Annotated in this window: 42 protein-coding genes (2 of these 42 cut by a window edge); 17 read left to right on the top strand and 25 right to left on the bottom strand. The window is 64.9% G+C overall.

Annotated features, from left to right (window positions below; genetic code table 11):
• On the top strand, positions 1-278 hold the final stretch of the coding sequence (gene ftsY / locus GXH28_RS04070; RefSeq protein WP_169237733.1) for a signal recognition particle-docking protein FtsY. The gene continues 643 nt to the left of window position 1, outside the view; the window shows 278 of its 921 coding nt (coding positions 644-921); the start codon falls outside the window, past its left edge; its stop codon occupies positions 276-278.
• Between the two features lie 63 nt (positions 279-341).
• Here the strand turns inward: ftsY and GXH28_RS04075 are convergent, their stop codons facing one another.
• The 5 genes from GXH28_RS04075 to GXH28_RS04095 all read right to left on the bottom strand — a co-directional run bounded on the left by GXH28_RS04075 (position 342) and on the right by GXH28_RS04095 (position 5,192).
• Complete coding sequence (locus GXH28_RS04075) at positions 342-1,148, bottom strand: ribonuclease activity regulator RraA (RefSeq protein WP_169237734.1); 807 nt, start codon at positions 1,146-1,148, stop codon at positions 342-344.
• Between the two features lie 6 nt (positions 1,149-1,154).
• Positions 1,155-3,077, bottom strand: coding sequence for a hypothetical protein (locus GXH28_RS04080; RefSeq protein ID WP_240550169.1), 1,923 nt, complete (start codon positions 3,075-3,077; stop codon positions 1,155-1,157).
• A gap of 32 nt (positions 3,078-3,109) precedes the next feature.
• Positions 3,110-3,499: a PPOX class F420-dependent oxidoreductase gene (locus tag GXH28_RS04085; protein ID WP_169237736.1), complete on the bottom strand. Its 390-nt coding sequence runs from the start codon at positions 3,497-3,499 to the stop codon at positions 3,110-3,112.
• A 34-nt stretch (positions 3,500-3,533) separates the two neighbouring features.
• Entirely contained in the window at positions 3,534-4,367 is an 834-nt protein-coding gene (locus GXH28_RS04090) for a LabA-like NYN domain-containing protein (protein ID WP_169237737.1), read from the bottom strand.
• A gap of 114 nt (positions 4,368-4,481) precedes the next feature.
• Positions 4,482-5,192, bottom strand: coding sequence for a sterol desaturase family protein (locus GXH28_RS04095; protein WP_169237738.1), 711 nt, complete (start codon positions 5,190-5,192; stop codon positions 4,482-4,484).
• Between the two features lie 122 nt (positions 5,193-5,314).
• Between GXH28_RS04095 and GXH28_RS04100 the strand changes: the two genes are divergently transcribed.
• From GXH28_RS04100 to GXH28_RS04110, 3 genes are read left to right on the top strand one after another with little or no spacing between them, the layout of a single operon-like run.
• Positions 5,315-7,864, top strand: coding sequence for a hypothetical protein (locus tag GXH28_RS04100; RefSeq protein ID WP_169237739.1), 2,550 nt, complete (start codon positions 5,315-5,317; stop codon positions 7,862-7,864).
• A gap of 59 nt (positions 7,865-7,923) precedes the next feature.
• Positions 7,924-9,405 carry an aminomethyl-transferring glycine dehydrogenase subunit GcvPB gene (gene gcvPB, locus GXH28_RS04105; protein ID WP_169237740.1) on the top strand — a complete coding sequence of 494 codons (1,482 nt, stop codon included), beginning with the start codon at positions 7,924-7,926 and terminating at the stop codon, positions 9,403-9,405.
• Positions 9,406-9,451: 46 nt separating this feature from the next.
• Positions 9,452-9,958 carry an FKBP-type peptidyl-prolyl cis-trans isomerase gene (locus GXH28_RS04110; protein ID WP_169237741.1) on the top strand — a complete coding sequence of 169 codons (507 nt, stop codon included), beginning with the start codon at positions 9,452-9,454 and terminating at the stop codon, positions 9,956-9,958.
• A 253-nt stretch (positions 9,959-10,211) separates the two neighbouring features.
• On the opposite strand, the gene GXH28_RS04115 is transcribed toward GXH28_RS04110, so the two are convergent.
• From GXH28_RS04115 to GXH28_RS04135, 5 genes are all read right to left on the bottom strand, one after another.
• Positions 10,212-11,636: an ammonia-forming cytochrome c nitrite reductase subunit c552 gene (locus GXH28_RS04115; RefSeq protein WP_169237742.1), complete on the bottom strand. Its 1,425-nt coding sequence runs from the start codon at positions 11,634-11,636 to the stop codon at positions 10,212-10,214.
• Positions 11,637-11,659: 23 nt separating this feature from the next.
• Positions 11,660-12,139: a cytochrome c nitrite reductase small subunit gene (gene nrfH / locus GXH28_RS04120; RefSeq protein WP_240550171.1), complete on the bottom strand. Its 480-nt coding sequence runs from the start codon at positions 12,137-12,139 to the stop codon at positions 11,660-11,662.
• A gap of 175 nt (positions 12,140-12,314) precedes the next feature.
• The gene (locus tag GXH28_RS04125) at positions 12,315-13,682 is read right to left on the bottom strand and encodes a CpXC domain-containing protein (RefSeq protein ID WP_169237743.1); all 1,368 of its coding nucleotides are present in this window, start codon (positions 13,680-13,682) and stop codon (positions 12,315-12,317) included.
• Positions 13,683-13,800: 118 nt separating this feature from the next.
• A complete protein-coding gene (locus tag GXH28_RS04130) occupies positions 13,801-14,571 on the bottom strand; it encodes a sulfite exporter TauE/SafE family protein (protein WP_169237744.1) in 771 nt (256 codons plus the stop codon).
• Positions 14,572-14,588: 17 nt separating this feature from the next.
• Complete coding sequence (locus GXH28_RS04135; RefSeq protein WP_169237745.1) at positions 14,589-15,254, bottom strand: ribonuclease HII; 666 nt, start codon at positions 15,252-15,254, stop codon at positions 14,589-14,591.
• A 64-nt stretch (positions 15,255-15,318) separates the two neighbouring features.
• Between GXH28_RS04135 and GXH28_RS04140 the strand changes: the two genes are divergently transcribed.
• The 6 genes from GXH28_RS04140 to GXH28_RS04160 all read left to right on the top strand — a co-directional run bounded on the left by GXH28_RS04140 (position 15,319) and on the right by GXH28_RS04160 (position 19,690).
• Complete coding sequence (locus GXH28_RS04140) at positions 15,319-16,215, top strand: TIM barrel protein (protein WP_169237746.1); 897 nt, start codon at positions 15,319-15,321, stop codon at positions 16,213-16,215.
• A gap of 133 nt (positions 16,216-16,348) precedes the next feature.
• Positions 16,349-16,696, top strand: a complete 348-nt coding sequence (locus tag GXH28_RS16945) for a uracil-DNA glycosylase family protein (RefSeq protein ID WP_445082641.1) — start codon at positions 16,349-16,351, stop codon at positions 16,694-16,696.
• On the top strand, positions 16,618-18,168 hold the full coding sequence (locus tag GXH28_RS04145; protein WP_169237747.1) for a leucyl aminopeptidase: 1,551 nt from the start codon (positions 16,618-16,620) through the stop codon (positions 18,166-18,168). Before GXH28_RS16945 ends, GXH28_RS04145 begins: the two co-directional genes overlap by 79 nt.
• A gap of 93 nt (positions 18,169-18,261) precedes the next feature.
• Positions 18,262-19,059: a lipoate--protein ligase family protein gene (locus GXH28_RS04150; RefSeq protein ID WP_169237748.1), complete on the top strand. Its 798-nt coding sequence runs from the start codon at positions 18,262-18,264 to the stop codon at positions 19,057-19,059.
• 37 nt (positions 19,060-19,096) lie between these two features.
• A complete protein-coding gene (locus tag GXH28_RS04155; RefSeq protein ID WP_169237749.1) occupies positions 19,097-19,249 on the top strand; it encodes a hypothetical protein in 153 nt (50 codons plus the stop codon).
• Positions 19,250-19,690: a peroxiredoxin-like family protein gene (locus tag GXH28_RS04160; RefSeq protein WP_320447912.1), complete on the top strand. Its 441-nt coding sequence runs from the start codon at positions 19,250-19,252 to the stop codon at positions 19,688-19,690.
• Between the two features lie 218 nt (positions 19,691-19,908).
• Here the strand turns inward: GXH28_RS04160 and GXH28_RS04165 are convergent, their stop codons facing one another.
• From GXH28_RS04165 to GXH28_RS04175, 3 genes are all read right to left on the bottom strand, one after another.
• The gene (locus GXH28_RS04165) at positions 19,909-21,414 is read right to left on the bottom strand and encodes an extracellular solute-binding protein (RefSeq protein ID WP_169237751.1); all 1,506 of its coding nucleotides are present in this window, start codon (positions 21,412-21,414) and stop codon (positions 19,909-19,911) included.
• 185 nt (positions 21,415-21,599) lie between these two features.
• On the bottom strand, positions 21,600-22,526 hold the full coding sequence (locus GXH28_RS04170) for a carbohydrate ABC transporter permease (RefSeq protein ID WP_169237752.1): 927 nt from the start codon (positions 22,524-22,526) through the stop codon (positions 21,600-21,602).
• 3 nt (positions 22,527-22,529) lie between these two features.
• Positions 22,530-23,450: a carbohydrate ABC transporter permease gene (locus tag GXH28_RS04175; protein ID WP_240550182.1), complete on the bottom strand. Its 921-nt coding sequence runs from the start codon at positions 23,448-23,450 to the stop codon at positions 22,530-22,532.
• A gap of 145 nt (positions 23,451-23,595) precedes the next feature.
• On the opposite strand from GXH28_RS04175, the gene GXH28_RS04180 reads away from it, so the two are divergent.
• Both GXH28_RS04180 and GXH28_RS04185 read left to right on the top strand, forming a co-directional pair.
• On the top strand, positions 23,596-24,063 hold the full coding sequence (locus GXH28_RS04180; RefSeq protein ID WP_169237754.1) for a MaoC family dehydratase: 468 nt from the start codon (positions 23,596-23,598) through the stop codon (positions 24,061-24,063).
• Between the two features lie 33 nt (positions 24,064-24,096).
• Positions 24,097-24,972 (top strand): HpcH/HpaI aldolase/citrate lyase family protein, encoded by an 876-nt coding sequence (locus tag GXH28_RS04185; protein WP_169237755.1) that lies wholly within the window; start codon positions 24,097-24,099, stop codon positions 24,970-24,972.
• 9 nt (positions 24,973-24,981) lie between these two features.
• Here the strand turns inward: GXH28_RS04185 and GXH28_RS04190 are convergent, their stop codons facing one another.
• The gene (locus GXH28_RS04190; RefSeq protein WP_169237756.1) at positions 24,982-25,275 is read right to left on the bottom strand and encodes a cytochrome C oxidase subunit IV family protein; all 294 of its coding nucleotides are present in this window, start codon (positions 25,273-25,275) and stop codon (positions 24,982-24,984) included.
• 9 nt (positions 25,276-25,284) lie between these two features.
• The gene (locus tag GXH28_RS04195; protein ID WP_169237757.1) at positions 25,285-25,893 is read right to left on the bottom strand and encodes a cytochrome c oxidase subunit 3; all 609 of its coding nucleotides are present in this window, start codon (positions 25,891-25,893) and stop codon (positions 25,285-25,287) included.
• Between the two features lie 106 nt (positions 25,894-25,999).
• On the opposite strand from GXH28_RS04195, the gene GXH28_RS04200 reads away from it, so the two are divergent.
• Positions 26,000-26,812, top strand: coding sequence for a carbon-nitrogen hydrolase family protein (locus tag GXH28_RS04200; protein WP_169237758.1), 813 nt, complete (start codon positions 26,000-26,002; stop codon positions 26,810-26,812).
• 69 nt (positions 26,813-26,881) lie between these two features.
• Here GXH28_RS04200 and GXH28_RS04205 read toward each other — a convergent pair whose 3' ends face one another.
• Positions 26,882-27,880 (bottom strand): Gfo/Idh/MocA family protein, encoded by a 999-nt coding sequence (locus GXH28_RS04205; RefSeq protein ID WP_169237759.1) that lies wholly within the window; start codon positions 27,878-27,880, stop codon positions 26,882-26,884.
• Between the two features lie 81 nt (positions 27,881-27,961).
• Complete coding sequence (dtd, locus tag GXH28_RS04210; RefSeq protein ID WP_169237760.1) at positions 27,962-28,423, bottom strand: D-aminoacyl-tRNA deacylase; 462 nt, start codon at positions 28,421-28,423, stop codon at positions 27,962-27,964.
• Between the two features lie 50 nt (positions 28,424-28,473).
• On the opposite strand from dtd, the gene GXH28_RS04215 reads away from it, so the two are divergent.
• Together GXH28_RS04215 and GXH28_RS04220 are read left to right on the top strand one after the other, a co-directional pair.
• Positions 28,474-29,403 carry an inositol monophosphatase family protein gene (locus GXH28_RS04215; protein WP_240550172.1) on the top strand — a complete coding sequence of 310 codons (930 nt, stop codon included), beginning with the start codon at positions 28,474-28,476 and terminating at the stop codon, positions 29,401-29,403.
• Between the two features lie 59 nt (positions 29,404-29,462).
• Positions 29,463-30,020 (top strand): hypothetical protein, encoded by a 558-nt coding sequence (locus GXH28_RS04220; RefSeq protein WP_169237761.1) that lies wholly within the window; start codon positions 29,463-29,465, stop codon positions 30,018-30,020.
• Between the two features lie 16 nt (positions 30,021-30,036).
• Here the strand turns inward: GXH28_RS04220 and acpS are convergent, their stop codons facing one another.
• The 5 genes from acpS to asd all read right to left on the bottom strand — a co-directional run bounded on the left by acpS (position 30,037) and on the right by asd (position 35,636).
• Positions 30,037-30,411 (bottom strand): holo-ACP synthase, encoded by a 375-nt coding sequence (gene acpS / locus GXH28_RS04225; protein WP_169237762.1) that lies wholly within the window; start codon positions 30,409-30,411, stop codon positions 30,037-30,039.
• On the bottom strand, positions 30,392-31,687 hold the full coding sequence (locus GXH28_RS04230; protein WP_169237763.1) for an insulinase family protein: 1,296 nt from the start codon (positions 31,685-31,687) through the stop codon (positions 30,392-30,394). The genes acpS and GXH28_RS04230 overlap by 20 nt, the downstream gene beginning before the upstream one ends.
• A gap of 94 nt (positions 31,688-31,781) precedes the next feature.
• A complete protein-coding gene (locus GXH28_RS04235) occupies positions 31,782-33,089 on the bottom strand; it encodes a M16 family metallopeptidase (RefSeq protein ID WP_169237764.1) in 1,308 nt (435 codons plus the stop codon).
• A gap of 107 nt (positions 33,090-33,196) precedes the next feature.
• On the bottom strand, positions 33,197-34,528 hold the full coding sequence (locus GXH28_RS04240; protein WP_169237765.1) for a UDP-glucose dehydrogenase family protein: 1,332 nt from the start codon (positions 34,526-34,528) through the stop codon (positions 33,197-33,199).
• 16 nt (positions 34,529-34,544) lie between these two features.
• Positions 34,545-35,636, bottom strand: coding sequence for an aspartate-semialdehyde dehydrogenase (gene asd, locus GXH28_RS04245; RefSeq protein WP_169237766.1), 1,092 nt, complete (start codon positions 35,634-35,636; stop codon positions 34,545-34,547).
• 83 nt (positions 35,637-35,719) lie between these two features.
• Between asd and rfbD the strand changes: the two genes are divergently transcribed.
• Positions 35,720-36,625 carry a dTDP-4-dehydrorhamnose reductase gene (gene rfbD, locus GXH28_RS04250; protein WP_169237767.1) on the top strand — a complete coding sequence of 302 codons (906 nt, stop codon included), beginning with the start codon at positions 35,720-35,722 and terminating at the stop codon, positions 36,623-36,625.
• 128 nt (positions 36,626-36,753) lie between these two features.
• Positions 36,754-38,085, top strand: a complete 1,332-nt coding sequence (locus tag GXH28_RS04255; protein WP_169237768.1) for an ABC transporter ATP-binding protein — start codon at positions 36,754-36,756, stop codon at positions 38,083-38,085.
• 249 nt (positions 38,086-38,334) lie between these two features.
• Here GXH28_RS04255 and GXH28_RS04260 read toward each other — a convergent pair whose 3' ends face one another.
• From GXH28_RS04260 to GXH28_RS04270, 3 genes are all read right to left on the bottom strand, one after another.
• Positions 38,335-38,487 (bottom strand): hypothetical protein, encoded by a 153-nt coding sequence (locus tag GXH28_RS04260; RefSeq protein WP_169237769.1) that lies wholly within the window; start codon positions 38,485-38,487, stop codon positions 38,335-38,337.
• 104 nt (positions 38,488-38,591) lie between these two features.
• On the bottom strand, positions 38,592-41,081 hold the full coding sequence (locus tag GXH28_RS04265) for a choice-of-anchor Q domain-containing protein (RefSeq protein WP_169237770.1): 2,490 nt from the start codon (positions 41,079-41,081) through the stop codon (positions 38,592-38,594).
• Positions 41,082-41,089: 8 nt separating this feature from the next.
• Positions 41,090-57,671, bottom strand: the 3' portion of a protein-coding gene (locus GXH28_RS04270; RefSeq protein ID WP_169237771.1) for a PKD domain-containing protein. Its footprint extends 2,432 nt past the window's final position; the window shows 16,582 of its 19,014 coding nt (coding positions 2,433-19,014); the start codon falls outside the window, past its right edge; the stop codon is at positions 41,090-41,092.

Here is a 57,671-nt window from a genome sequence, read left to right on the forward strand (position 1 = left end):
CGGTGCACGAAGCGCCGCATCAAACGCTGTTGGTAATTGACGCGGCCAACGGGCAGAACGCCATCAACCAGGCCCAGGGCTTCACCGCCTCGGTCGGCATCACGGGCGTCATCCTGACCAAGCTCGACGGCACGCCGAAGGGCGGCGTGGCCTTCGCCATCGCCGGCGAACTCGGCATTCCGATCCGCTACATCGGCACCGGCGAGAAGATTGACGATATTCAGGAATTCGACGCCAAGGCGTTTGTAGACAGCCTGTTCGAAGATGGGCAAGGGTAACGCTGCCGCAGGCTGCGGCAAGCTCGGCTTACGGCTACCGTTCGTGCTGCGGCGCCGCAGGCGTCAAGCCTGCGCCGACGTTGACCTGCCGGCAGCCTTCCAGGCCTCGTATTCCTTCCAGCCCTCTTCGCTCAGCGGGTAGTACTTCCAAATCGAGCCGCCCTCGGCCAGCTTCATCCGGCTGAAGACTTCCCAATCTTCATGATGCAGGGCGTGCTCCAGAAGCATCGGAGCCATTTGCTGCGGAACGCACACCGCGCCGTCGTCGTCGGCGATGATGATGTCGCCTGGCAGCACCAGCACGCGATCCATCGCGATAGGCACGTCGTAAGCGTAGGGCATCAACGTGGCTTGCGAAGCATAGTTTGGTGTGAAGCCCTTCGTCCACATCGCAATGCCGATTTGCTGAATCCTAGGCCAATCGCGCACGCAACCGTCCACCACCATGCCGATCCCACCGCGGCCCTTGAAGTAAGTGGAGAGCATCTCGCCCACGCAGCCAGTGTACATGTCGCCCCAGGCCTGAATGCACAGCACGTCGCCGGGTTGCACGCCGTCGAACACGCTCCACAATGCGCTGACGCGCTCGCCCTGCTCCTGGCTGATGCCGCTGTAGATGTCCTCGCGCTGCGGCATGAATTGCAGCGTCACCGCCGGGCCGACGATCTTGCGACCGGGCGTGCGCGGCAGCGGCCCGGCGATGAACGTCTGGCGGATGCCCATCTTGTGCATCATTGCGCTGGCCGTGGCCGAGCTGACCGCATACAGCTTCTCGACGATCGCCGGATCGGGCCGTTCGAAAGCCGGGCCGCGGATCGGCAAGCGAATGCCCTTCGGAGGAATGAGCGGGATTTCAATCTTTTCAGACATGCTGGATCAAACAGTAGGATATGTAGGCGGATTCACGTTGCGCGTCATCGTCAGTTCGAGCCGGATTTCGCTCGCCGGCGGCAGCGCGACGGCGAACCGCGTCGCGCCGATCGGCTCGCGCGCGATGTTACCCGAGCGCGCGCCGTGCGCGGCCGCATCCCAGCGATGCTCGCCGAACGCGCCGGCCTGCACGATGACTTCGCGCTGCATCGAAGAGTTGGTGTTGACGAGGCGCACGACCAGCCGCGTCGCCTCGGAGCGCTCGACGAGCGCAGCAACATCCGGCGGCAACCCCGGCCGGCGCCGTTGCCCATCGAAGTAGCGCAGCGGCGCGATCAGCAAGCCGCCGTTGTAGATCGGCTGCGGCGCGCCGAGGGTAAGCTGCACCAGCGCCTCAGTCGTCACTGGGTTGCGCACCTGCCAGTGGTGAATGTTCACGGTCGTCAGATCGGCGCGATCCTCCTCGATGGATTGCAGGCGCTGAGCGACCTGTTCGAGCGCGACATCGAGGATGCGTTCGGGATAATCGGGGTTCTCGCCTTGGAGGAAGCACAACCAGGGCTGCTCGTGGCCGGCATCCTCTTTGCCGCGGAATGAGATGACTTGACGCCAGTCGTAACGCTCCGTTTGGCGCAACTCGGCCAAGCGCGCCCAGTCTGCGTCGCTGCGCGTCAGATTCCAGAGCGCAGCCGGGTACACGGGCGACAGCGGCTGATAGTCGAACCAACCGCGGTCGCCATGGCGGTATGGGACGACGCACATGGGCGCCTCTTGTGACTCATCGGCGCGATCTTGCACGTCCAGCCGGCCGGCGTAGTGCCCCGCATTGGAATCGCCCGACGCAACGAGTTGGCCGACCCAGTGATGGCCGAGGCTGCTGCGCTTGACTTCGCGGAGGGGTAACACGGCACGACGAGACCAAACGCCGTCCATCTGCCAGCGCGGCAAATCGAAGTAGCGCGCGTCGCCGGTGGCCAAGAACGCCGCCGCAGCAGCGACCAGCGTCGCCATCGCGAGGTTGTAGAAACCGTGCGGCCACTGCCAACCATACAGCCCGCCATACCATTTCCCGTCGAGATACTCCCCTACCCGTCCCGATAAGCCGACGTTGTCTGGGATCAGCCCGCCGTTGGCCTCTGCGCGCGCCATCCATGCGCCGACGTACTCGACGAGCCAGTCGCCATAGCGCGGCTCGCCGGTCAGCAGCCAGGCGTTGGCAATCAAGCTGGTCACGCCCAGATTGGCCGCGACGTCGCCCTTGCCGTAACGCTGGTGAGTGGCTTCGCCCATGCGCCGCGCCAAGACTGGGTCGCGCAGGTCATCGAGCGTGTTCACGCCGGGCACGTCGTCGAAGGGCAAGCCATAGGGCTGCATCCAATCGCCGTATGTCCAAGCGCGATCTTCCGAGTCGAAGAAGCCCCAGCGCGGCCCGCCGCTGCCATTGTGCGGCGCACGGATGAGCTTGTGGACCGGGTCGTAGTTGCCGGCGCGCGGATCAACATACAGCTCGGCGAAGCGCCGAGCGCGCGCGACGTTCTGCGCATGCGTCGGATCGGCCAGGCACAAAAAGTAGAAATACGTGTAATGCTCGCTCTGGTGGAACTGGTCATAGCCGCGCTCGTACTCATTCAGCACCGGCCCCAGGGCGGTGAGTTGGCGGGTGATGGCGTCCCATTCGCGCTGCGCCGTCTCGAGGAACCAATCGTCGCCGCCGAGCAGATACAACAGCGGCCAGTTGACGAATGCCTCGTAGAAGTCGTCCACCCCGTCGCGCATATCCGGCCAGGTGGTCGCCCAGATCAGCGTACCGTCCTCGCGGGTGTACTTGTCGAGGTAGATCTGAGCCGCCGCACGCATGGCGTCGAACAGCCGGCGCTGCTTGAGCGCCCAAGCCGGCGGCTGTGCGCACGGCGTTGAGGCTGTGATCATGTGCATGTTTGAAGCGGGGGAGGCGCGATGCTTCAGTGCAAGTCGAGCTTATCGGGCGCGATTTTGTAAATTACCCGTACTTCACCCGGGCGCAGCGGGCCGAAGGGCTTGCCGGTGTATTTGATCGAAAGCTGGTCTATGTGCTCACGCGCGCCGGCTTCCGTCACCTCGGCGACATGCCCACGCACTTGGATGTAGCGGTAGGGATTCTCGGCATCCATGATCTCGATGGCCACCTTCGCGCCCAGCGGCATGTTGCGTTCTTTCACCCGGCCGCGTGCGGTGTTGATGACGATATAGTCGCCGTCATAGTCCACCCATACCGGCGTTACCTGTGGGCTGCCATCCGGCATGACCGTCGCCAGATGCGCAAACGATTTCTTTTGGAAAAGATCGAGGTACTCGTTGGGAATCTTGGGCATAGATAGTCGAATGACGCCAGCGATTCGAGCGTGCTTACAAACGGGCCACGACTTTAATGTTGCGCGCCTCCAGCCCATCGTTGCGCAGGCTCCTGTGCAAGTCAAATTCAAAGATGATGTCGCGGTTAGGGATCTCCCCTGGCTCCAGATGGTCGAGCAAATACGAGTCGTGGAAGTAGGCCGTCTTGTAAGGCGAGTCCTTGCGGCGGGTGTCCGAGATCCATAGGTCGGCATCCACGCGATCCAGGAAACGCATGAAGCCGTAACCTTCGACATCCTTGTGGTAGTAACACACGCCGCGCACGCGCGAGCCGATCTCGCCCCAAGCCGGCGCGCCCCGCGGCGCGCCTCTGATCGGCAGCAAATTGGGTATGAGCCAGCCAGGGATGAACATGTCCACTTCGCGGCGTAGTTCGGACGACACGTTCTCAAACGCCACTAACTCGACGCGACAGCCGCGATTCTGCAGCGCGCGCACCACCTGTACAAAATCCCCGTCGCCGGTCAGCATCAACACGCGATCGAGCTTCTCGGACTGCAACAACATGTCTACCGCCATGTCGAGGTCGGAGTTGGCTTTGGCGATCGCAGTGCCTTCAGCGTCGGTATAACGTTTGACGTCCTTCTGGATCACCTTATAGCCGAAATCGCGCAACGAGGAATGGAAGTTGCGCTGGCCCTCGGCATAGTTTGGATCCGCTTCAGCGCGCGCCGTATCGTAGGCGACATAGGCGTTCAAACGAACGACTTCGGCGTTATCGTGGCAGGCAAATTCGCGCAACACATCGAACTGCATGCCATACCCGCCGTTCATAGCGATATTCGCGACATCCACGTAGATTCCAACACTGGTGCGGCAACCTGACATCGCGGTGAATTATAGACAGGAACCAGTTCAACACCTCAACACACACCTAACAAGACAAGTGAGAGGAGAGGTGAGTCGCTTCTGGCTTCTCCTCGCACCGCGTTTGACGCGCGCTCAAGCCTGCCGACGCGCCGGCTGGGTCGAGTCGTCCGGTTCGGTGTGAAAGACCTGGTCCCACAGGCTGGTGCTCACGCCAAAGCGCGCATCGGGCGTCTTATAGTGATGTTCCATGTGATGGCGCTTGAGGAACTTCATCACGCTGCCTTTGGCCGGCAGGTGATGCGTGGCGTAGTGAATCATGTCATAGCCGACGTAGCCCAGCACCGTGCCGGCGAACATCGGCGCGACGAGAAACGGCAGACCCAGGATGACGTCGAGCACGAGGTAGAACAAGGCGTAGAAGAAAATTGCGCCCGGAATGCTCACCGCCGGCGGCATCACCAGGCGGGTCTTGATGTGCGGCTGGTAGTGGTGCACGCCGTGGAAGAGAAAGATCAACTGCCACTGCGTCCGGCTGCGCGGGCGAAAGTGAAAGACGAAGCGATGCACCACGTATTCTAGGAAAGTCCACAACAGCGCCATGCCAAAGAGGAAGGCCACGCCATACCACAACGGAGAGGCCGTCGCCGGCCAATTCAGCGCGCCTTTCACCAGAAAGAAAGCGACCACCGGCAGCCAGATCGCGAGCACCGCCTGCGGCGTAACATGCGTGAAGCGCTCCAGGAAGTCAGACTTCAACAGGCGCACCGGCACCTGGTCGTAGTTCACTTTGTCATGTGGAATGTCATCCACATTGACGGCCATCAGTCTATCGAGGATGTTCATACCTGCTCCTAGATGCCATGCTTGGGGTTGCGCGTACATTCTACCGGAGCGCCGGCGACTGCCCGGATGGACGCAGCGAAATGCGGACAAACTCACGGAGCGCCCGCTATAATCCGGGAACAGTGATCAAGAGCGCGCGCGTATCTCCTCTCCTCGCGCTCGCGTGCGTCGCAGGCATCGTCGCCCTCAGCCGCCCTTCCTACGCCGAACCGGCGCGCCAGCCAAACATCCGCGTCAGCATGGTCGTGGATGCTGGGTTCAACGCCTACGTCAAGGAGAACGCCTGGACGCCCCTGCGTGTCACGCTGGTCAATGCCGGCGATCCGATCGAAGGCGAGTTAGAGTTGACCAATACCAGCCTAGCCACGACCGAGCGATTCGCCCAGCCGGTTTTGCTGGGCCGCAACGCCCGCCGGCAGGTGATGCTCTACGCACCGCCCGGCAGCGACTCGTTGGAGGTGCGGCTGGTCTCCGACAGCCGGGTCATCGCGTCCGTCACGCCGGTCGCCCGTCAACTCGCGCCCGACGACCGATTGGTGCTGATCGCCAGCGACCCGCCCGATGCGTTTAACTTCATCGGCGACGTGCGCGCGCCCAACGGCAGCACCAGTGCGCTGGCCCTGCTCCGCCTTGACCAGTTTCCGGATCGCGTTGCGGCTCTCAGCATTGCAGACGCCATCGTCCTCGACAACGTGGACACCGGCGCCTTCACCCAGGCGCAGCGCGACGCCATCCGGCAATGGGTGGCGAGCGGCGGGCATTTGATCCTGGCCGGCGGGCCGAACGCCGAGCTGGTGCTCAGAGGATTGAGCGAAATCGCGCCCGGCCGGCCGGCGCGCGCGCTTACCAATGCCGATGCCGACGCACTGACCGCGTTGATAGCACCTGTCGCGGACAAGCCGCTCGATGCGTTCCTCCTGTCATCGCCGGTTCCGGTTGCTCGTTTACAGCCGGCCGCTTCACATGTGCGCGTCCTGGTCGGCTCGAGCGAGACGCCACTGATCCTGCGCCGCGAGATTGGGCGTGGCATGGTGGATCAACTGGCGTTCGACCCGGCGCTTGCGCCGCTGCGCAACTGGCCCGGCCGTGCCGCGCTCTTCACGATCCTGCTCGGCGGTCGCGTCGGCCTCGCCAACGACGTGGGCGTCACCGGCGAAGGCGCAGCAGCTCCCTTCGCCGCCGCCGCGTTGGCCGCCGCCAGCCCCCCATCACCGCTCGTGGTCGGCGGCTTCTTCGCGCTCTACGTGCTGGTCATCGGCCCGTTCAACTTCCTGATCCTGCGCCGATTGCGCAAATTAAGCTGGGCATGGGTCACCGCGCCGGTCATCGTGATTGCGTTCACCGGGCTCGGCCTACTCACGGGCTTCCGTCTGCAAGGCAACCAACCACACGTGCACCGACTGAGCGTGACGCTGGGCGACGCAACGACGGGCGACGCACAGACCTTCGGCGTGTTCGGCCTGTTCTCGCCGCGCCGTACACAAGCCACCCTGGAAGCCGGGCGCTCGCTCATGCGCCTGGTGGAGCCGCCGCGCAATCCGGACGAGCCGGCAGACGCCGTCACCCTCGCCATCGGCGAACCCAGCCGCATCCTCGGCATCACCGTGACGAACAGCAACTTGCGCACGGTATACGCGCGCGATGGCGCAATGCTGCCGCCCATCCACGCATCCTTGCGCTTCATCCCAGGCACAGGCGACGCCGCAGCGACCCTCGCCGGCGCAATTCGCAACGATACGCCGCATCGTCTGCGCCATTGCGCCATCGTCGCCGGCAAGGACTATCAAACCATCGGCGACATCGCGCCCGGCGTGCTGACCAACGTCGAGCTCAAACTCACCATCGGCCATCCGCATTCCCTGCCGCTCCTGCGCACCATCAACACCGGCCGCGACATGCCATACGGGGGGGTACCCGGCCTTGGCGCTTCTAGACGAACATCCCGATTGCATTCATCGGGCAGCTTCACGAGCCTGGCCGGAAAGTATCCTTTCGAGCAGAACACGCCGCCCTTAGCCGATGCCCTGGTGCACTGGCAGGATTTCAGCGACGAGCCGATTCGCCAGGACGCCCAGTTCGGGTTGGTCAGCGCCATCTTCGGCGCCGAAAGCGCCGGACCAGGCGTGTACCTCGGCTGCTGGGAGTGGCGCGATGAGACCGGCGCGCAGATCGCAGGCGCAAGCTATACCGACCGCGCGCTCCGCTTATGGCGCTTGCCGGTCGAACAGCACCTCGCTGCAGCAGGCGAGACGCTGCCGCCCGATATCTTCACCTGGAACATCATCGCCACCAACGCCAGGATTGAGCTGAACGACAACGGCCTGCTGATGGAGCCTGGAGAACACATCATCGCGCTGATCCCCTGGCTGGACATGCGCGCCGCAAGCACAATGGCCCTCATCGCGTTAAACATCGAGTTCGATAGCGCCAGCACATCCCTCAGCGCGCTGCAGGACGCATCCATCGCGCTCTTCAACTGGCAGACGCGCGCCTTCGAAGCAGTGATCAACGACGCTTCGGACCTTACGACGCAAAACACCCACAGTGGGCCATATCTCTCGCCCAGCGGCCAGATCTTCATCAAGGTCAGCTCGCCCATGGATTCGCTCACGCTCACCCGCCTGGCGACGAGCGCCGAAGTGCGCGCGGGCGCGCGGCGACCGCAACCGTGACGACTCCGGGCCGCGCCGAGCCGTCGGTTGCGATAAGATAGCGCCTCGGGACGTGACGCATGGAGGTAAACACATTTGTGGAACCCTTGATCTTCGAGTTGTCCTCGCCGGGGCGCCAGGGTGTTCGCCTGCCCGAGAGCGACGTGCCGTGTTACGAGTTGCCCTCGGATCTGCTGCGCGAGCGGCTGCCGCTGCCGGAAGTGAGCCAGGTTGACGTGACGCGCCACTTTACGCGGCTTTCGCAGTTGAATTTTGCGATAGACACGACGTTGTATCCGCTCGGCAGTTGCACCATGAAATACAACCCGCGTGTCAATGAGGACGCAGCGCGGTTGCCCGGCTTCGCCCTGCTCCACCCACTCACCGACGCGGACGCAGCGCAGGGCGCGCTGTGCCTGATGTACGAGCTACAGACCTATCTGGCCGAAATCGCGGGATTCAAAGGCGTCAGCCTGCAACCCGCCGCCGGCGCGCAAGGCGAGTTCACCGGCATCTTGATGATGCGCGCCTACCACGCCGACCGCGGCGACCACAAGCGGACGAAGATGCTGATCCCCGACAGCGCGCACGGCACCAACCCGGCGTCCTCGGCCATGGCCGGCCTACACGTCGTCGAGATCCCATCCGACGCGCGCGGCAACGTAGACCTCGCTGCGCTCCGGGCACAGCTCGACGATACGGTATGCGGCCTGATGATCACCAACCCGAATACCCTGGGCATGTTCGAGGAACACATCGAGGAAGTCTGCGCGCTGGTTCATGCTGCCGGCGGCCTGGTCTACGGCGACGGCGCCAATATGAACGCGCTGCTCGGCATCGCCAAGCCAGGTGAGATCGGCTTCGACGTGATGCACTACAACCTGCACAAGACCTTCAGCACGCCACACGGCGGCGGCGGCCCAGGCAGCGGGCCGGTGGCGGCCAACGAGAAATTGGTAGACTTCCTGCCCGGCCCGATCGTGCGCGCGGTGCCGGACGGAGAGGACGACTGGCGCTACGAATGGCACATGCCGCCCAAGAGCATCGGGCGCATGCGCGCCTTCCACGGCAACTTCGGTATGCTGGTGCGGGCCTTCACCTACATCCGCGTGCACGGCGAAGCCGGGTTGCGCGCAGTGAGCCAGCACGCCGTGTTGAACGCCAACTACGTGCAGGCCCGACTGCGCGGCGTCTATCCCTTCCCGCACGGCGAACGCTTCTGTATGCACGAGACATGCGCCCAGGGCAAGATCGCCGACGCGCCATCGGTCGTCGCGCTGGACATTTCCAAGCGCCTGATGGACTATGGCTTTCACCCCCCGACCAACTACTTCCCGTTGCCTAAGATCGTGCCTGAGGCGCTGTTGATCGAACCGACCGAGACCGAATCTAAGCAGACGCTCGACCGCTTCTGCGACGCGATGCTCCAAATCGCCGAAGAAGCGCGGCACAATCCGCAACTGTTGAAGGATGCGCCGCACAGCGCACCGATGAAGCGCCTGGACGAGGTGAAGGCTGCCAAGGAGCTGGTGCTGTGCTGCGTGATCGCCGATGATGAGTGATTGGCATCAGAGGCTGAGCACCTTAACAGATGGGACAACTGGACCGATGTCGAAACAACTCGCGAACACCTGGCTGATTACCGGAACGATCGCCCTCGCGACCGTGGCGCTGTTGGCGCTCTCTTTCGTCGGGGGCGGCCCAAGCGCGCCGGCGATAGCCCCGGCCCCGCAAGCGCCGCCGGCCCTGGCGCAGTTGCCCAACCCCTCGGCGCAGCTCGTCACCACCGCCTCAGGACTACAGTATTTTGACGAAGTGGTCGGCACAGGTGCACAGCCGCAGCCCGGGCAGACCGTGATCGTGCACTACACTGGTTATCTGGACAACGGCACGGTGTTCGATAGCTCCATCAGCCGCGGCCAGCCGTTCGAATTCGTCCTTGGCGCAGGACAGGTCATCCGCGGCTGGGACGAGGGGCTGGCCACCATGCGCGTGGGTGGCAAGCGCCGGCTCATCATCCCACCGGAGCTGGCCTACGGCGCAGCCGGGGCCGGCGGCGTTATCCCGCCCAATGCGCGGCTCACCTTCGATGTAGAACTGCTCGGTGTAAGGTGACTCACAGCCCGCTGAACCCGCGCTGCGTCAACTGGATGCCGGCCGGGACTTCATCAGGCGTGAGCAGCTCCCCCGATCACCCCAGCGCCGCCGACCCCCACCCAGCAACTGCAACATCGCTGCTCACAGCGCGGGCGACCTCGACAGGACAGGCGAAGCAATGGAGAGCCGCAGATGCTCGGAGCATCTGCGGCTCTGCCTTGCCGTTGCGGTCGTCGGTCAGACTGGCGCAGGCCCTTTCAGGCACCTCACCCTACGGCTTAGGTGTCGCCCACGGCGCGATGGCAAGCTGGCCCTGGCGGGCGTAGTCAATCGCCTCACCGAGGATGCGCATGGTTTCTTGCGGCGCGTGGAAGCCCATCGAGTTTTCAGCATTCACGTAGTCCACCCAAAAGCTGGCTTTGCGTTGAAACTCCTGCGCCTGTGCGATGCGATCCTCCGGCGCGCCGTTGGCCTTGGCGGCTTGGATATCGTTGATGAGCGCCACTAACGCCCCTGTCGCGCGGTCCATCTGCGCAAACGTTCGATCTTGGATCAGGTTCACACGGGCGAGAATATCGCGCTCGCTTTGGTGATGGCACGTTTGGCAGGCGTTGTTGATATTCAGCATCGGACTGCGCACATGATGGTCGCTGATCTTCACTGCGCCGACGCGCTGGTAGGGCATGTGACAGTCGGCGCAGGCCACACCGTTGGCCGCATGGACACCCTGGCTCCACATTTCGAACTCCGGATGCTGTGCTTTCAGCGTTGGGGCCTCGGTAAGCTTGTGCCTCCAGTCCTTGAAGCCAATTCCTTGGTAGTAACTGTAAATCGCCTCGATAGTTAAGCCTTGGTGCCACGGGTAAGTCACTTTCTTCTCTTGGCCGGCAAAGTAATACTCGACGTGACATTGGGCGCACACCAGCGAGCGCATTTCCTGGCGCGAAGCCATTGTGTTAGGGTCGTACTCGCTTTTACGGTCGCCGGCGCGCCAACGCTCGATGCTAGGCAGGTGCGGCACAGCGTAGTCCGACCGAGCTAGCGCACGAATGCCGTCAATAAAGGCCGGGCGCGTCACGCGGATAGCCATATTCTCCGGCGTGTGGCAGTCGTTGCACGTGATCGGATGTTCCACCAGTTTTGTCGCCTCAGCGTAGGGCATGGGGTTGATGATCTCGAAGCCTTTGTAGATGGCTTCTTCACGATTCTCCGGCGGGACACCGGCCTCGATTCCTTTCTGGTAATAAGCTGGCAATACCGAAGAGTGACAATGCAAACACGCGCCCGGCTGCTTGAACTGTTTTACGCGCTCGCTCTCGCGCTGATCAATCAGCATGTAGGCGTGGCCGCGATCCTCGCGGAAGTCCACACTGAACGGCATGCCGGCCCAAATCGTCCTCCAACGGTCGTCTTTATCCAACTTCTGAATAGCCTCACTGCCACCATAACGGGTACGTTCGATATCCACTGCGCGCAGGTAAGCGTCATACTGCATGGGATAGTTCAGCCCCCACTGCTTTGGATCTACGACATCTTCAGAAAGTGCCACGACGCGAAAGGCATCTTGCCGGCCTTCGCGTTGACGCTCGCTGATGTTTTGCATCAGCAGTAGTATGCCGGCGGTCACCAGCGCAATCACCGCAGTTGCAACAAGATAAACGCCAAGGGGAATATCGCTGAGCGAAAACCGCTTCATAGCTCGGCTCCTCCTCTACTTTTTTACTTTGCAGCGTGGCCGACGTCACGGTGACAAGTGATGCAATTCACCGGCGCATTCGGCTCGACTAAATGCTCAGGCAATTGGCTCACCATCTGCCGGTGACAATCCTGGCAGTTCTCCAACACAATGCGCGCGCTCGCTTCGCGCATACGGATCGGTTCATGCCAATCTTGGAACGTGAAGGCGCGCGAATGGTGATAGCCATTCTCGAGCTTAGTCGCATACTTGCCAACCAGGTTATGCGGGGTATGGCAGGCGTTGCATGTCGCCACTTTATGATGGCTCGACTTCTGCCAGCTTGCGAGTTGCTCGCGCATGATGTGACAGTTAGCGCAGGCGTTCGGATCATCGGACAAGTATGAGAAACCGCGAGCGTAGTAGAAGGTGTAACTACCCAGACCCACCAACACGCCTAACAATGCAAACGTGACTGCTGCGAGCACAGGACGAATGTTGCCAGCCATATCGCTTTGCTTCATTCATTCTGACCGAAGCGCATCTAGGGCGTACTAGCCGTTTTATCAGTTCAGACTACGCCGACCGTCCATCCATGGGGTCAGGAGCGCTACACCAGCATACACACACCCGCACCTGCGGACTGTGACAGAACTCACTCCAAAGCAAACGGGGCCTCTTCACGAGGCCCCGTTTGCATCACCGTCGCGCGATCTCGATGACCGGCTTGGGCGGTTCTCCCAGCGGACGCGCTTGGCCGGTAGTGGCTTCTTTCGATGGATCGTGCTTGGGCAGAATTTTGCGCGCCTGCACCATGATCTTGGTCAACTTGGCGCTGAGGTCGGTGCGATCCTGCTGGGCGAGCTGGTCGGCAAACTGCGCCATGATGCCGATCAGCCGGTCGTCGGCAGCGTCCTTGAATTCGTTGAGCAGCTTCTCAGTCTCGTCAGGATAGTTGGCGGTGAGGAGCATGTTGATCATCTGCACTTCGGGCGGCTGACGCTCGGCGATGACCTGCATGGCCACCTCATTCACGGCAGACAGCGCTTTGAGCATCAGCTCATCACCGCGGCGCTGAGCATCCTGAGCACTGGCCTGCAACACGGCGAAGAAGGCATCGTCAATTTCGGCATCGTGCTCGCGGGCGGTCTTCAACGGGTCCTCGCTCGAGGCGATATCTTGGATCAGCGCGGCCTTCTCCTCCATATAGGCGCGTGCGGCCGCGTCAATCTTATCGCGCGCCTCCTGGATCTCCTTGCGCAAGGCGATCAGCTTTTGCTTGCCGGCGTCATCCGCCGCCTCGATGCGCATCGTCAGTTGCTGGAAGAAGACATAGTCCAGCAACTGGCGGCCCAGGGCAATCAGCATCTCGCGCGTTTCGGCATCGGGCGCGGCGATGAGCTGATCAAGCAACGTCTCGCGCGTCGGCGATTTGCGGAAAGCTTCCAACGCCGCCGCGCGTGTGCCGACGGTTCTGCCGTAGGTCGTCTCTTCGATCAGGAGCTGCTGCAGATTGGCGAGTTGTCGCGCCGCCTGTTCGCGGCCGGATGCCAGATTCGCCTCGATGCTGGCAGACAAGATGTCGAAGAAGGCCGCGTCAATCTTCGCGTCGTTCTCGCGCATCTTGGCGCGCAGCGTTGCCTCATCGGCGATGCGCAAGAGTTCACGCAGCAAGTCCGCGCGCTCCTGCTGGGCGCGCAGCATCTCCGGCGTAATGCCATCTTGTTCCAGGATCGCTTCGATCAGTGACTGCAAGGTGAAGAAGATGCGCGGTTGCAACAGATAGGCGCGCGGGGCGTTCTCCGGCAAGCCGCGCATCACGGTTTGCGTCAATTGGCCGATGAGGCGCTGCTGCTCCATATCGCGCAGGTTAAGCTCCATCGGCATCAGGATATAGGCGATTTGTTTGGACGGATCGTGGTAGATAAAGGGCGCAGCGAGGTTGGTCAACCGGCCTGACAACAGCGCCAACTTCAGCGACGGATCGCGGCCGACATCAACCACCTGGATCGGTTGCTGACCGCGACCGGCGATTCGCCCGCTGTCCGGGGTAATCAGTTGAGGCATTCGGCGAGGCTCCTTTCGTCGCAAATCATGAGCTTGCGAAGCAAATTGGCGATCTCACAGCTTGAGGCTCGCGCGCGTGATTATATCGCGTATGCCCTTCATCCCGAGCGCGGCGTCATTATCCGAACAGCAGCCGCAACGCGGCGACCGCCGACAAGCTCAGCGCCAGTCCGTTGAACACGCCCTGCGGCACGCGCCACAGCGCCCAGCGACCGACCGTCACGCCGACCACGACCATCGGCAGCATAAAGGCGTCGAAGATCAGCCCCTCGGGCGTAAACAGGGGGCGCGCTGGCGCCAGAGTCATGATAATCAGATAGAGTGGCACTTTGGCGACGTTGAAGATGAAAAAATACCATGCCGTCGTGCCCATGAACTCGTGCTTCGGTAGCCCAAGGCTGGTCATATAGATGGACATGATCGGGCCGGCCGCGTTCGACACGGTGGTGGCAAAGCCTGCGGCGCCGCCGGTCGCCGCCAGGCCGATGCGCGATGAGGGCCGCAGCCGGTCGCCCCACTTCAACCGAGCCAGATACACCGCCAGCATGACGAGCACCAACGCCCCGATCCACACATTGATTTGATCTCGTCCGCGCGCGTCCTCGCCGACGACAAACAGGGTGACCATGCCGGCCAGCATGCCCACAGCAACCCAGGGCAGCAACTGCAACAATTTATCCCAGCGCGTGTAGCGACGATACCAATACACCGCGAAAAGGTCGGCGAAGATCAACAACAACACCGTCGTCCCAACAGCGGCGCGATTTTGAAAGACGATCGCCATCAAGGGCACAACCAGGATGCCGACGCCGGGCACGCCGGTCTTCGAAAAGCCGATCAGCAACGCCGCCAGCGCGCCAAGCAACCACTGTTCGGGGGTGAAAGGCATAGGTCAGGGGGAGCGATTCAACAATCAGCCGTCAGCGGACGGGAGCGAGCGCACAGCGCGGCCACCGGCTTAAAGCTGCAACGATGCGCCCAACATGGCCCAAGTCGCGCCAGCGCTTCGGCGTGGGCGCGCGTGCCGTAGCCTTTGTGGCTGGCAAAGCCATAGCCGGCTACCGACGCATCCAGCGCGCACATCATCGCATCGCGCGATGTTTTGGCCAGGATGGAGGCAGCCGCGACGGACAGGCTGATGCCGTCAGCGTGATCGAAGGCGCGCTGGACGATGGGCAACTCCGGCAGATTCACCGCGTCAATCAACAGCGCATCCGGCACAACACGCAGCCCGGCGATGGCGCGCGCCATCGCCAGCCGAGTCGCGACCACAACGCCAAGCGCGTCAATCTCGGCGCTGCTGGCGCTGCCGACCGACCAGGCTATCGCGACGCGCTGGATCTGTTCGCGCATGGCGCTGCGCTGCGCCGCCGTAAGCTGTTTGGAATCGTTCACGCCGCGCAACCGGGCTGGTGTGCGACGATCGCACGGCAAAATCACGGCAGCAGCCACCACCGGCCCGGCCCATGCGCCGCGACCGGCCTCGTCCACACCGGCCACCAGGCGATATCCGGCGCGCCGCAACGCGCGCTCCTCTTGCAATGACGGGACACGGCGACGAACGACGGGCATTCCATCGCGATGATAATTCAAGCCTGCAATCGGCGCTGGCCACACCCCCATTACAATCCCTGGCATGAGCAAAGCCGCACACCTCGACCTGCCCTTCCGCTTCGGCACCGTCGGCACGCCGCTCAGCGCGCCGAAGCACGGCGGCAGCGCCGGCGGCGTTCAACGCATCCGCGAGTTGGGACTCTCCGCCCTCGAACTAGCCTGGGTGCAAAGCGTGCGGGTGAGCGAAGACGCCTGCGCGCGCATCCGTCAAGCCGCCGAGCAATACGACGTGGCGATCAGCGTGCACGCGCCCTACTACATCAACCTGAACGCCACGTCCGAAATGTGGGCCGCGGGGCGCGAACGGCTGCTGGCTGCTGCACGGGCGGGCGCCAAAGCCGGCGCTACCGATATCATCTTTCACCCCGGCGCATACATGAAGCGCGCCCCGGAAGCGGCCTACCGCCTTGCCCTCGAACGGCTGAGCGAAGTCGCGGAGACGCTGCGCAAGGAAAAAGTCAACGTCCTCTTACGGCCCGAAACGATGGGCAAAAGTGCCATGCTCGGCACCCTGGAGGAAACCATCAACTGGAGCCGCGAGATCGAGAACGTCCTGCCGTGTGTGGACTTCGCGCATCTGCACGCCCGGCCGGGCGATGGCTCGTTCAACTCCTATGACGAATTCGCCGACGCCCTGCGGCTGATCGCCGCCGGCCTGGGCGAGCGCGGACTCAAGCACATGCACATCCACTTCAGCGGCATCGCCTACACATCCAAAGGTGAAAAGCGCCACCTCAACCTGGCCGAATCCGATATTCAATACAAGGCGCTGTTCAGGGCGCTGGCCGATCTGGGCGCAGCGGGCCGTGTGCTCTGCGAGACCCCCAACCTGGAAGAAGACGCCGTGCTGATGCAGAACACCTATGCGCGCGCGTTCAAAGCCGCCGCCCGCCGACCGGTCGAGAAGACGCTGACCTGAGCGGCGATGTTGCGCGCACTGGCCCTGCTGCATGCCGAGACCGCTTCGTGCCGCGCCTGCGCCGAGGCCGGGCTTTTTCGTCACGCCGTCGCCCATCGTCGTCAACCGGCCGACTACGCGCCCCAGGATGATGATGTTGGTGGGCCAGGCGCTGGCGGCGGCATCGCGCTCGCACGGCAACCCCTTCAGCGGCCAGGCCGGGCGTGTGCTGTTTCGTTGGCTTGCGCAAGCCGGCTTTAGCGAAGAGGCGTTCCGCTGCCCCACCCCAGCGGCGTCAGCCGTTGGACGAACGACCCGCGCAACCGCGAACGATTGGCTCAGGCGCTCTCGCTATTGCAGCAATACCGCGAACTGTGCGCCCTGGCATGAATCGTCGCGCGCGGCAGCGCTACAATCCCCATCATGCAAGTCGCCGTCGTCAACAAGCAGATTCAGACAATCAACGCCGATGCCGTCATCGTCAACCTGTTCGAGGGCGTGACCGCGCCGGGCGGCGCAACCGGCGCGGTGGATGCAGCGCTCGGCTCATCCGATGGCGTGTCGGGCAATGGCGCAATCAGCAAACTCATTCAGTTGGGCGACTTCACCGGCAAGTTGAACGAAGTCGCCGTCGTGTACACCGCCGGCCTGATCCCCGCCCCGCGCGTCATCGTCGCCGGACTGGGTACGCGCGAGCAATTCACCCTCGATCGCGCTCGACAGGCCAGCGGCTCGGCGGTGCGCAAGGCGCGCGACCTGGGCTGCCGGCGCGTCGCGACCATTGTGCACGGCAGCGGCATCGGCGGGCTACAGCCGCGCGAGGCCGCACAGGCCACGGTAGAGGGCGCGTTGATGGGCGCGTATCAGTTCCGCGAACACAAATCGAAGAACGATGACCGGGTGATCGAGGAACTGATCATCGTCGAATACGATGCCGCCAAGCTGGCCGAGATCGAAGCCGGTGTGCGCGCTGGTCAGATCGTCGCCGAGGCCGTCAACGCAGCGCGCACGCTGGTCAATCGCGCGCCGAACGCGCTATATCCCGAAACCTTCGCTCAGGCCGCGCAAGCGATGGCCGCGCGCGTCGGCCTGACATGCAGCGTGCTCAGCGAAGCCGATATTGCTCAGGAACGCATGGGCGGCGTGCTGGCCGTGGCGCAGGGCAGCGCGCATCCGCCGCGCTTCGTGGTTTTAGAGCACCAACCGCGCACCGGCAACGCTAATCTGCCCACTGCCGACTCGCGTCCCCTCGTCTTTATCGGCAAAGGGGTCACCTTCGACACCGGCGGCATCTCCATCAAGCCGAGCGAGAACATGCAGAGCATGAAGGCCGACATGAGCGGCGCTGCGGCTGTGTTTGGCGCGATGCAAGCCATCGCCGGCCTCAATCTTCCCCAACGCATCATCGGCGTGATGCCACTGGTGGAGAACATGCCCAGCGATCGGGCCTATCGCCCCGGCGACGTGATCACGATGATGAACGGGCTGACGGTGGAGATCATCAGCACCGACGCAGAAGGGCGCTTGATCCTGGCCGACGCGCTGCACTACGTCAAGCGCTTCAAGCCGCGCGGGGTGGTGGACCTGGCCACGCTGACCGGCGCATGCGTTGTCGCGCTAGGCGAAGGCGTCGCAGCCGGCCTGTTCAGCAACGACGATGCCTGGGCCAATGCCGTGCTGTGCGCCGCCGAGGCCGCAGGCGAGAAAATGTGGCGCCTGCCGCTCTATCCCGAATACGGCGACAAGATCAAGAGCGACGATGCCGATATCAAAAACAGCGGCGGGCGCGTCGGTGGGGTAGGCACGTCGGCCTACTTCCTGTATCGCTTTGTTGAGGGCCCGGACGAGTATCCCTGGGCGCACGTGGACATGGCCGGCATGATGTTCAGCAGCGAGAACAAAGGCTATCTGGTCAAAGGCGCGATGGGCTACGGCGTGCGCACGCTGGTCAGGCTGGCGCAGGCAGGGACTTGAATCATGTCGTGAGCATCAATAGACCCGTGCCCCTCCCAAGGCCAGAGACACTTCCGACCCCTTTTCGATGCCCACGACGCCACACCCCTTGCTATGCCTTTCGAATTTCGATTGATCTACGACGGCGCGCATGACGGCGCGACGAACATGGCCCGCGACGAGGCTATCTCGCGGGCGGTGAGCGCCAGGCGACAACCGCCCACGCTCCGGCTCTACGGCTGGGAGCCGCCGGCTATCAGCCTGGGCCAATCACAACGCATTGACTCCGTTGATGAGGCACGTTGTCGGGCCGACGGCATTGACATCGTGCGCCGGCCCACCGGAGGGCTGGCGATCTTGCACGCCGACGAGCTCACCTACAGCATATCGCTGCCCATCACTCACCCAATCGCCGAAGGCGACCTCATGACTTCGTATCGGCGCATCGCAGAAGCGATTATGGGCGCATTGCGTCTGCTGGGCGTGCCAGACGTCGGCGCCAACCGCGTGGCCAAAGAGGACAAAGCCAAAGGGCCGGTGTGCTTCGAAGCGCCCAGCGACTATGAAGTCGTCGGCGCCGGCCGGAAGCTGGTGGGCAGCGCGCAGTGGCGACGCGTGGACGGCGTGCTCCAACACGGCAGCTTGCCGCTGCGCGGCGACATCGCGCGCATCTGCGCTTATCTGCGCGACGCCCCTTCGCCGGCGCAGGTGCGCGCCCATGCGGCGACGTTACAGGACGCGCTGGGGCGGCTTGTGTCGTGGGACGCAGTTGCCGAGGCATATCGGCGCGCCTTCGCCGAGGCGCTGGACATCCGATTCATCGTCGGCGTGTTGACGGCGGAGGAATTGTGCTGCGCAGAAGAGCTGCGCGCCACGAAGTATGCGCACAGTGAATGGACGCGCCGGCGCTGAGCCAGGCGCCGAACCGGTTTAAGATTACGACCTGCCGATGAGTGAACGACCCGCGATCAGCCCACGGTTGCAGGTGGGCGCTGTCGCCCCGAACATCACGTTAACCAAAACCACCGGCGAGCGCGTCACGCTGGCGGAGTTGCTGCGACAAGGGCGCGTCTTGCTGGTCTTCCTGCGCCATTTTGGCTGAGTGTTCTGCCGGTCGGAATTGGCCAGGTTGGCCAAGCTCAACTCGCGCATCGAAGCGGCCGGCGCGCAGGTCGTCGTCGTGACGATGGGCCGGCCCGAGGAGACCGAGCGATTCTGCGGTGAACGCGCCCCCGGCCTGCGCTGCTTCTGCGATCCGGAGGCGACTTCGTACCGCGCTTACGGCCTGGCGCGCGGCAACACCGACCAGTTGTTCGGGCCGGCGGTTTGGCTGAAAGGCGCACAGGCGGCGCTGGGGGGCAAGTTCGATGGGCTGCCCATCGGCAGACCGGTGGGCGACCCCTTCCAGATGCCGGGCACGTTCGTGATCGGCGAAGATGGGCGCGTGAGCTTCGCCTATTACAGCAAGCATGCCGGCGACTATCCCGACGATGCCGAGCTGCTGCGGGCCGTTGGAGCCATCAGCGGCAGCCAGACCACCTGAAGCGATCTGGCCTGTAACGGCGATCATGCGGGCAATCGCGGCCAGCCTCTGATTCGGTGCACGCGTTCAAACGTTCGGCGACTGCGCTCGCGCCGGACTCGCGCATGAGGCGACAACGCATGGGGCGCGAGCCATGGGCGAGGCGCCGGAAAGAGCACAGGGAGGCCGAGAACGGCCTCCCTATCACATCACAGAGCAGGCATCCCAAGTTCGACTAACTAGTAGCCGCTGGGGGCGTTCTCCTTCAGCACCGCGTTGGCTTCGGCGACGGCCTTGTCCAGGGCCTCCTTCACGTCACCTTCGCCCTTGATGGCCACAGCCGTCACCACCTCGCTCATCAGCTTGCGCACCGGATCATAGCCGGCGACAGGTGCTTCGACCGCGCCATAGGCGACCATGTCGTACAAGCGCGCGTAGGCTTCGGCAGCCTCAGGGAAGTCCTTGAAGCGCTCATCAGCCTTCACCGCTTCGATCGCCTTGGGCGCAGCGCTCTTGCGCACCGCCATATAGCTTGAAGCATTGGCCCAGCCGGCGATATTGTCAGGCTCGGTGAACGCCTTGAGGAACAGCCACGAGGCCAGCTCCTTTTCCGGCGTGCTCTTGAACACCGACCACGAGGCGCCGTAGATATCCACGACCGGTTTGGCCGGATCCTTCTGCGGGAACATGACGTAGGTAAAGCGGAAGGGCTTGTCGGATTTGGCCACGGCATCGGCGTAGAAGCGCAGGCCGGTGCTGCTGGACATGGTGAACAAGACCTTCTGGGCGGCAAAGCGCGTCTGCTCGCCGTTGCGCTCGGCGCTGGGAATTTCAACCGCGCACTTGTTCTCAAACAAGCGCTTGAGCAACGACAACGCCTCGACGCCGGCTTCGCTATTGAATACGTAGCTCTTGGCATCTTCGCTCAACACACGCCCGCCGTTGGCGAACACCAAGGCCGCAAAGTTGCTGATGTCGTTCTGCCAGGCCAGGCCATAGCGCTCATTGGCTGGATCGGATGCCTTGCAGGCCAGCTCCTCGAGCTCGGCCAGAGTCTTCGGCGGCGCTTCGGCACCCAGTTCCTTCAACCAGTCTAGGTTGACGTAGAGCACGGCGGCGGAGCGGCTGGTCGGCCAGCCCAGCACCTCGCCGGGGAACTGCGGATTCTTGTCGCTCTCCAGGAAGAAGGCGAAGTAGTCGTCAATCTCCGCCTGGGTCAGGCCATACTTCTTGCTGGTGATGAACGGCGCGAGGTCAATCACGTTGCCGTCCAGGCGATAGAACGAGGCCTGGTTTTGATAAGCCTGAGCGATGTTCGGCGGTGTGCCGCCCTCAATCGCAGCATTGATCTTGCTGTACAGATCGGCGTAGCTGCCGTCAATCTTCTCGACGGTCACTTTGATGCCGAACGCGTTCTCGGCGTTGAACTTCTCGACGAACTGCTCGACGAACTGCTGCGCACTGCCGGAGTAGCGATGCCAGAACAGGATCTCCGTGGGGTTATCTTTGCTCAGGGTGATCGCATCTACGCCGGTGGACGGCTCAGCCGTCGGTGCGGGCGCTTGCGTTGGTGCCGGGGCCTCAGTGGGCGCGGGCGCTTGCGTCGGCGCTGGGGCCTCAGTGGGCGCGGGCGCTTTCGTCGGCGCCGGGGCCTCGGTAGGCGCGGGCGCTTGTGCGGCCGGCGCGGCGCAGGCCGCCATCAGCACGGCCACCGCAGCTACAAACGGAATAAGTTTACGTATCACGGGTTTTCCTCCTTAAGTGAGTCTATGATTGAGTTGTCTGTTGTCGGCGAATAGGTATCGGTCATCGTCAATGACCGGCTGGAACCCTGCCAGTCATCCATACGTTGATCGTCAGTCATCGGTTGCGAATTACGACGTCCACCATACGTGATAAGCCTATAATCATCACCTCCCCTGACTGCGAGTTAGCCCTTCAGGCCGGTCGTTGTGATGCCCTCGGTGAAGTAGCGCTGCGTGAAGAAATACAGCACGACCACGGGTAGCACGACCATGACTGCTACCGCCATGGCCAGTTGCGTCTGTGCGCCGCCTTCGGTGTGTAAGAATCCCACCAGCCCAACCGACACCGTGCGCATATTCGAGCTGGAGGTGACGAGCTGGATCCAACGGAACTCGTTCCACGTCCAGATGAACTCGAGCAGCGCCAGCGTGAGGATGGCGGGGCGGGCAAGCGGGATCATGATAGTGGTGAGGTAGCGCATGTGGCCGGCGCCGTCTATGCGCGCGGCGTCGTACAAATCACGGGGAATTTGCAGAAAGAATTGCCGGATCAAGAAGATGCCGAAGGCGTTCACCAAAAAGGGCGCCACCATCGCCGGCATGGTGTTGTACCAGTTCAGGTAGTTCTTGTTCATCATCACCGCGCGCGGCACCAGAATCAGCTCCTCCGGGATCATGAAGGTGGCCAGCACCAGGATGAAAAGGACGTTCTTGGCCGGAAAGTCCAACTGGGCAAAAGCGTAGGCTGCCAATACGGATGTGGTGACTGAGGAAGCGATGACGATGGCCGTCACCAGCGCTGTGTTCAGCACGTGGCGGAAGAACATCGGCAGGCCGGTGTCTCGATCCACGCCGATCAAGCGGATGGCCTCCGCAAAGTTGTCGAAGCGCGGCGCGGAATTGCCGAGCGGCGGCCACGGCCAGAACTTGAGGGAGACGACGTCGCCATAGTCTTTCACGCTCGTCAGCACCATCCACAGGAACGGGATCAGCGAGGCGACGCCGACGATGATCAGCACGAGATAGATCAGCGGATTCACCCGTTTCAGCGATCGGCCGGGCGCGTGGCGCGTTTTGACTTGCGCAAGTGGGGCAGCCGTTGCGGTAGCCATGGCTTAATAGTTCACTCGCTCAGCAGCAGCGCGGTTTTGCAGGATGGTGACCAGCAAAATCACCGCGGACAGTAGGAAGGCGAGCGCACTGGCATAGCCGGCGCGCTGGAACTCGTAGAACTGGCGATAGATCAGGATACTGGCCGTCTGCGTGCCGTTGTCGCCTTGGGTCATCACCCAGATGTGGTTGAACGCCTTGAGCGTGCCGATCACCGTGATGAGCACGACGAAGAACGTGGTCGGCGAGAGCAACGGCCAGGTGATATGGCGGAAGAGTTGCCAGCCGTTGGCGCCATCAATCTTGGCCGCCTCATACATCTCGCCGGGGATGTTACCCAGGCCGGCCAGGAACAACGTCATGTTATAGCCGACGAACACCCATGTGGTGTAAATCACCACCGCGACCATGGCCAGACTTGGCCCGCGCAGCCAGTCCGGCAGCGTGACGCCCAGCCCATTGGCAATCAAAGTGAATACGCCCTTGTCCTCCAGCAGCCAACGCAACGGCCGCAGCTCCAACCCACGAAGGACGCTGTTGATCAGACCGATATCCGGGCTATACAGCCGCGCCCACACCGCCGCCGTCGCCACGGTCGAGGTCACCCAAGGCAAGAACATCACCACCCGGAAGAGTGATTTGCCGCGAATCTTCTGGAAGAGCAAATACGCCAGCGTCAGCGCGATGCTGATCTGAAAGGGCACGGCGAGCAACGAGTAGGTCAACGTCGCGCCGAGTGAAGGCCAGAACTCCGAACCGGGGGTCAACGCGCGCAGATAGTTGCCCAGGCCCAGGAACTCGCGCGGCCCCAATCGCCAGTTGTGCAGGCTGATGTAAAACCCAAAGCCTATCGGGAAGACGGTGAATGCGAGAAAGAGCAGCAGCGCCGGCGCAAGTAGTGCGTATGCGAAGGCGTGCTCGCGCATCGTCACAGAGCGCTGCTTAGGCTTAGGTGGCTTACGGCCGATGGCTACCATACACCTTTTTCAGGTTAGCACGGCTCGGTTAAGATGAAGTTAAGGTGGATTAAAGCCTTCGTTGAGCTGCCGGCATTATAAAATCCCGACGCAGATGGCCGGCAAATACTACGAAGAACTCGAGGTCGGGATGCGCATCGAGCATCCGCTCGGCCGGACGGTTACTGAAGCGGACAACGTGTTGTTCTGCGCGCTCACCATGAACACGCAGCCGCTGCACTTGGACGAGCATTTCGCCGCCCAGACGCAGTTCGGCGCGCGCATCGTCAACGGCCTGCTCACGCTCGGCCTAGCGGTGGGGTTAACGGTGGCCGACCTGACCGCCGGCACGATCATCGCCAACCTGGGTTACGACAACGTCCAGCACCCGAGGCCGATGTTCCACGGCGACACGCTCTACGTGACGAGCGAGGTGCTCAGCAAGCGCGACTCCCGGTCGAACCTCGGCGCCGGCGTCGTGCGCCTGCGCCACATCGGCCGCAACCAGCGCGGCGAAATCGTGATCGAGTTCGAGCGCACCGCGCTGTTCCGCAAACGGAAGCCGATAGATCCGACCGCCTGAGTTATTGGGTCATCCGGTCGCCAGTCACCATCCATGTTCCCCCTACGACGTTCGCTCCTGTTCATGCCCGGCGATAGCTCGCGCAAGATCGAGAAAGCTCAGCAGCTCGATGCCGACAGCATCGTGATGGACCTGGAAGATGCCGTCGCGCCAGCCAACAAAGCGATGGCGCGCCGCACGACGCGCGAGGCGCTCCAGACGATGAACTTCGGCTGCCGCGAACGGCTGGTGCGCACCAACGCCTGGCAGACGCCATTCTTCGCCGACGATGTGGCCGAGACCATCCTGGGCCGGCCGGATGGCTACGTCATTCCGAAGGTGAACAGCGCCGAAGACCTAGCCGCCGCGCGGGACTTGATCGCAGCGCAAGCGCGCCGACATGGGATCGAGGCCGGCGCCATCGCGCTCCTGGCCATCATCGAAACGGCCCAGGGCGTGTTGAACCTGCACGAGATCGCCCGGCTCGGCCCGCCGCTGCAAGCGTTGATCTTCGGCGCCGATGACCTGGCGGCCGATGTCGGCGCCGTGCGCACGCCGTCAAGCATCGAGGTGCTCTACGCGCGGAGCGCAGTGGTCATCGCTGCCGCCGCCTATAAGCTGCAGGCGATTGACATCGTGTTCTTCGACCTGAACGACTTGTCCGGCTTGGAGGAAGAGTGCCGCTTTGGACGGCAACTGGGCTACACCGGCAAGATGGTCATCCACCCCCGGCAGTTGAGCATAGTCAACCGCGCCTTCGCACCGTCGCCGGAGGAGATCGCCCGCGCGCAGCGCATCGTGCAAGCCGCCCACGAGCAGGCCAACGCCGGCGTGGGCGCGTTCGCCCTGGAAGGGCGCATGGTGGACGGGCCAATCATCAAGCAAGCCGAGAACGTACTGGCCCGCGCGCGAGCTGCGGGGTTACTCTAACCCCTCACCTCATCCGACCGCGAGCGTAAAGATGAGGAAGACGGCGAACAGCGCCGGCGTGATGAAGATGGCCGTGTAAATCCACTTCTCGTAACGCAGGTGCATGTAATACGCTGCGACCAGGCCGGCCTTCACAAACGCAATCGCCAGCAAGATCGGCACGATCACATTTTGCGGCAAGTGAAACAGCGTGACGACGACTTCCAAGATGGTGGCGATCGTCAAGATGCCGAAGACCAGGACAGGGTTCGTGTGCCTGCGATGCGCGCCGGCGTGGTCGTGTGGAGCAGGAGCATTCGCCATAGGGCCCCCTCAGTTGGTCAGATAGACCACAGTGAAAATAATGACCCAGATCAGGTCCACAAAGTGCCAATACAAGCCGAAGATCTCGACGGTGGTGTAGTTGTAGGATGAGAACGTGCCGCGCCGGGCGACGAGCAAAGTCATCAGGCACCAAAGCACGCCGACGAACACGTGCAACCCGTGAATGCCGGTGAGGGTGAAGAAGGCCGTTCCGAACGGATCGGCGAACGAGTGACCTTCCTCGAAGATCAGCAGTGAGTACTCGATGGCCTGGCCGCCCAAGAACATTGCGCCCAAGATCGCCGTCAGGATGAGGTAACGCTGCAGCTTGCGCAGGTGATCAACGCGAATCGCTTCGATGCCGAGGACCACCATCAAGCTGCTGGCCAGCAAAATAAAGGTATTGATGCTGACGAGCGCCAAGCTAAACGCATTCGGCTCCCACCACTCCAGACCATTCTGGAAGGCGTTCCGGCGGGTGAGGACAAATGCGCCGATCAAGCCCGCGAAGATCAGCAACTCAGAGCTCAGGAAGAGCCACATGCCGAACTTGCGGTTCTCGTTGGCATGCGCGGCTTCTGCGCTAATCGGCCGCGGCGCGAAGGTTGTTTGACTCATAGCTCGAGATTTTATCAACGCTATCGGCGGAGGTAGGTTACAATCCATTCAGAACAGAAGTTCGACCCACCATCACCCTGCACCTTGCTTTTCAATCGGAGTTGTCATGCGAGAGATCACCGTCGCCGTCGTCCAAATGGATACCAAGCTGGGCGAACCCGAAGCGAACTTGGCCAAGATGTCCGACTTCGTGCGCAAAATCAGCAGCGCACAGAAGGTGGATGTGATCGTCTTCCCCGAGCTGGCCACGACCGGCTATGAGTGCGGCGTCAAGTTCACGCAGCTCGCCCAGCGCGTGCCCGGCCCTTCCACCAACGTCATGGCCCAGCGCGCAAACGAACAGGGCGTGCACATCGCCTTCGGGATGGCCAGCAAAGAGCGCGTCGAGAGCATCCTGTTCAACTCCGCTGTGCTCATCGGGCCGGAAGGGGACGTGGTGACGCAGTATCGCAAGATCCACCTCAAAGGCGAAGAGCAGATGCTGTTCCGCCCCGGCTTTCGCCTGGAGGTCGCCGAGATCGCCGCAGGCGCCGTCGGTCTACAAGTCGGATGGGACGTATTCTTCCCGGAAGGGACGCGCGCGCTGTGCTTGGACGGCGCCGAAGTGATCCTGGTGAGCGCCGCCTGGGACAATGCGCGGGCCGAGGAATGGCGCACGTTCATATCGGCCCGCGCCGCCGAGAACGCATGCTTCGTGTGCGCGGCCAATCGCGTCGGCGAGGAACCGGCCACCACTTTTGCGGGCGAAAGCATGATCGTCGGCCCGCGCGGTCAGGTGATCGTAGACCTGGACGAGACGACGGAAGGCTACATTGTCGCCAAGCTCAACCTGGACGAATCGCGCCGCATCCGCGAAGAGACGCAGATCTTCCAGACGCGTCAGCCGCTCAGCTATCGCGCCGTGGTGCGCAAATACTAGCGCGCCGCGCAGAGACACCAGGCAACCTCTCTGCGGACGTCGCCGTGTGCCCCCCACAGCTTTCGCAGGTCAAACCTCTACAACCGCCCCACCCTGCCGGGCGCTCTTCTTGATGGCGTCCCAGAGCTGGATCATGCGCAAGCCGTTCTCTGCCGGGCTAGGGTTTTCGATCTCACCGTTGCGCACCTTGATGAAGGTCTCCCAGACACCCAGACTCGGCGGCAACTCGACCGGCTTAAGCTCCGGCTCGCCTTTCATCTGCAAGTTAAAGTAATCGCCCCACACGCCCACTTGTATCAGGCCGTTCTCACAGAACAGCTTGACGTCGGAGTTGGTGACTGGCGATGCGCCACAACCATTGATCGTCACAAGCGTGCCGGAGCGGGTGCGGGCAATTGCGACGGTCAGAATGTCCACTTGGGTGTTGCGCTTGTCAATGAACGCCGCTACTTGGCTGAACGGCTCGCCCAGCAGGTCGGCCACGGTGTTGAGCAGATGCGCGCCGGTATCGAACATGAAGCCGCCGCCGGAGATCTTCGGATCCTGCCGCCACAGGCCCCGCGTGCCCTGCTCCCAGCTCTGCCAGACGTTCGCGCTAACGGTCAACACCGCACCCATCTGGCCGGAGCGCAACATCGCGGCCGCCTTGCGAATGGAAGGCGACATGCTGCCGTTGAACGCGACAGCCAGCAGTCGCTTAGTCTTGTCGCGCACTCGGATCAGCCGCTTGGCTTCTGAGGTGTTCATCACCATCGGCTTTTCCACCAACACATCTTTGCCGGCCTCCAGCAGTGCTTTGGCTTGCGGGAAGTGTTGGTTGTGGGGAGTGACGATGAACGCTGCATCAATGCGCTTGCCGTGCTTCTGCAAAAACTTTTCAAAGTCAGGCTCGCAAGGGGGCACGGGCTGGCCGGCTTGCTCGAACAATTCTGCCGCTTTTGCATAGTTGTCTTTATGCGGCTCACACAGCGCCGTGATCTGGGTCGTATCGGTCTGCTTGAGGATTTGTCGAATGTGGTAACGGGCCATGCTGCCCACGCCAATGATGCCAAGTCGAACGATAGTCATAGATTGTCGTTGTCCTTTGATCGCGACGAGAAGATGAGGATATCAATCAGAGTGTAGCAAAAGGCAACCCTTGTGCAACGCTTATGCGCTGCGGGGCGCGGGCGTGTCCAGGATGAGCGTGACCGGCCCGTCGTTCGCCAACTCGACCAGCATATCGGCGCCGAATACGCCTTGTTCAACCGGCACACCGTGCGCGCGCAGGGCATCGCACAAATAGGCGACAAGCGGCGCAGCGACCTCAGGCCGCGCCGCCCGCGTGAAATCCGGGCGACGTCCTTTGCGCGCATCGCCGAAGAGCGTGAACTGGCTGACAACCAGCGCAGCCCCGCCGACATCCAACAGCGAGCGATCGAAGTGCGACGCGGCATCGAGCGCCGGGAAGACGCGCAAGCCGGCGATCTTCTTCGCCATCCATTCCGCCGATTCGCGCGTATCGTCATGCGCAACGCCCACCAGCAACACCACGCCGCGCCCAATGGCACCAACGACTTGCCCCCCTACCGTGACCGAGGCATGTTTGACGCGCTGCAGGACAACACGCATGAGCGCAAAGGATACACCGTGCGCCGGCGAGTAGAATCGCGCCGTCACACATGATGAACCCGTCACCGCTTCGCCACACCCCTTCACCCGAGATCGCTGCGCGCGACCTCGCGCTCATCCTCCACCAGGCGACCACCATCGCGCGCGGCGCCGGCGCCATCTTGCGCGAGGGCCTGCGGCAAATCGAAGCGCAGCGCGAAGGCATTGCCGTGCGCTACAAATCGCGCGACACCGATCCGGTCACCGAATTCGATCACCGCAGCGAAGCCTTCATCGTCGAGGCGCTGCAGAGCGCCTTTCCCGATCATCGCATCGTCGGCGAGGAAGGCGGCGCGTATGAGATGCCCATCGAGCACGCAGCACGCAGCAATCCCGACGGCGCACCGCCTGCGCGACCTTCGACTGCTCATAGCCAACTTGAGTGGCAGGTGGATCCGCTGGATGGGACGGTGAACTTTGCCCATCGCTTCCCCGTGTTCGCAGTATCGCTCGGGCTGTTGGTGAACGGCGTGCCCGCGCTCGGCGTGGTCTACGCGCCAATGAGCGATGAGTTGTACGCGGCAGCGCATGGATTAGGCGCGACGCTGAACGGCCAGCCGATCCGCGTCTCGGACACTCGCCCCCTCGCCCACGCGCTGCTCAACACCGGCTTCCCCTACGACCGCCGCGAGAGCGAGGAGAACAACTTCGACTATTTTCTGGCCTTCCAACGCGCTTCCCAGGAGGTGCGGCGCGTCGGCTCCGCTGCGCTCGACCTGTGCTGGGTCGCCTGCGGACGCATGGATGGCTACTGGGAGCTGAAGATTCAGCCGCACGACATCGCGGCAGGCATCGTCATCGTGCGCGAAGCCGGCGGCGTGGCGACCGACTTCGACGGCGGCCAGGAGATGTTCGCGCGCCGACAAGTGGTCGCCAGCAACGGCCTAATCCACGCCGCGATGCTGGACGTCATCCGCGAGACACGACAAGCTCGGGCGTAAGGGCAGCGCATGGGCGCGTTCATGCGCTGCTTATCTTTATCGCTTAGGATTGGTCTGCAATGACCTACGCGACTACCGCGCCGACGGCCGAAGCGCCGGCTGCGTTCGACTGCCCCGGCAACTACCAGGCCACAGCGCCATCCACGCTGCGCTGCGCCAAGTGCAACCGGCCGCTGGCCGTCAAGGATGCGCAGCGCACGCCAACCGGCTATGTATGTCCCTACTACGTCAAGGCGCGCATCGCGACGTTCTACACCGCTGGGCCGAAGCAATACATCCTCGCCGCGCTGATCGCGTTCGTCCTGGGCGTCGGCGTCGGTTTGGTGCTGCAATTCGTCGGGCGCATCGGCTTCTTCGCGCTCATCCTCACGATTTTCGTGGGGCCGGCCGCCGGCAGCCTGGTCGCCGAGGCCATTCGGCGCGTCAACGGCAAGGACCGCGGCCAACACATCTGGCTGGTCGCGGCCATTGCGATGGTGATCGGCGCGGCGTACTTTGCGGTGTTGCCGGCGCTGTTCGCTTTGCTGGCCGGGTCACCCGGCTTCCTCTTCGCCCTGATCCCGATCGTCGGGTTAGCCATTGCCGTCACGACCCTGGTTGCGCGCTTGAGGTTCTAGACACACCGAATGTCGCTCACATCGCCACGACGAACGCAATAGCATATTCTCGCTCGTGCGAGAGCGATAACGCCCATTGCGTTAGGTGAAGCTCAGCGGCAAGGTGCGCCGCGCGGCCATGCAGGTGCACCCCCGGCTTGCCGCTGTGCCCGTTGATCACCTCTGCGTCATGCCAACCGATGCCGTGCCGCGACAGCGTGCGCATGCCGACCCCCAGCGTTTTCGACACGGCTTCCTTCGCCGCGAACCGTGCGGCCAACTCGGGGATGCGTCCCCGACAATACGCCAACTCGTGAGGCGTGAATACGCGTCGCAAGAAGCGATCGCCATAGCGCGCCACCGCTTCTTCGACGCGCGGGATGTGAATGATGTCAACGCCGGTCGTCAACATGCACGCTGAATCCCTCTGCGCTCGACGCTCCGTTTTCAACTTCAGGTCCGGCCGTCGCCAGGACGTAGTGATCCGGATCGAGCCAGCGCTGCGCCGCCGCCTGGACATCCGCAGCAGTAATCGCGTACACGCGATCCGGATACTCCAGGAGCCAGTCCAACCCGCGACGGAAACGCACCATGTTGAGAATCTGGCTGGCGATGCCCTCGTTGGTCTCCATCCGTAGCGGCAGCGCTCTCACAAAGTAAGCTTTGTTGTCGTCCAGCTCGGCCGGCTTCACCTTGTGTTCGCGTATGCGGCGCATCTCGGCGCGCACGATCTCGACCACACGATCCACCGTGCCCGGATGCACCTCGGCATAGACGTTCCAGGCCCCCGGCCCCAGCCCGCCCTCGAATCGGCTGCCGATGTGGTAGACCAGCCCTTCTTCCTTGCGTATGCGCTCACCCAGCCGGCCATACAGGCCGAACTGGCCGAAGACGCTGTTCATCAGGGTGCAGGCCAGCCACTGGGGATCGAGCTGGGACGGTCCGGGGCGGCCGAGGAGCATGGCGGTTTGGCTCTTGCCGGGGATGTGTACATGCTTGCGGCGTCGCTCGGCGATTGGCGGCACCTCCAGATTCACGCTGCGCGCCGGCCGCGCCGCCGACCAGTCGGCAAAGTGAGCCGTGACCAGGTCGTGCGCTTGCTCAGCCTTTACCGCGCCGACGATCACGATCGCCATACCAGCCGGCGCGTAGAAGGTCGCATGAAACTGGCGTACGTCGTCCAGCGTAATCGCTTGCGCCGTCTCCGGGTAGCCGTCTGTGGCATAGTGAAAGGGATGGTCCTCCGGATAGCACAGCGCGTTGAACACCAGGCCGCACATGGCGCTGGTGCTCGTCGCGCGCTCGTGCAAGTCGGTGAGCCATTCGGCGCGCTCCTTAGCCACCTCGGATTCGGGGAAGGTGGGGCAACGAATGACATCGCTTAACAAATCGAGCATCAGGGGCAAATCCTCGGCCAGGCTCTTGGCGAAGAAGCTGGTCGTGAACATGCCGCTACAAAAGCTGAGGCTGGCACTCACGGCCTCGATCTGCTCGTAGATTTGCGCGTAAGTGCGACGCTGCGTGCCGCGCATCAGGCAATCGGCCACAAAGCCGGCCAAGCCCGCCTTTGTCGCGCTCGGCTCGTCGAGCGCACCGACCTCCAGATAGCCGTTGACTACGACAGACGGGCTGGAGGGATTCGCGTAGACGTAGAGGTTGACCCCATTGGCCAGCGAAAAGCAGGTCACATTCCCGCTGTGAGGTAGCGCGGGCAGGCGCGCGCGAGACCGAGCCCGCTGGCCGCGCGGCCTCGACCGATGCGTCGGCGTGTTGTAAGCTGCTCTATGCGCTGCCATTCGCCTTGTCCTGCCCCAGATAGCAGCCGACGGTCACGTTGTCGCGCGTGAGATACCGATTGGCGACGCAAACAACATCCTCCGGCGACACCCGCATCAGCCGCTCTAAAAAGGTGGTGAACCACGTGTAATCCGCGATCACCTCGCTGAAACCCAGCCAGAACGCCTGGCTGGTCGCCGTTTCGGTGCTGAAGACCAACTGCGCCCGCGTCTGCTTGATCGCCTTGTCCAGCTCGGCGCGCGTCACCCCGTCGCGCCGGACACGATCCAGCTCGGCCCACACTTTCGCCTCCACCTCGGCGACTTCTCGGCCGGCCATCACCGTCGCCTGCAAGGTGTAGAGGAAGGGATCGAGGGTGGGCACGAGGCTGCCGCTGACATCGGCCGCATAGCCGCCATCCACCAACGCCCTGCTTAGCCGGCTGCTGCGATTGTTGCCGCCTCCGCCGAAGAAAGATAATCCGTTTGCGCCGCACAGCACTGCGTCGAGCGCGACGAACGCCATGTAGTCCGCGTGCGTCGCTGCGGGCGCGTGAAAGGCCAAGGTGAGATAGTCGGTGTCGCCTTCCCCGCGCACCACGACGCGACGTTCGCCCCTCTGCGGCGGCTCAACAGCGGCCACCGCGGGCGCCGGCGGCGCCGGCTTGAGCCGGCCGTAGCGGCGCTCGATGTGCGCGAGGATGTCGCGCGCGTCGAAATCGCCGGCGACGGCGATCACCGCGTTATTCGGCGCGTAATACCGCCGATAGTAAGCATACACATCGTCGCGCGTGAGCGCTTGCAAGTCACACGCATAGCCGATGATCTCGTGCCCGTAGGGATGCACCTTGAACGCCGCAGCCTGGATCTCCTCGCCCAGCCGGAAGGCGGGGTTGTTCTCGTACATCTGCCGCTCATTCAGGATGACGTCGCGTTCGAGCGCCACTGCGCGGCTGTCGAAGCGCGCATTCGTCATGCGGTCGGCTTCCAGATCCAAAGCCAATGTGAGTTTATCCGCGGGCAGGGTCTCGTAGTACGTCGTGAAGTCGAGCCAGGTGAAGGCGTTATTCACCCCGCCGTTGCGGCTGATCAAGCGGTCGAGGTCGAATTCGGAGTACCGGCGGGTGCCTTTGAACATCAGGTGTTCCACCCAGTGCGAGATGCCGGTGATGCCGCTGTGCTCGTTGCGTGAGCCGACGCGATACCACACGCTCAGCGCCGCAACCGGCGCAGCGTGCATCTCCTTGGCAATCACGCGCAGGCCGTTGGGCAGTTTGGCGCGCACGATGCCATCGCCCACGCGCGCAACTCGCATACGCGCCGGCGTTCTGCTCGTCTTGCTGCTTCGCTTTGCCATATAGCCAGGCCACGGCTCGGTCAAAGAGGCGCAAAGGCGCGCCAGCCCACGCGCCACGTCGCTGCTCAATACCCTCGCCCGACGCCGCGATAGATAAATCCAAGTTCGCGCATCGCGGGCGGATCGTATAGATTGCGACCATCCACGATGACCGGTTGCTTCATGATTCGCTTAATGCGCGCCAGGTCGAGATTCTTGAACTCATTCCACTCGGTCGCCAGGATCAACGCGTCACTTCCCTCGGCCACCTCGTAAGCATCGGCGCATAGTTTGACGTTGTGCAGCACTTTGGCCGCATTCGGCATCGCCACCGGGTCGTAGGCTTTAACCGTGCCGCCATCCGCTTGGATCATGCGGATGATGTCAATTGGCTGCGACTCGCGGATGTCGTCCGTGTTGGCTTTGAAGGCCAGGCCCAAGACGCCGATCGTCTTGCCCTCCAGCCGGTTCAGATGCGTGCTGTTGTTGCCCACCAACGCGCGCACCTTGGCCACGATGCTGCGCCGCGCGTCCGCGTTAATCTGCATGACGGCTTCGAGCAATTGAGGATGCTTGCCCTGCACGTTCGCCATGTGCGCCAGCGCCTTGACGTCCTTCGGGAAGCACGAACCACCATAGCCCAAGCCGGCGTCCAGGAAGGCGCGGCCGATGCGCTTGTCATAGCCCATGCCGGCGGCCACCTCTTTCACGTCAGCCCCGAGTGCCTCGCAGATGTTGGCGATCTCGTTGATGAACGAAATCTTCGTCGCCAAGAAGGCGTTGCTCGCATACTTGATCATCTCGGCCGTGCGCGGGTCGGTGATCATGATCGGACCGCGCAGCGGCAGATAGAGCTGCGCGACTTTTTGAGCCGCCTCCTCGTCTAATGAGCCGAGCACAATGCGATCGGGGTTCATGAAGTCGCTGAGGGCCGAACCTTCGCGCAGAAACTCTGGATTGCTGACTACGCTAAACGGGATCGGCTTGGGCTGTTTATTCCTCACGATATCGGCTACCCAGTCGCCCGTGCCCACCGGCACCGTGCTCTTATTCACGATGATCAGCGGATGATCCATGGTCTGGGCGATCATCTCGGCCGCTGCGCGCACATAGCGCAACTCGGCCTCGCCATCCACCCCCGTCGGCGTATTCACCGCGATGAAGACCAATTCTGCGGGAGCTTCCGGGCAGTTGAGCGCTTCGGCATACGATGTGGTGAATGAGAGACGGCCGGCAGCGAGGTTGCGGCGCACGACTTCTTCCAGGCCGGGTTCGTAGATGGGCAGAATGCCCTGCTTGAGGTTCGCGATGCGTTCCTCGTTCACATCTACGCACGTGACGCGGTTGCCCAAATCGGCAAAGCACGTCCCTGTGACCAAGCCTACATACCCCACACCAATCACTGCGATGTTTTTCATGCTACGCAGCCCCCACTCATTTATCCATCAGGCCCATCCGCCAGGCGAGTTCGGCGTTCAACACGCTGCCGCCCGCCGCGCCGCGAATCGTGTTGTGCGCCAGTGTGACAAATTTGACGCCACAATCGCCGAACAGCGGCTCGCGGCGCACCCGCCCCACGACCACACTCATGCCCCCGACCGGTGAGCCGGCCAGCCGGTCGCGCCGCGGCTGAGGGCGATCGGGCTCATCGTGGACGATGATAGGACAGTCCGGCGCGCTGGGCAGTCCGGCAGTTTGCGCGCAGCGAAATTGGCGCATCACGCGCGCAGCCTCCTCCGGCGCGACGGGGCGCTCCGTCTCCACCGACATGGTCACCATGTGGCCGTCAATCACCGGCACACGGTTGCAGTGCGCGCTCAGGCCAAAGCTGGCCTCTCGGATCGCCCCCCCGTCCAAGCGGCCCAACAACTTGCGCGCCTCGGCTTCTAATTTCTCCTCCTCATTTTTGATGTAGGGCAGCACATTATCGGTGATATCCAGCGACGGCACGCCGGGATAGCCAGCCCCGCTGATCGCTTGCATCGAGACGCAAAATACGCGCCGCACACCGAAAGCGTCGTACAGCGGCCGCAGCGTCATCGCCGGCCCGCTCACCGTGCAGTTCGTGTTACACACGATGCCGCCCATCCACCCGCGCTTTTGCCGCTGATGGCGCAACAGATTTAAGTGCTCGGCGTTGACCTCGGGGATGACCAGGGGCACATCCGGCGCCATGCGATGGTAGGACGCATTGGAAAACACCAGCACGCCGGCCTGAGCAAATGCCGGCTCGGCCACCGCCGCAATCTCATTGGGCAGCGCGCTAAAAACCGCCCGCACGTCCGGCGCAGCGCGCAAAACAGCGTCGGGATCGGCAGCCAGCAGCGGCATGTCCCGCACCGCTTGAGGTATCTCGTCCTCCACAACCCAGTGCGCAGCGTCAGCATAACGCTTGCCTTCGCTGCGGTCAGAAGCGGCTAATGCAGCGATCCGAAAGGTAGGATGATCTCGCAGCAACTGAACGAAGCGCGCCCCGACAACGCCGGTCGCGCCAAGAATAGCCACAGGAACTTTGTTGGTGGACATGCGCAAAGATGATACCGCAACCGCTTCGGCGATAATGCGCAGCGCAGGGGCCAATGGCCCCTGGCGCTCAGTCGTGTGAAGTCATGAAGATCTTGTTAATCGGCGCAAACGGTCAGCTCGGACGAGACTTGATGGCGGCGCTCGCCCAGCATGACGTGCTGGGCACGGTGCGCGGGGCGATCACGGCGGATGATTCCGAGACCGATCGGCTTTCTCCCGTCGCGCTCGACGTGTGTGACGCGGTCGAGGTGCGCGCCACCATCGCCGGCTTCTTGCCCAATATCGTGATCAACTGCGCAGCGTATCACCGCGTAGATGACATTGAATCGGACGCCTCGCAGGCGCTGGCCGTGAACGCGCTGGCGGCGCAGCGACTGGCGCTGGCTTGCCGCGAACTGGACGCCGCACTGCTACACGTCAGCACCGACTACGTGTTCGACGGCGCCAAGCGCGCGCCATACGTCGAGACCGACCTGCCCAACCCGCTCAGCGCCTACGGAACCAGCAAGCTGGCCGGCGAGCTGCTCATCCGCGCTGCATGGCGCAAACACTACATCGTGCGCACCTGTGGCTTGTACGGCCTGGCCGGCGCCAGCGGCAAAGGCGGCAACTTCGTCAACACCATGCTGCGACTCGCCCAAGAAGGCCAGCCCATTCGCGTGGTCAACGACCAGACCTGCACCCCGACGTTTACTAAGGACTTGGCCCAGCAGATCGCCCGGCTGATCGAAACTGAGGCGTACGGCGTTTATCACATCACCAACGCTGGAGCGTGCACCTGGTATGAATTTGCTTGCGAGATCTTTCGCCTGGCCGGCCTGCAGCCGGATGTGCGACCCATCACCAGCGCCGAGTTCAACGCGCCGGCGCGCCGCCCGCCCTACTCCGTGCTCGAGAACGCCGCGCTTAAGGCGCTGGGCATAGACCAAATGCGCCACTGGCGCGAGGCGCTGGCCGAATACATCTCGCTGAAGGTAGCCCAGAGGTGAGGCGCACAGCCGCCGGCTCCGGATGCGCAACGCATCGGGCCGGGCATCCGCAGGCCAGCCAGCCAGCGCCTTCGCGTCCAGCGCACGCCGATCGGTTATACTCGCCGCTTGATCGCCTATCTGGAATAATGTCCAACGCCATCGAGTTCCATAACGTCTCAAAATCCTTCCGCATAGATCGAGACCGGCCGCGCACCTTCCAGGAGCTATTCATTCAGCTCTTTCGGCGCAGACGACGAGACGCCGGCATCTTCTGGGCGCTGCGCGACGTGAGCTTCACCATAGAACGGGGCAGCAGCGTTGGCCTGATCGGCACAAACGGCGCCGGCAAGAGCACGACGCTCAAACTCATCAGCCGAATCATCCAACCGACGCACGGCCAGATCACGGTGAACGGCCGGGTGACGGCGCTGTTGGAGCTGGGCGCCGGCTTCCATCCAGAATTGAGCGGCCGCGACAACATCTACCTGAACGGCGCGGTGATGGGACTCACGCGCAAAGAGGTGGATGAGAAATTCGACGGCATTGTCGAGTTCGCCGAGCTGGAGGACTTCATCGATGTGCCGCTCAAGGACTACTCCAGCGGCATGCAGGCTCGCTTGGGATTCTCTACAGCCATACACTTTGACCCCGAGATCGTGTTGCTGGACGAGGTGCTTTCGGTAGGCGACCAGGCCTTCCAGCAGAAATGCGTGGATCGCATCCGCCGCCTGCGCCGCAGAAAGGTCACGATGCTCTTCGTCTCGCACAGCATCGAGATGGTGATGAGCAACTGCGACAAGGCGATCTGGCTTGACCGTGGCCAGTTGCGCATGGCCGGCGACGCGATACGCGTGTGCAACGCCTACCACGAGTACTCGCTGATCAAAGCGGCTGAAGCACAAGCGCAAGACACGGACGACAACGCCGACTTCACTCAGAATGGCTGCTCGGACGCGCATCCGATAGACGGGTTGAACCGGGAAGGCCGGCTCGGCAGCGGCGAGGCGCGCATCACCAAGGTGGAATTTCTGGATGTCGCCGGACGCCCCAGCCGCTTTACGCGCACCCACGCCAAATTCACCGTGCGGCTGCACTACCGCGCCCGCCGCCGATTGGAGCACATGTTGTTCGGCATCGCGTTCTTTCATGTGCAGACCGGCGCACGTTTGGCCGGGCCAAACAATGTGTTCGGCAATTACTTGATTGACGAGATCGCCGGTGAGGGATACGTAGACTACACTATCCACGACTTGCCCTTCCTGCCAGGGGACTACGAAGTAGACGCGTCTATCTACAATGAGGCCGATACACATCGCTACGATTACTGGCAACGATGCGCCCGCTTCACCGTCTTGCCGGGCGGTACTAACGAACGCTATGGCCTCATCGCACTGGAAGGAGACTGGCTGCACACCCCTGGGCTGCCTGAGCCGGCACCTCGCGCGCATCCGGACGAAGTAACGCGCGTCGCGCCCTGAGACGCCACCGAGCAGCCGCCCCATGAATCCATTGCCTTCTGACGCTTCACACTTCGACGTCCGCTACCACGCAACCGGCTGCGCATCCCCCAAGCGACATTCAGCCGCGCACCGTGCTCGACGCCGGCTGCGCGATGGGCTTTTGGGTCGAGGTGCCGCGCACGCGTAGCGTGCAGGCGTGGAGCGCGGATATCTCCGAGTATGCTACCGGCCAGGTGCAGGCCGCCGCCGCGGCATTGTCACGCCAGATCACCCCTGAGCCGTCCACACCCCCCAGCCATACGCGCCGCCGCGCAGCATGGCCGCCAGGTAAATCTGCTTGTCAAACGATGCCGCGCCGTGTCGGGTTAACAGCGCCTCGAAATGCGCAGAAGCACGGGCAGGCCCGCGGTCGTCAGACATGATGCGCGGATTGTATCGAGCGCCCGGCCAATCGTTCGGCTTGCCGCAGCATCCCCGGCCGAACCCATCGCCGATCACGGGAACATGCGGCATCGCAGCACACCTCATCGCACTGCGCGGGGCGCAAACACCCGCCGCAGCACAATCTCCGACTCAGCGTAACCGATGTCCGGCGCGTTGCCCTGCGGGCGCGGCCGGCCGAAGTAATCGGCGCTCACGCCCTCCGGCGCGCCGCCGTCAATCGCCAGGCTTACCGGCGCCAGCGCGTAATCCACCACGTCCACGAAACGCGCCGGCCCGATGAACAGCGGCCCAGCCAACATCACAGTGCCGCTGAGCGGCGCGCTCGCCCCGCCGATCAACACATGCGCCACCTGCGCCGCCCCGCCCAGCCGCGCCACGCCCACCGTGTGCGAGGCGATCAGCGTGTTGGTCAGGTATACTGCGCCGGCGTTCACGCGCACCGCTTCGGCGCCGACCAGCATGGGGCTGACCAGCGTGGCATGCAGCAAGATCAACGCGTCGTCGCCGCCATCGTGCGCCGCGCACACCGCTGCGCCCTGCCCGGCTGCGTTGCCGGCCCACAAGCTGTTCACCCAGCGCGCGCGGCCCCCCACCGTCATGCCGGCCAGGTGCAGGCCGCCGCCGCACCGCGCCGCGGCATTGTCACGCCAGATCACCCCTGAGCCGCCCACCGCCCCCCAGCCATACGCGCCGCCGCCGTGCTCGGCCGCGCTATTGCCGATAAAGGCGCTGCGTGTGATGATCGTCGCGCCGAACAGGGCCGCCCCGCCGCCCGATCCGTTGATGGCCAGCACAGCCAGCGGCGCGAACGCTTCTCCGCTCGCGCCGGCCCAGGCCGGCCCGCTCCCGCCCAGCGCGCGGTTGCCGGCAAACGCGCTGCCGCTGATCGCCGCCGTGCCGAGCAACAGCGCGCCGCCGCCATTGGCCAGCGCGACATTGGCGGTGAACGTCACGGCTTCCAGCGCAGCCGCGCCCAGGGCGTACATCCCGCCGCCTTGGCGCGCGGTGTTGCTGAGGAACTGCGCCTCGCTCAGGCCGGCTGCGCTGCCGGCATACACCCCACCGCCAAAGCCTTGCGCACCCATCGCCTGATTGCCGACGAAAGTGACCGCGCTCAGGGTCACCGGCCCGGCGACCGAGAGGCCGCCGCCCCGACCGGCAGAATTGCCGATCCAGGCGCTCCTGCTCAGCGCCAGCGTTGCGCTCACGTGCGCCCCGCCGCCGGCCACACCGGCGGCATTCGCCGTGAAGGTGAGCGGCCCCTGCGCCAACAGGTTTGCCGCAAAGAGCGCCCCTCCCCCCATGCCCTGCGCTGTGTTGCTCATGAAGGCCGCCACGCTCAACGTCACCGGCTGGGCAAAAAACGCCCCGCCGCCGGAAGCCCCGGCCGTGTTGCCGCTGAACTGCGCTTCGCTCAGGTCGGCGGCGCCGCTGACGTATAACCCGCCGCCCTCCTGCTGCGCCCGGTTGCCGACAAACGTGACGCCCTGACCTTCCAGCCGCGCCTGGTTAAACGCAAACGCCCCGCCGCCCCGCTCGTCGGCGGTGTTGCTCACAAAGGACACATTGCGCAACGCAGCCAGATCGCCGAAGAAAGACTGGTTGAAATACGCGCCGCCGCCGTGCATGGCCGCGCTGTTGCTGTAGAACGTGGTGTCGGTCAGCCAGGTGACCCAGTTGAAATGCGCGCCGCCGGTGCTTAGCACAGTAGCCTGATTGTGCGCAAACGTCACGTCCTGCGCGTGCGTCTCGTTGCTGAAGATCGCCCCGCCGATGCCCCGCGCGATGTTGTGGGTAAAGGTGACGTGGCGCAGCGTGGCGCGGTTGTCAAAGCGCGCGCCGCCGGCCTGGGCGCCGGCCGCGTTGCCGGCAAAGGTGCTGCTCGACACAGTGGCCGGCGCGCTGAAGCCAAAATTCGCCCCGCCGCCATAGCCCGCGCTGAAATCCGTCACGGTGTTGCTGAGGAACGCCGATGCAACAATCCAGACCTCGGCGTTGAACGAGGCCCCGCCGCCGCGATAGCGCGCGACGTTGCTGACGAGCGCGCTGTGCGTCACCGTCGCCGGCCCGCCCACGTACAGCCCGCCGCCGGCGCCGTTGGCGGCCTCGCTCCCGCGGATCACCACGTTGCTGATCACCCCCGCCGACTCCAGCGCCACCCCACCGCCGGACTCAAACGGGTTGGTCCAGCGCCCGCCCCGCACGATCAGGTTCTCCAGCGTAAGCGGCTGCGTGGCATACACCACCCGGCCGGCCTGCTGCGCATCCAGCACGGTCGGGTGCGCGTTCGGATCGCTGAGCGCCCAGTTCGTGAGCGTGTAGCCGCCGCGCAAGGTGAGCGGCTGGCCGATGGCGACCACCTGCGCGCCGCTCACACCCGCGCACACGCCGGCGACTTTCACCACATCGCCGGGCGCCGCCGCGCCCACCGCATCACGCACCGCCTGCGCGTCGGGGCTGGAGTACACCGTCGTCCCGTCAATCGTGGCAAAGCACTGCTGCGCCCTGGCCGTCTGCACGCCCAGCCCCAGCGCCGCAGCCAGCCCCGCGCCAACCCACAGCAACTTCATTCCGTGTCTCATTCCGCCCTCCGCGCCAACGGCAGATACAGGCGATAGGTGCCGGGGATCAGCACGCGCACCACAATCGGCGGGTCGTCCAACAGCGCCTGCGCCCCGGCCTCACCCTGCGCCGTCTCAGCCGCAACGGTCACAGCCGACATCGTCAGCGCACCCAGCGCCGGGTCGGGCCGGCCGATGTGCACGAAGAACCACTCATCCGGCTCAGGCAAGCCGTCGTCCAGGATTGGCACGCTGATGATCTTCTGCGTCTCGCCCGGCGCAAAGACCAGCACGCCGGCGGTGTAAGCGTAGTCGCTGCCGGCCTGCGCCGTGCCATCCACCGTGGCGTAGGTCAGGCCCACCGCCATGGGCAGCGGCATAGCCAGCGCGACGGTGATCATCGCGCTGCCCTCCGCCTCCACGCCGGCAACTTGCAGCGGGTTCACCTGCGCCGGCGGCATCGTGATCGTCACCGGCAGCGTCAGGCTGATCTGCCCGTTGGCGTTCCACGCCCGCACCGTGACCAGATACACCCCCGGCGCGTCGTAGGCGTGGGTCTGGTTCTGCCCTTGCAACTGCACGCCGTCGCCGAAGTCCCAGGCAAAAGTCAGGCCGCTGCCGCCGGCGGTAGTAGCCGTGAACTGAACGGCCTGTCCAACCGGGGCCGGCGCCAGCGCGCCGGCGCTCAGCCCAATCGGCGGGGCATCGGTGATCACCAGCGCGACGCTGGCGACCTGCGCGCCAAGCAGGTTGAACGCGGTGACGATGGCGGTGTAGGTCCCAATCGCGCCGTAGGCGTGGTTGACCGACGAACCATAGGCCAGATTGCCGTCGCCCAGATCCCAGGTAAAGCTGACCGGCCATCCCGCATCCAGCGCAGCAGCCAGGAATGTCGGCTGGCCGAGGAAGGTCGGCCCGCTGGCCGTGGCGCTCAGGCCGGCGATGGGTTGCTGCACCACCACGCCGGTGGTCGCCGTTTGCTGGTTGAGCAAGTTGGTGGCGGTGACGGTGACGGTATAGCTGCCGGGCAGCGCATACACATGGGCAACCGTCGTGCCGGTCAGCGTGGCGGTCACCCCATCGCCAAAGTCCCAGACGTAGGTGATCAGGTTGCCGCCGGACTGGCTGGCGGTGAACCAGGTCGGCGCGCCCAGCGCCGTCGGGCTGCTGCTGGCGGCAGCCAACCCGACGATGGGCACCACCGCGCTGACCACAATCTGCCGGGTCAGCGTCAGGTAATGCACGCCCAGGCCAAACGGATAGTCGAGGTCATTTTCGATCACCGCCGTGGCGGTGTAGAGGCCGGGCGCGCTGAAGACCCACGTCTTCTGATCCAGCCGATGGTTCGGCCAACCGCCGTAGGCGTCAACGATGCCATCACTGTCGAAGTCGTAGGAGAAGTTGAGCGGGTAGCCGCCGCTGGTGGTGAGCGTGAAGGGCGTGGGCACGCCGACGGCGGTGTAGGCCGGCGCGTCGAAGGCAAAGCTCAGGCCGGTCTCGGTGATGCTTTGCCGCACGCGTACGAACGTGGTGCGCGGGCCGATCTGGCCGGCGCGGTTAAAGGCCGTGACGGTGATCGGGTCCACCTCGCCGCCCACGCTGTAGGTGTGCGAGAACACCGCATAGCGCCACACTGCCCCGCCGCCGTCCACCATGAACAGGTCGGCCGGCCGAGTGACCACCGCGCCGTCGGCCCAGTTCACGGCCACTTGCGCGTTGCTGGCGGTGCCGGTGAGATAAACGTGCATGGTGAAAGGCTGGCCGGCCAGCGCCTCGCCGTAGCCGTCCATGGTGGCCTCGAACCACAGGGAGAACATGTCGCGCCAGGCCGGCGTCCCCTCTTGCAGCGTGATCGGCAAACTGGCAACGACCGCGCCGGCGCTGTTCGAGGCGGTCACCACGGCGGTGAAGACCGTGAGCGCGTAGGCCGGGCTGAACGGCACGTTGTACACATGAGCCGCCGTCGGGCCATAGGCCAGATTGCCATCGCCCAGGCTCCAAGTGAAGCTCACGTTTGTGCCGCTGCTGATCGTCGCCGTCAGGTGCACCAGGCCGTCCGGCCCCGGCGGCTGTGGCGCATTCGAGGCGAGCGCCAAGCCCAGGATGGCGCGGTCGCGCACTTGCGCCGTCGCCGCGGCCTGGTTGTTGGCCGGCAAGTCGTCGCGCGCGCTGGTGGCAACTAAGACGGTGTGCGTGACCACAGCGCCAATGGGCAGAGGATCGCTCAAGACGGCCAGCACGGTAATCTGGCGGCCGGCGCCGGGCGCCAGCGTCCCAAGCGTGGCGCTGATGCCATTGGCGCTCAGCGCGCACGAACCGTATTGCGCCTCGCACATCGTCAGGCTGATGGCGGCGTGCGCGGTGCTGGTCACCTGCACCCCGCTGGCGTTCAGCGGGCCGAGGTTAGTCACCAGGATGGTGTAGGTCAGCAGGTCGCCCGCGATCAGCCCGTCGGCGGTCGTCACGGCATGGGCAACGGCTAGGTCGGCCACCGGCTGGACCACCGTCACCGTCGGCGATTGGGCAAAAGCCAGGCCGGCCCATGCGCCATAGGCGCTGGCCGTGAGCACGAAGCTGAAGTTGGCGATGTCGGGCGCGAAGACGGCGAACACCTGCGCGCCGCCGGCCCCCACGCCCAGCGTGTGGCAGACGAACGACATGCCACTGGCCGTCTCCAGCGTGCGCGTGATGGCGCACCGCTCCGGCCAGTAGCCAACGTTCTCCCAAACCGCGACCGGGCTGAGGTTGAGCGGAACCGGGATGGTGATGCGCCGCAAGACCACGTCCGGCCCGTCGCGCGTGATGTTGATGGTGAAGGTGATGAGTTGATCGGCCGGCAGCGGGTTGTCGGAAGGCGTGACGGAGAGATGCAGCGTGGAGGGATAGGTGATCTGCACCGGCGCAGTGATGCTGTTGTTAGCCGGCGCGGGGTCAGGCGTCGGGAACGTAGACAGCGAAGCCACGCTGGCCGTCACCACCCCCGCGCCCGGCGGGTCGGCGTTAAAGCTCAGCGTCGCGGTCAACATGCGCGACTCGCCAGGGGCCAGCGCGATTGCCATCTGGCACACCAGCGCGCTGATGTTGCTACAGGCGTAGCTGTCGGGCAGGGTGTAGAAGGCGTTCAGCGCGTCGCTCGCCGTCAGCCAGAAGTGCGGCTGCACCAGCGTAGAGGGGCCGGCGTTGGTCACCCACACGGTGTAGGTCAGGCTGCCCAGGTGCACCACTTCGGTCGCCGCCGGCGTCAGGGTGAGCTGGTAATCGGCCTGCGTCTGCACAGCGTTGGCCTGGGCGAGCTGGTTATCGGCCGGGTTCAGGTCGTGCAGCGGGCTGGAGAGGGTGATGGCGCGCTGGATGAACTCATCGGGCGTGAACTGCTCCAGGTCGTGTTGCACGGCCGTCACCAGGGTGAGCGTGTGCGGCTCGCCGGGGGCGAGGGCGGCGTAGGTGATCACCGCTGTTGCGCCGCTCACGGCGCACAGGCCGCCGCCCGTGGCGCTGCACGATGTGATCGGCGGGGCCGGGTTGCTGTGGAACACCGCAAGCGTCGCCGTGGTGGTGATGACGACATCGGGCGCGGTTTGCTGGCCGTCGTTGCGCACCACAACGGTGTAGGTCATCGGCAGGCCGGCGGTTGGGGTAAGCGGCGCGGCGCTGAACGACACCACGCGCAGGTCGGTGTTGCCGACGATGCTCACGTCGGTCTGCGCCGCGTTATTGGCCGGCGCGGATTCAATCGCCAACGGCCCCGGCCAGGCGCGGGCCGACACGCGCACCAGCTCGCCATGCGTCAGTCCAAGCGGCACCGATGCCGTGAACACCACCCGCAGCCGCGCCGTGTTGATCCAGTTGGTGTCCATATCCACCGTCGCCGTCAGCCCGCCGGCGTCTGCCACGCAGGTCGCGCCGGCAACCGGCGCATCGTCGCTCTGCCGGCGCACCTGGCAGCCGGTGAAGGGCAAGGGGGCGCTATCCAACAAGCGCAGCGCCGCCGCCGTGATCACCACGCCGGGCGCGTCGGCCAGGGCGGCTGCGTTGGTCACCAGGACGTGGCCGGCCAGCGCCAGGCCGGCCACCGGCAGGTTGGTCGGCGCGACCACCCCGGCCTGCACATCCACCGACGGCGTGATGCGGGTCGTGGCCTGGGCGACGTAGCCGGCCGGGAGCTGCGCGTTGCTGGCGCGCACGCGCGCCGTGCTGGTGATCGTCTGCGCCGGATACCAGCCCAGCGTCAGCGCGGTCACGGTGATCCGCTGCGCAGCGCCGATGGCCATGCTGGGCAAGGTGCAGGTGAGCAGGCGCGGGTGCGACGTGTCGCAGCTCATGCCCCACCAGTCCGCCGAAGCGCGGTCGGTGTCGCTCAGCATGTGCGTCAGCGTCACCGGCCCGGCAGCCTCGATGCCGGTGTGGGTGAAAACAATCGTGTAGGTGAGCGTGTCGCCACTGACGGCGCTGGCCGGCCCGTCCATCTGCACGTCAAACGCCGACCAGCCGATCACACTCAACGGGGCGGTGGTGGTCACCGCACTGCCGCCGTCGGCGCGCGCATAAGCCGTGTTCACCACCGTCTGCGAGCTTACCGGCGCAGTGAAGATCACGGTCACATCGGCGGCGCTACCCGGCATCAGCGGCGGGCGGCGCAGGGCGTTCAGAATCACGCCCAACCGCGTTGCGTCGGGCTGGCCGTAGAACGGCAAGGCCAGGTAGAAGGCTCGTTTGGCCGGGTGCCACACACCGACCGAATGTCGGGGCGCGCCGGACTCAAACCAACGCACCACCGTCTGCGCCGCGCTGGTGGGCGTCAACACATCAGCGTTGCTCATCCCACTGACGCTCATCACGCCGAAGCCGACGAACGACCCCACGCCGACGGCCTGATCATTCATAGAGGGCAGCCCGTCAATCGCCAGCGCGTCCACGCCCAGCGTCTCGGTCATGAAGCGGGTCAGCCCACCGCGCGCGTTGGCATAGCCCTGGCTGTCCAGCAACAGGCTGCCGCCGTTGGCCAGGTATTGCATCAGGTGCGCTTCGTCGTTGGCGCTGGGGCCGATGCCGGTCGGATGGCCGGCCTGCACCTGCGACACCCAAATCACCAAGTCGTAGGCCGACATGAACGCCGCGCTGGGGCCATCGTTTGTGCCCGTGACCACCATGCGATCCCACGCCACATTCAGCGCGTTCAGCGCGTTTTCGTAGAAGAGCGTGAAGTTGCCGACGTCGTCGTTGACCAACAACACACGGCGCGGCAGGCCGGTGAGGGCGCACTGCACCACCCCGCCGGCAGCCAGACAGCGCCGCGCCTGACCGTTGATGAGCGCCTCGGCGTCCGCAAAGGCGTGGCCAGACGGCACGGGGTCGGTGAGCACCAACCCATGCGCTGCGGAAGGCCCGTCGTTGATCAGCGTGATGGCGTAGGGGATCGGCTGGTTAACCAGTCCGCCGCCCAACGCCTGCTTCGACACGCGCAGGTTGGCCTGCGCGGTGACCGTCAGCGTCAACGGTGCGGCCAGGTTGTCGCCCGGCGCGGTGTCGTTCACCGTGGTGGTCACCCCGGCGCGGGCGATCAGCAGCGTGCCGCTCACCAGCGCCGGATGGGGCATCAGCGGCAGATGCATGGTCAAGGAATCGCCGGCAGCCAGCGTCGGCACGCTGAGGGTGATGGCCAATTGCCCATCGTCCCACGCGCCGCCGGCGACATCCATCGCCGCGCCCGGCGCGCCGAGGATCTGCGCTGCACCCGGCGCGAGCGCCATGCCCTGCGGCTGCATGCCCGGCCAGCCGGCGAACTGCCAGCCGCTCAACGTGACGGTGATGAGCATGTCTGCCGGCTGTGGGCCGCTGTTGGCCGCCACCAGGGTCAGGGTGGCGCCCAAGCCGGCGGTGATCACGGCGGCCGGCGCGGAGAGGGCAACCAGGGACGGGTTGGCGTTGCCCGAAGCCACAAATTGCGCCGCGGCGCTGCGCAGCGCCGACTGGTCACTCTGCCGCCAGAAGGTCAGCGCCTTCTGACCGCCGCCGGTCGCCGTCACGGTCACCACCACGCCGGCGCTGTTGCCCACGTTCAGCGTGGCCGCCGTGCAGGTGATCACGCCGCCGGAGTCGGCGCAGCTCAGTCCGTCGCCGGCGTAGCTCACCAGCGCCGCACCGGCCGGCAGGGCGGCCGTCAAGGCCACGCCGGTCGCAGCGACCGGGCCGGCGTTGGTGATGCGAGCGGTGACGTTGAGGTCGTTGCCCACCTGCACGCTTGGCGCGGCAGCTTGGGCCAGCCCTTGCAGCGCCGTCGAGACCAGGACGGTGTAGTTCACATTGGCGCCGGCCAGGGCAGCGTTGGAGGCCTGAGCCTGCGCGATGTTCGTCTGCGCGCCGACGGCGTTGGGCGCGCCCGCCACGGTCAACGTGGCGCTCTGGCCGCCGGCCAGGCTATAGGCCGGCGGGGCGAGCGTCTGCACCGCCTGCGTGAGCAACGCGGCCAGCACATTCGGCTGATTGACCGACAGGCCCACCACCGGCGCGAAGCCCAGCATCAGCGTGCGGGCGGTGTACACCGCCGCCGGGTGGTTGCCGGTGTCCAGATAGGTCAGGCCGACCGTGCCGCCGGACAAGGCCGGCACGTAGCTGGGCTGGTAGTCGGTAGCATTTGCCGGGGCAAAGATGCCGGCAAAGGCGTTGGCGCCGGTGAAGCCGCGCTGGAAAGCAAGATCGTAGGTCATCTTGACCTGGAAGCCGGCTGGATCCACCCGCAACGTCTCGGAGAGCAACGCCGCCGCCCAGGGGCGCAGCGTGGACGGATAGGCCGGATCGGCGAAGGCGCTGGCCCACGACGTGCCCAAGATCAGGCGTCCGCCGCCTGCCACGAAGGCGGCCAGATGGCGCGCGTCGCGCGCGTTCGGCCCTTGATGGGTCGGGTCGGCCTTGGTCCAGCTATCCCACAGCACCAGGTCGTGATTCAACATCTCGGCGGCCGTTGGGCCGTCGGCAGCGCCGTAGGCCTCGAACACGCTCACCTGCCAGCCGTTGGCCGCCGCGATCTCGTTCAGGCGCAAGCGACGCCAGTAGCTGCTGCTGGATTCGTTGTCGTCCACGTAGAGCAGGCGCAGCGGCCGGCGCACCGCGCAGCTCAGCGTCGCGCCCAGCGCGCAATTGGCGTTCATGGCGGGCTGAGCGGCCAGGCTGTAGGTCAGCACAGCATAGCCGGCGGGCAGCGCATCGGTCAGCACCAGGTCGCGCAGCAGCGCCCCGCCGGTGTTGGTGACGCGCACGGTGAAGGTGAGCGGGTCGCCGGCGAAGAGCGTCGCCGCCGAGGCGGACTCTGTCTGCGCGGACTTGTGGATCGCCAGCGCGCTTTGCGCCGTGGTGGTGTGGACGACCTGGGCGCCGAGCGTGGAATGCGCCGGCCGGTTCACACCTGTGTTGGTTACCTGGCCGGCGAGCGCGATGGCTACGCCATCGTTCAGGCCGGCCGGGACAAGCGCGCTCAGCGTGAGGGTGTGCTGCGCGCCGCGCGCCAGCGTCGGCCAGGCCACGCGCACATCCAACCCGTCGAAAGCGCAGCTCGCGCCGCCGGTGACCTGGCAGAGCGGCGCAGCGAGCAAGACCGGCCAGGCTACCGTCAAGGTGGTGGGCTGGGTAGCCGTCAGGCCGCCGCTGTTGCGCAGGGTCACCTGCCAGGTGAGCGGCAAGCCGGGGGTAATCGGCGCGCCGGCCGGCAGGACGAGGCCATCGGCATCTACCCGTTGCGCGCCCAGCTGCAGGCGCACGGTGTCCAGCGTGTACACGAACGTGTGCATCAGCGACGCGCTGCGGTTATCGGCGCGATCCCAGGCTTCCACGGTGAGGGTATAGACGCCATACGCGCCGGCCGGCAGGGTCGGGGTAAGCACCCACTGCCCGCCGGCGACCGTGGCGGTGTAGGCGGTGATGACGCCGGCGCTGTTCATCAGCCAGCCGCGCACCACGCGCAGCGCGCCGTCGCTCACCAGGCCGGTGATCACCGCCTGGTGCACCGGCGCCGTCCCGAAATCCACGTCGAACACCGGGCTGAGCGCCTCGGTGACGGTGATGATGGGCGGCACGGTGTCCACCCAGGCCGTGCGGGTGAGCACGGCGCTGCGGTTGCCGACCGCGTCGAGGCCGTACAGCTCCAGCACCTGCGAGACGGCGTCGCCCTCGCGCAGGAAGGCCAGCTCGGTGTCCAAAGCCAGGGCGGTGGCAAATTCCGTCGCCTCCAGCGCGCGCGTCTGTTCGGGCAAACAGGCCGCTTGTTCGGGCAAGCGGGCGCAGGCCACGATGCGCCGCGCCTCGCGTTCGTCGTTCAGGACGCCGCGCAGCGGGATGACGCCCCGCCCGGCCTCGGTGCGACCGTGGTTGCCGAAGTAACCGCTGCTCAGCAGGCTCTCGGTCTGCGCGTCCAGGGTCAGCGCTGGGGCGACGTGATCCACCTGGCGGCTGCCGATAACCGTCCAGCCGCTTTGGTTGCCCCAGATGTCGGCAGCGCGCACGCGCACGGTGACGGTGCCGCTCATGCCGTTCAAGTTGACGATGCACGACCAGCTCACGCCGCCGTTGCCGGCCGGCTGGGGGCAGGTCTGCGCCACCGGCGCGCCCACGCCGGGTTGCACTTCCACCGTCACCGCGGCCAGCGGCGAGAGGTCGAACGCCGCGCCGCTGAAGGTGTTGGTGAGCGGATTGACCCAGCTCAGCGGTGACGAGGCGCTCAGGCTGACCGGCGCGGTGATGTCAATCAGATAGCGCAGGGCGAACCAGTCGTAGGCCCGGCGCGGCGCGTCGCGCAGCGCCACGTCAAACTGGGCGACGCCGCTGTTGCCGGTCAGGCCGGTGAGGGTGAGCACGCTGCCTGCGCCGGGGGCGACGGCGGGCGGGGTCAGCGTCTGGGCATTGCCGCCGCTCAGGGCAAGCGCGCCGCCAGAGACCACGTTGAAGCTCAGGCCATCGGTCGCGGCGCTGCCGGCGTTGGTAACGCTGAGGGTAAACGTCACGGCGCGGTTGGGGCCGATGGTGGGCAGCGCCGCGCCGGGCGGCTGCGGCAGGTCGGCGAGGGCCGGCGGCAGGTCGGCCAGCCAAGCTCGCGCGCCGACGGTGACCGCCGCGCCGTCCGGCGTGGTAGTCGCCGCCTGCACGGCGACGCGCGCATCCGAGGCGACAAAGCGGCCCGCGTTGGGGCGCACACCGCTGGCTGCGGCGTTCCAGCGCAGATAGGCAGTGGGCGTGGCCAGCGCCGCGCCCCACAGATCGCCTTCGGGCGAGGGGTTGGGCATCCAGGCCATCACGCGGCCGTTTTCGGCCAGGGCCACTGCCAACAGGCCGAACGGTGTGCTGGCCGGCGCCAAGACGCCCAGCGCCGTCCATAGCAGGCGCAGGTCGGTGCGCGGGACGTCGCCGGGGATGAAGGCGAACTCGGCGCTGTTCAGCTCGCGTTGCGCCTGCCAGGCGCTGCCGCTCCAGGCGTAAAGGGTGGCCGTCTGGGGCGAGACAACGCGCACGGCGTAATCTGGGCGCATGGGCAGGCTGGCCGGCTGATCGGGGCCGAGCGGCTGTTCGGGCATGGCGACGCGGTTGAGCGGGTCGCGCGTTGCGCCGCCGGCCTGGGTGTCGAAGAAGAGCCACAGGTCGCCGTCGCTGGCCCAGTTGCCGCCGGTGTAGGCCAGGCGCAAAGCCAGGGCATCCCAGGTAACGTAGAACGCCTGCGGGCATTGTGTGGCCGTGACCACATCGCCGCAGCGGGCGCGCGGGTGCGCCCCCACCTGCGTGGCCCCTGACTCCAGCCAATGGCTGAAGCCCAGCGTGGTCACGTCGGGCGTGGTGGGGGCGTCCACGATGATCGGGCCGAGCGTCTGCCGGCTGCCGTTGCCGTGCGCGTCGCGGGCGGAGAGATGGGCAAACCAGGTCTGCGCTTCGCCGGTGGCGCGGTCGAGCCGGCGCGGCTGATTCGGCAGCAGCACGGTGGAGGGCGCAAAGGATGCCGATTGCGTCCAGCCGGCTACGTAATCCTGCAAGCCGGCCGGATCGCTCGCCTCCGTCCAGACGAGCGCCAGGGTGGGCGTGCTGTTGCGAATGGCCAGGCCGGTGGTGATGGGGAACAGCATCGTGCCGCTGACGAGCAACAGGCTGGGCGTCACCAGGGCCGGCGGGACGATGTCCACGGTGAGCGGTGCGGCAAGGGCTGTGGTGCGATTGGCGGCGTCCAACGTGACCGCGTTGACGGTGATGCCGGCGGGGTTATAGGCGTTTGGCGCCTGGACGAGATAGCGCCAGGCATGGCGGCGCGCGCCGTTGGGCAACACATCCACGCCGTCGTCTATGCTCGCCAAGCCGGACTCGCTCAGGCCGCCGGGGCCGCCGACGGTGACGGTGAGCGCGCGCAGGTCGGCGAACGCCGTCACCAGCCCGCCGACGAAGAACATGCCCTCGCCGGGCGAGGCGCTGCCGGTGATGAGCGGCCCGCTCAGCGCCAGGTGCGGCGCGGTGATCGCCACGGTCAGCGAGATGGGCGCGGTCTGGGTCTGCACGCGGCCATAGACATCCTCGATCACCGAAGCCAGCACGTGCCGGCCAGGGATGGGCGTCCAGGTGGTCGTCCAGACCGGGTTGGTTTGGTTGAGGATGGGGCTGACCAGGGCCGGCGCGCCGTTGACGGTGACGGTGATGCGGCGCACCGGCTCGCTGGCGTTGGCCGCCACGCCGATCGGCACAGGGGCCAGGCTATCGCGGGTGGCGCCGTTGGTGGGCGTGACCACCGCCGATTCAAGCACCAGCGGCGGGCGCACGCGTATGCTGACCGTGCCGGTGACGAGGCCGCCGCGATGGTCATCCACTTGGTAATCCAGCCGGTCGTAGCCAGAGAAGCCGGCGTCGGGCGCGTACGCCAACGCCGGCGCTGTGATCACGCGGCCGGCCGGCCAGCCGCTCAGCGCGCCGCGCCCGAAGGGGGTGAGGATGCGCAGGCTCAGCGGGTTGCGGTCGGCGTCGGTCACATCTAGGGTAAAGGTGATCGGCGTGTTGATGTCGGTGAACAGCGCTTGGGAATTGGCCGCCGGCCGGTGGTTCACGTCCAGGGCGAAGGTCTGCAAGCCGTCGAAAGGCGAATTCACATTAGCCGTCTCGGTGACCACATCTTCGAGCGAGAGGAACAGCGTGTTGCTGATGTTGATGCGCTTGATGTTGAGCGTCTGCCAATCCACAAAGTACAGCTTCAGCGTTGGGCTGTAATGGGTGGGGTTATCCACATACAATCTGAACCAGCTTGAGGAACCGCTTCGCAACGGCTGAGTCGGCGCGAAGAGCGTGGTGACGGTGTAGAAGTTCGGCGCGCCGAGGGTCGAGCCGTCGTTGACGGCGCTGAAGTTGCCCGGATAAGACGCGGCATACAGCCGTCCGCCGTTGCCCCACCAGAAAATCTGGCGCGAGACGGGATCAACAGCAACGCCGAGCTGCGTCCAGAAGGGCGGGCGGTCGAACCCGTGAATGCGGTTGTCGAAGTAGCTGAACGACGAAGGGCGCGGGTCGCCGATGTAGCCCTGGAACGTGCCATCCGGCAACAAGAAGCGCAGGCGGGCGCTCTCCGGCGTGCTGTCGGTGAAGAAGTAACGATCGAATTCGCCATCGCGGGCAAACAGGCGCTGATTCTGCCAGTCATAGGCCAGCGCCCAGCCCAGCCGATGCGGCAGGGTGACGGTGACGTACTGGCCGGTCCAGGTGTTCAGCCGGCCCAGCACATTGGTGTAATCAATGCGATAGAGCCACCCGCTGAGCGGATCGAAGGCCATGTCTTGCGCCTGCACGCCGGGCGGCAGGGTGAACGTGGCGCTCACCGCGTTCGTGTTCAGGTCAATGACATCCACGCGCAGCGCGTCGTCGTAGTGCACCACCAGCAAGCGCCCGTTGGCCGAATCGGGGAACATCCAGCCCACGCTGCGATTCCAGTGTGGCCAGGCCACTTGCGTCTGGCCGCTGGCCAGGTCTTTGCGATAGAGCGTGTTGTAGGTGCTGTAATACAGGCTGCGGTTATTGGGCGCGCCGGGCGGGATGGCATAGGTGTCGGCGCAATGGCCATGCACATCACAAGCGCGGATGCGCGGCGGCTCGACCACGTGGCCGGGGCGCTCGCAGCGTTGCACGATCTCGTAGAGCCGGCTGCTGTCGTTGATCCATTCGCGCCACCAAGCCGTGTCGTAGGTAAACAGCTCCTCTGGCTTCGGGTCGCCGCACGGGCCGATGAAGCCGTCTTGCACCAGGTTGAAGTCGGTGGCGCGCACGGTGTAGATGGTGCGCGACGCTGCGCCGATGCCGACGTAGTTCACGTCCACGCCGACGCGCGGCGGGGTGGTGTCAATCTCACCGCGCCAGAAGTTGACGTAGCGGCCGGTGTTGCTCAGCATGTCGCGCCCGGCCAGGTCGAGCTGGTATAGCCCTTCGAGTTGATCGGGCAGCGTGTAATGCCAGGTGGTGGTGAGCACGCCGCTGCCGGATGCACCCAGCACGACCGGCTGCGGCAGGGCGCGCGCCAGGGTGACGTTGAAACGCGCCTGCGCCGCGCCGCTGCCGTCGGCGTACACCACGCGCAGCGTGTGCAGGCCGCTGGTCATCGTCAACACAGTGGCAGCCTGAACTGTGCCGCCGGTCGCGCTGAGCACCGGCAGGTCGTTTACGAACAGGCGGATGGCGCCGGCGGCGTCGCTCTCGCGCTCTAGGGTGAAGGTGTACACGCCGTCCACGCGGAAGAGCGCCTGGCGTAACCAGTCCACCGAGAAGCCATCGGCCAGCACGCCCGGCGCCGGGCCGGCCGGCCAGGCAAAATCAATGTTGGCCGCCAACCCTTCGTAGTCCGGCGCGCCGATGGCCTGAGTGTTGTTGCGATACCAGGCGCGCCACATGCCGGGGGCGACGCCCTGATCGCCCGGCATGAGCGTGAGCGTGGCCGTGTGCACGCCGCTGTTCAGGCCGGCCGGCGCATTCTCGAAGACGAAGCCGCTGAGCGCGCGCGTGGTGGTGATGGTCAGGTTGGGCAGGGCTTGGGTGACCACGCCGTCGTAGGTCAGGTTTTGTTGGGGCGTGACCGAGCTGAAGGCCGGCGCGCGATTATCCAGCCGCAGGCGGAAGGCGACGTAGTTGGCCGGCGCAGTGAGGTTGCCGGCGAAGTCGCCGCCGCGCAGATACACGGTGTATGTGCCGGTGGGGTCGGTGATGACGTTGCCGTCCACGTCGAACAGCGGCAGGACGTAGGTCAGCACCCAACCGGTGGTGGTGACCTCGGCGCGCTGCCAGGTGGCGGTGTAAGGGGTGGGCAAGCCGCTCACCGCCGGCGCGGCCACCACCAGCGCCTCGACGAAGCTGGCCCCGCTGCCGGGGTGGCCGCTGACCAGGTTGGGGTCGCTGGCCGCGCCGTTCAAGCGGACGCCCCAGTTGCCGTCGGGCAGCGCCACGGCGGCGCGCAAGGCATCGTCCGGCACGCTGCTGACGACGGCGGGCGGATTGGCATCGGCCAGGAAACTCAGCACATGGGGGGCAGGTTGCAGGTTACCCACCGCATCCACAGCGCGGGCGCTGAAGGTGTGCGGGCCTTCGGTCAGCGGCACCGCCAACGCATACGACCAGAACGCCGTGTGGGTGGCCGTCTGCCACGCGCCGCTGTTCAGCCGCACCTCCACTCGCTGCACGTAGGAGGTGGGGTCCACTGCCTCGCCGCCGACCACCACCGTGCTGCCGGCGGCCATGTACGCGCCGTTGCTGAAGCTGGTGGTCTGGGCGTTGGGCGGGTCGTTGTCCACGCGCAGGGCGGCCACATAGCGCGGGCTGATGTTCACGCCGCTGCCGGGCGCGCCGGCGTACAGCTCTGCCGCAGCCGATGCCGTGATCGGCGCCGGCTGCGACGCCACGGCGAACGGCACGGTGACGATGCCGGTCACGTCGAAACTTGCCCCGCGCCACAGGCCGGGGAAATTGCGCACCATGGGCGGCGCCGCCCCATAGAGCGGGGCGCGGGTGACGGTCAAGACGCCGCGCGCGTTGAGCGGGTTCACCTGGGGCGTGTCGTTCAGCACGGTGACGGTGAACGGCATCACCTGACCCGGGGCCAGGAAGCCATCGGCATCGGCAAAGTTAAAGCTCACAGCCAACGGGTTGGCGTTGGGCACGTTGGGATGGAAGGGGAAGCCGATCGGATCACAGGCGTTGAGCGTCTTCTCGTCGCGGTCGCTCAGGCTGTCGCCGTCGGTATCGTAAGCGCGCGGGTCAGAGACGACGCGGATGGTGCGGCGCGCGCCGCCGGGCAGCCGGCAGCCATTGGTGTCCAGGGCCGGCGGCGCGCCAACGTAGCCATAGGCCATGTCCCAGCCGTTCACTTCCTCAGCGTCGGTCAAGCCGTCGCCGTCGGTGTCGGCGCTAGACGGATGGGTGCCATAGCGCAGCTCCAGCGCATCGCTCAGGCCATCGCCGTCGGCGTCGGACTGGATCGGGCGGAAATAGCGACCTTGATTACCCAGCGCCAACTCTTTGGGGTCGGGGACGCCGTCGCCGTCGGTATCGCTGAGCAAGTCGTTGGGGTCGTTGCCGCCGCAGAAGGGGCTGCGCAAGCCATCGCCGTCCCGATCACACGAGATGTTGCGCGTGATGGCGGGATTGATGCGCGCGGTAAACGCCGGCGACCACTCCCAGCCGGCAAATTGATCGAGCGCGTTGGGCAACACGTCGAGGAAGAAGCCGAGGTTCTGGCCGCTCTGTTTGCCCTTAACTTCGTTGAGCTTGCAAAAGTTGAGCAGCCAGCATTCGACCGCCGGCAGGGCAAAGCTGTAGTTCAGGCGCACCGGTATGCTGACGTTGACGCCGGGCTGCAACACAATCTCCGGCGCCTGGGCGGTCTGCTGATTGACGTAGTGGGTGGAGTATGGCCCACCCAGTTGCATGGCCCAGGCGTTGCGCATGGCGTTCACGCTCACCTCCGGCGGGTCGGCGTTCAGCGTATAGCGCACAGCGGTGCGGCGCCTGGCGTCGTCGCCCCCTGGGCCGCGCGTCTTGGCGTGATACGAAGAGACAGATTGATGGTTGATCTCATACATCGTCGCCTCGTCAATGTAGGTAGACACGTCCAGGCTGAGCGTCAGGCGATTGCCGGCGATGAAGCCGCGTTCAGGGTCGCTCAGGCGCACATTGAGCTTGCCGGCTTCCACCGCCCTGAGGCGCACCACCGGCGCGCCGCCGTAAATGAACGCCGCCGCGACCTGCACGACGATGCCGGTGATGGACCAGCAGGTGTTGGGCACCCTGGCCGTGCACAGGATGTTCAAAATGGCATCTATGCTGGCCAACACGCCGAGCAGCACCGCGCCGGCCACCGTCACGCTCAGCGCGAAGGTGAGGAAGGCAATGTAAATCTCCACCACCAAGCGGGCGAAGGCTGCGTTCAGGTCCAGGCTGCCGAAGGCAGCGCCATTGGCCCACTGAAAGATGAATGTGCCCACCGCCATGCCCACCTGCACGATGAGCGCCAACACCGCCGTGACGAGCGTGGCGCGGAAGACGGCCAGCCCACCTCCAAAGGTGGCCGAGGCCGCCGCCGAGAGCGCGGCCAGCTTGGTTGCGCCGGCTGCCACGGCGGCCTGGAATTGCGCCACGAAGAACTGCGCGATGCTAATCAGCGGCTTGACGAGCGAAAAGAAAATGGTCATCGCGCCGATCACCACGGCCAGCCCAATTTGAAAACCGTAGTCCGGCGTAGTGAGATACAGCACCAGCAGCGTGATGGCCACGGCGGCGCCCACCACCGCCCCGGCTGCGCCCAAGGCGATCAGCTTCCACTTGGCAGCTTTGAAAAATTCCTTTAGGCCGGCCAGCAGGCCAAACTTGGTGACGTTCGAGGCAAGCTGCCCGCCCACCAGCGGCAGCTCCTTCAGCACCCCGCCCAGTTTGCCCAACCAGCCGGGTTGAAAGGCATACGCGCTCTCAGTCAGGCCGTAATACAGCAGATTGATCACGAAGTTGGCGCCCTTCACCGCTGCGTTGGCGCTTTGCAACGTCACGCGCTGCCAGAGCTTCAGATCAGACGATTGCTTTTCGAGCTTGAACGTCTTGGTTTGCGACTGCACCACGCGCTCGACGCCCTGGGCAATGCCCAGCACATAGGCTTGTAACAAGCCCAGCTCGCCGAAAGCGGTGTTCTCGTCGGTAGGGTGGCGCGCCAGCATCAGGCCGCGATAGCGCCGGTCCACCTCGAAGGTGACGAAATCGGCCAGGTCGTAGCTCTTCCATTCCGCGCCGTTGTAGCGGTAGGGCGCCCAGCTCAGCGCCGCCGTGGTGTCCACGCCGGCGCCGGCCAGGTCGAAGCGTCCCTGGTTGCCCTGGAAGCGCACAGCGGGATGGTTCAGCAAGACGCCGCCGCGATCTAGGCCCAGGTTGACGCTGCGCTCTTCGCGCGCAAACATCAGCGTCGGCGTGATGCGGCTGGCCGGCGACCAATAGGGCTGGAAGACGCCGGTGAGCAGGTCCTTGCTGATGGTCTGGGCCAGGGTGGCCTGCATCGCTTCGGATGTGGCAAAGCTGAAGGCGCTGACGCGCACGGTGTTGCTGAGCGCCCAGCGTTGTGTGATGGGC

Source organism: Candidatus Roseilinea sp. NK_OTU-006, assembly GCF_012931985.1.
Lineage (GTDB): Bacteria > Chloroflexota > Anaerolineae > J036 > Brachytrichaceae > JAAFGM01.

What these genes read in the sequence shown, in the direction of transcription:
- GXH28_RS04125 (WP_169237743.1), bottom strand. Translation starts at nt 13,682, where the DNA reads ATGCCTCAACTGATTACCCCGGACAGCGGGCGAATCGCCGGTCGCGGT.
- gcvPB (WP_169237740.1), top strand. Translation starts at nt 7,924, where the DNA reads ATGGAGGTAAACACATTTGTGGAACCCTTGATCTTCGAGTTGTCCTCG.
- rfbD (WP_169237767.1), top strand. Translation starts at nt 35,720, where the DNA reads ATGAAGATCTTGTTAATCGGCGCAAACGGTCAGCTCGGACGAGACTTG.
- GXH28_RS04085 (WP_169237736.1), bottom strand. Translation starts at nt 3,499, where the DNA reads ATGCCCAAGATTCCCAACGAGTACCTCGATCTTTTCCAAAAGAAATCG.
- GXH28_RS04215 (WP_240550172.1), top strand. Translation starts at nt 28,474, where the DNA reads ATGATGAACCCGTCACCGCTTCGCCACACCCCTTCACCCGAGATCGCT.
- GXH28_RS04260 (WP_169237769.1), bottom strand. Translation starts at nt 38,487, where the DNA reads ATGTCTGACGACCGCGGGCCTGCCCGTGCTTCTGCGCATTTCGAGGCG.
- GXH28_RS04190 (WP_169237756.1), bottom strand. Translation starts at nt 25,275, where the DNA reads ATGGCGAATGCTCCTGCTCCACACGACCACGCCGGCGCGCATCGCAGG.
- GXH28_RS04075 (WP_169237734.1), bottom strand. Translation starts at nt 1,148, where the DNA reads ATGTCTGAAAAGATTGAAATCCCGCTCATTCCTCCGAAGGGCATTCGC.
- GXH28_RS04170 (WP_169237752.1), bottom strand. Translation starts at nt 22,526, where the DNA reads ATGGCTACCGCAACGGCTGCCCCACTTGCGCAAGTCAAAACGCGCCAC.
- GXH28_RS04080 (WP_240550169.1), bottom strand. Translation starts at nt 3,077, where the DNA reads ATGATCACAGCCTCAACGCCGTGCGCACAGCCGCCGGCTTGGGCGCTC.
- GXH28_RS04135 (WP_169237745.1), bottom strand. Translation starts at nt 15,254, where the DNA reads ATGCCCGTCGTTCGTCGCCGTGTCCCGTCATTGCAAGAGGAGCGCGCG.
- GXH28_RS16945 (WP_445082641.1), top strand. Translation starts at nt 16,349, where the DNA reads ATGTTGGTGGGCCAGGCGCTGGCGGCGGCATCGCGCTCGCACGGCAAC.
- GXH28_RS04150 (WP_169237748.1), top strand. Translation starts at nt 18,262, where the DNA reads ATGCCTTTCGAATTTCGATTGATCTACGACGGCGCGCATGACGGCGCG.
- GXH28_RS04265 (WP_169237770.1), bottom strand. Translation starts at nt 41,081, where the DNA reads ATGAAGTTGCTGTGGGTTGGCGCGGGGCTGGCTGCGGCGCTGGGGCTG.
- GXH28_RS04180 (WP_169237754.1), top strand. Translation starts at nt 23,596, where the DNA reads ATGGCCGGCAAATACTACGAAGAACTCGAGGTCGGGATGCGCATCGAG.
- GXH28_RS04185 (WP_169237755.1), top strand. Translation starts at nt 24,097, where the DNA reads ATGTTCCCCCTACGACGTTCGCTCCTGTTCATGCCCGGCGATAGCTCG.
- GXH28_RS04130 (WP_169237744.1), bottom strand. Translation starts at nt 14,571, where the DNA reads ATGCCTTTCACCCCCGAACAGTGGTTGCTTGGCGCGCTGGCGGCGTTG.
- GXH28_RS04200 (WP_169237758.1), top strand. Translation starts at nt 26,000, where the DNA reads ATGCGAGAGATCACCGTCGCCGTCGTCCAAATGGATACCAAGCTGGGC.
- asd (WP_169237766.1), bottom strand. Translation starts at nt 35,636, where the DNA reads ATGTCCACCAACAAAGTTCCTGTGGCTATTCTTGGCGCGACCGGCGTT.
- dtd (WP_169237760.1), bottom strand. Translation starts at nt 28,423, where the DNA reads ATGCGTGTTGTCCTGCAGCGCGTCAAACATGCCTCGGTCACGGTAGGG.
- GXH28_RS04175 (WP_240550182.1), bottom strand. Translation starts at nt 23,450, where the DNA reads ATGCGCGAGCACGCCTTCGCATACGCACTACTTGCGCCGGCGCTGCTG.
- GXH28_RS04220 (WP_169237761.1), top strand. Translation starts at nt 29,463, where the DNA reads ATGACCTACGCGACTACCGCGCCGACGGCCGAAGCGCCGGCTGCGTTC.
- nrfH (WP_240550171.1), bottom strand. Translation starts at nt 12,139, where the DNA reads ATGAAGCAAAGCGATATGGCTGGCAACATTCGTCCTGTGCTCGCAGCA.
- GXH28_RS04115 (WP_169237742.1), bottom strand. Translation starts at nt 11,636, where the DNA reads ATGAAGCGGTTTTCGCTCAGCGATATTCCCCTTGGCGTTTATCTTGTT.
- GXH28_RS04145 (WP_169237747.1), top strand. Translation starts at nt 16,618, where the DNA reads ATGCAAGTCGCCGTCGTCAACAAGCAGATTCAGACAATCAACGCCGAT.
- acpS (WP_169237762.1), bottom strand. Translation starts at nt 30,411, where the DNA reads ATGTTGACGACCGGCGTTGACATCATTCACATCCCGCGCGTCGAAGAA.
- GXH28_RS04235 (WP_169237764.1), bottom strand. Translation starts at nt 33,089, where the DNA reads ATGCGAGTTGCGCGCGTGGGCGATGGCATCGTGCGCGCCAAACTGCCC.
- GXH28_RS04155 (WP_169237749.1), top strand. Translation starts at nt 19,097, where the DNA reads ATGAGTGAACGACCCGCGATCAGCCCACGGTTGCAGGTGGGCGCTGTC.
- GXH28_RS04110 (WP_169237741.1), top strand. Translation starts at nt 9,452, where the DNA reads ATGTCGAAACAACTCGCGAACACCTGGCTGATTACCGGAACGATCGCC.
- GXH28_RS04205 (WP_169237759.1), bottom strand. Translation starts at nt 27,880, where the DNA reads ATGACTATCGTTCGACTTGGCATCATTGGCGTGGGCAGCATGGCCCGT.
- GXH28_RS04240 (WP_169237765.1), bottom strand. Translation starts at nt 34,528, where the DNA reads ATGAAAAACATCGCAGTGATTGGTGTGGGGTATGTAGGCTTGGTCACA.
- GXH28_RS04090 (WP_169237737.1), bottom strand. Translation starts at nt 4,367, where the DNA reads ATGTCAGGTTGCCGCACCAGTGTTGGAATCTACGTGGATGTCGCGAAT.
- GXH28_RS04255 (WP_169237768.1), top strand. Translation starts at nt 36,754, where the DNA reads ATGTCCAACGCCATCGAGTTCCATAACGTCTCAAAATCCTTCCGCATA.
- GXH28_RS04140 (WP_169237746.1), top strand. Translation starts at nt 15,319, where the DNA reads ATGAGCAAAGCCGCACACCTCGACCTGCCCTTCCGCTTCGGCACCGTC.
- GXH28_RS04195 (WP_169237757.1), bottom strand. Translation starts at nt 25,893, where the DNA reads ATGAGTCAAACAACCTTCGCGCCGCGGCCGATTAGCGCAGAAGCCGCG.
- GXH28_RS04095 (WP_169237738.1), bottom strand. Translation starts at nt 5,192, where the DNA reads ATGAACATCCTCGATAGACTGATGGCCGTCAATGTGGATGACATTCCA.